Genomic DNA, 56039 nt, shown 5'->3' with positions numbered 1-56039 from the left:
TGTTCGCCACCAGCGGGCGGCTGCTCGATGATGGCGTGATTGATCCGCGCGACACCCGCGCGGTGCTGCTCAATGTGCTGGCGATCTGCCGTGAGGCCGAGCAGCGCGATCCGCAGAAGGTCCAGTTCTCGGTGGCGCGGCCATGACGGGTGAAGCGAAATTGACGCCGTTCCGGAAAATCCTGATCTCCAATCGCGGCGAGATCGCGCTGCGGGTGATGCGCACGGCCAAGCGTCTCGGTTACGAGACCGTCGCGGTCTACTCCTCCGCTGATGCCAACGCGCGTCATGTCCGCGAGGCGGATCAGGCGGTATGGATCGGCGAGTCGCAGCCGTCGCAGTCGTACTTGCGGATCGACGCGATTGTGGCGGCCGCGAAAGCGAGTGGCGCGGACGCCGTACATCCCGGCTATGGATTCCTCGCGGAGAACGCAGACTTCGCCAAGGCTTGCCGCGATGTAGGTCTTGTCTTCATCGGCCCGTCGCCTGAGGCGATCCATGCCATGGGCCACAAGGCGGGCGCGAAGGACATCATGCAGAAGGCGGGCGTGCCCTGTGTGCCCGGCTATCAAGGCGAGGACCAGAGCGACGCGAGCATGCTCACTGCTGCAAGGCGCATCGGCTTCCCGGTGATGATCAAGGCTGTGGCGGGCGGCGGCGGACGCGGCATGCGCCTTGTCGCCGATGACGCCGCATTTCCGGATGCGCTGCGTGCGGCGCGCTCGGAAGCGCAGAACGCATTCGGCGATCCGCAGGTCATTCTGGAGCGCGCCATCGTCCAGCCGCGCCATATCGAAATCCAGGTGTTCGGCGATCGTCATGGCAATGCCATCCATCTTGGCGAACGCGATTGCTCGGTACAGCGGCGGCATCAGAAGCTGATCGAGGAAGCGCCATCGCCAGCGGTGTCGCCGGACTTGCGCGAACGTATGGGTGCGACCGCCGTCGCCGCTGTCAAGGCGATCAACTATGAGGGCGCAGGTACGCTGGAATTCCTGCTGGATAACACCGGCAACTACTACTTCATGGAAATGAACACCCGGTTGCAGGTGGAGCATCCGGTGACGGAAGCGATCACCGGGCTCGATCTGATCGAGTTGCAGTTGCGTGTGGCTGGCGGCGAACCGCTGCCGCTCAAGCAGGAGGACGTGTCGTTCTCCGGCCATGCTATTGAAGTCCGGCTCTGCGCCGAAGATGCCGCGCACAATTTCATGCCGCAGTCAGGGACCATGCTGCGCTGGCATGCACCCTCGGATTTACGCGTGGAGGACGCGCTGGAATCCGGCGGCGAAATTCCGCCGTTCTACGATTCGATGATCGCCAAGATCATCAGTCACGGCACAACACGCGACGAGGCGCGGCGAAAGCTGATCGCCGGTCTCGATCGCATGACAGCGCTTGGCGTCACCACCAACCAGTCGTTCCTCGCGCGGTGTCTCGATCATTCCGCGTTCGCGGCCGGGCAGGCGACCACGGCCTTCATCGCCGAACATTTGGCCGATCTGCTTCCGCCGCAGTCCAGTGCCGGGCTTCGTGCCGCCGTCGCCGCGCTGCTGGTGCACGCCGCGTCGATCGGACCGGTTCATGTGCAGCAGCGGCTGGGACTCGCGCACGGCTATCCCATCCCGATGCGCTTCGAGCTCGACGGCCACGTGGTCGAGCCGACGGTGCGCCGCGAGCGCGGCGACGTCTTCAAGATCGGCATCGCCGAGTCCGAACACGCGCTGACGCTCGGCGCGCGCGACGGCGACGTGCTTCATTTCACCAGCGACGGTGTTCTCGGCTCGGCCACCTTCGTTCGCGAAGGCGCGAACCTCTGGTTCAGCTTTGCCGGGACAACCTCGCATGTGCGCGATCTGTCTCATGTTGCGGTGATGAAGGCGGGCGATGCCGGGTCGGACGGCAAGCTGCGGGCCTCGATGAACGGGCGCGTGGTCTCGGTGCTCGCCAGAGCCGGAGATATTGTCACGGCCGGAGCGCCGGTCATCGTTCTGGAAGCCATGAAAATGCAGCACGTGCATGCGGCTCCGGTGTCGGGTAGGCTCACAGCCCTGAATGCCGCGGAGGGCGATCAGGTCACGACCGGATTTGTGGTCGCGGAGATCGAGGCCGCGCAGGACGCGGCTTAAAGGAGAAGCCATGTCTGACGCACCGGTTCTTCATGACAAACGCGGGCATGCGTTCTGGATTACGATCAACCGGCCCGACAAGCGCAACGCGCTGAATGCCTCGGTGATCGCCGGGATCGTCGATGGCTTCCTTCGCGCACATGAAGACAATGACGTGCGTGTCATTGTGCTGACAGGCACGGGCGACAAGGCGTTCTGCGCGGGCGCGGACTTGCAGCCGGGTGCAGGCTTTGCGTTCGACCTGTCGCAGCCCAATCTTGCCTATGCCGACATGCTGCGCACCGCACAGAATGCGACCAAACCGACCATCGCCCGCATCAACGGTGTCTGCATGGCGGGCGGCATCGGGCTTCTGTGCATGACCGACATGGCGGTGGCGGCGGACAATGTCGTTTTTGGCCTGCCCGAAGTGAAGGTCGGCATATTCCCGATGCAGGTGCTGAGCCTGTTGCAGGCGGTCGCGCCGCCGCGTCTGGTGCGTGAATGGTGTTTCACCGGCGAGCCGTTCTCGGCGATGGAAGCGAAGGAGGCCGGGCTGCTCAATCATGTGGTGCCTGCTGCCGACCTCGACGCCAAGGTCGAATGGCTGGTGGGGCGCCTCACCGACAAGTCGCCGACCGCGATCCGCCGCGGCAAATATGCCATGCGTGCGCTGGCCTCGATGTCGTTCGATCAAGGTATCGCTTACACCGAATCCCAGATCGCGCTGCTGGCGATGACGCAGGATGCGAAGGAGGGGCTTGCGGCATTCGCGGAGAAGCGCAAGCCGGTGTGGACCGGAAAGTAATGCCATGACCAAGGTCTGGATCGAGGCCGCGCTGAACGGACCATGGACCCGTGCCAAACAGCCGGGCATTCCCGTTGCAGTCGAGGACATTGTTGCGGACGGCATCGCCTGCGCGGAAGCGGGTGCCGCGATCATCCATGCCCATGCCTATGATGTGACGACCGGTCGCCAGAAGGACGACTGGGAGATTTATGCGCGGATCATCGAGGGCATCCGCGCAAAGGCGGATGTGATCGTCTATCCGACCATTCCGAGTCCGGGGCTCGGACAGGACCAGAACACCAATCGCTTCGGCCATACGCTGGAGCTGGCAAAGCGCGGCCTGATCGAATGGGCGGTGATCGATCCTGGCTCCGTGCATATTTCGCGGTTCGACGATCTCGCCCATGGCGGCGTCTACATGAACCCGCATGACGACATTATGGAAGGGATGCGGATCGCGCGCGCCCACAATGTCCATCCGAGCTACGCGATCTATGAGCCCGGTTTCACGCGGCTGGGCGCGGCCCTGGCGGCGATTGCGCCGCCGTCACCGACACCGATCTATCGCTTCATGTTCTCGGACGAATTCGCCTGGGGATTCCCGCCGCGCGATAAGTATCTCGACATTCATCTTGATCTGCTGGCAGAGACCGCGCCCGGCGCGCCGTGGATGATCGCGGGTCTTGGTGTCGATATCACGCCGCTGATCCCGCACACGGTCGCGCGCGGAGGTTACGTCCGTGTCGGGCTTGAGGATGCGCTCTGGGGCAATCCTCAGACCAACGAAGCATTGGTGAAGGATGCCGTAAAACGTGTTCGCGCCGCAGGCGGTGAACCGGCGACCACGGCAGAGGTTCGTCGCCAGCTAAAGGTGATGGATGCAGCGCGAGGGCGGACCTGACACCGTCATTGCGAGGAGCGCAGCGACGAAGCAATCCAGCTTCTTGCAAAAATGGATTGCTTCGCCTCGCTCGCAATGACGGCTTTACCGACCGACTGCAAATGGGAAGCGAAATAAGTTTTCGCGCTCAGCGCCCCTTGAACAGCGGCTTGCGCTTTTCCATGAAGGCCGCACGGCCTTCCTTGTAATCTTCGCTCTTGAAGCAGGCGTCGACCAGATCCTCGCAGCGCTTCATGTCGCGCTTGAGTTCGTCCTTGCAGGCTTCGCCGACAATGAACTTGATCGAATCCACCGTCAGCGGCGCATTGGCGGCGATCGTGGCGGCGTAGTTCTTGACGTAGAATTCGAGTTCGTCATTTTCGACGATGCGATTCACGAGGCCCATCTCGACCGCTTCCATGGCCTCGAACAGCCGCGCGGTGAAGAAGATTTCCTTGGTGAAGGAGGGGCCAACGACGTCCATCAGCCGCTTCACGCCGGGATAGCCGTAGCCGAGGCCGAGCTTGGCGGCGGGAACGGCAAAGCGCGCATCTTCGGAGCAAATGCGCAGGTCGCAGCAGCTTGCGATGCCCATGCCGCCGCCGACGCAAAAGCCGCGGATCATCGCGATGGTGGGCTTCGGAAATTCATGGACGCTGGCATAAGCGGCTTCCACCGCATCGTTGTATTTCCGGACGCCTTCCTCGGTCGAGCGCTCATCGCCGAATTTGGAGATATCCGCGCCCGCGACAAAAGCCTTGTCGCCCGCGCCCGCGAGCACGACGACGCGGATGCTGTCGTCCTTGGCATATTCGATCATCAGCCGTGTGGTGGCTTCCCACATCTCCAGCGACATTGCATTGCGTCGTTCGGGATTGTTGAAGATCACGTAACCGACGTTGCCGTCCTTGCGCGAGATCACCTTGTCGGTCGAAGCCATGAGCGTATCCTTAAAATTCAGACGACCTTGCTCTTTTGGAGCGAGGCGATCTCCTGTTCACTGAAACCGAATTCCGTCAGCACGTCATGTGTCTGCTCGCCAACGAGTGGCGGGCGCGCAGCCATGCGGCTCGGCGTGCGCGACAGCGTGAAGGGCTGGCCGACGAGCTGCTTGCCGCCATCGGGTAAGGCTTGCGCGATGCCGAGATGCTTGACCTGCGTGTCATCGAAGACCTGATCGATGGAATAGATCGGGCCGCACGGCACGCCGGCATCGTTGAGAATACTGACCCATTCGCCGGTCGTGCGCTTCGCCATGTACGTTCCGATCGCGGCGTTCAGCGCATCGCGGTTCTTCGAGCGGAGCGCGATGGTCGCGTAGTCGGGATGCGTCAGCAGGTCCGGGGCCTCGATCGCCTGCGCGAAGCGCTCCCAGATTCGCCCGCCGGTGGTGGCGATATTGATGAAACTGTCGCTGGTCTTGAACACGCCGGTCGGAATGCTGGTCGGATGATTGTTGCCGGCCTGCTGCGGCACATCGCCGTCCACCAGCCAACGTGCGGCCTGGAAGTCGAGCATGAATATCTGCGCCTGCAGCAGCGAGGTCTGCACCCACTGGCCTTCGCCCGAGACATCGCGCTCCAGCAGCGCAGTCATGATGCCGAGCGCGCAGAAAAGTCCTGCCGTGAGGTCGGCGACAGGAATGCCGGCGCGCACCGGGCCCTGTCCCGGCAGTCCGGTGATCGACATCAGCCCGCCCATGCCCTGGGCGATCTGGTCGAAGCCGGGGCGCTTGGCATAAGGCCCGTCCTGTCCGAAGCCGGAGATGCTGGCATAGACGAGGCGCGGGTTGATCGCGCGCATACTTGCGTAATCGATGCCGAGCTTGTCCTTCACGTCGGGACGGAAGTTCTCGACGATGACGTCGGCCTTGGCGACGAGACGCTTGAATACCTCAAGACCTTTCGGGTCTTTCAGGTTGAGCGTCATCGCGCGCTTGTTGCGATGCAGGTTCTGGAAGTCCGGGCCGTTGCGCGGCCCGCCCGGCTGCTCGCTATCGGCGAGGTCGGTCGGCGCCTCGATCTTGATGACGTTCGCGCCCCAGTCCGACAATTGGCGCACGGCGGTCGGCCCGGAACGAATCCGGGTGAGATCCAGAACCGTGAAGCGCGAAAGGGCGGACGAGGCGCGCGGAAACGTCATCGATTTCTCCGAAGAGATTACCCGGCGTTGCCGACGAGGCCTGCGGCGGCGATGCCGGCGAGGGCCGCGGTTTCGTCGTTGTCGGAGGTGTCGCCGCTGATGCCGATGGCGCCGAGCAGGTTGCCGTCCTTGTCATTGATGAGAACGCCGCCGGGTACCGGCACCAGCGCGCCGCGCGCCATGGTGTTGATGGCGTCGACGAAATAGGGCTGCTCGTTGGCGCGCTTGAAGATCGCGCGCGAACCCATGCCCAGCGCCAGCGCGCCGTAAGCCTTGCCATGGGCGACTTCGCCGCGCAGCAGGCTGGTATTGTCTTCCGCCACGAACGTCTTGAGCGCGCCGCGCGCGTCGAGGATCGCGATGGCCATCGGCTTTAGTTTCAGTTCCCGGCACTTGGCGAGGGCGGCATCGGAAATCTTGCGGGCAACGTCGAGGGTCAGGGCGGTCATCATATGTCCTTTGAGGAGGGGATCAGGAAGAAGCGGAGGCTTTCGCCGCGCCGTTGTCCAGACTTATGGCAAGGACGCGCGCCACGTGCAATGCGCCGCGGCCTGAACCGTCCTTGATTTGATGGCGGCAGGAGGTGCCGTCCGCCACGATCAGCGCGTCATCGGCAGCTTTGCGCACAGCGGGCAGCAGGGATGCTTCCGCCATCTGGATCGACACGTCATAGGTGTCGGCGCCATAGCCGAACGCACCGGCCATGCCGCAACAGCTCGACTCGATCTTTTCCACTTTCAGGCCGGGCACCAGCCGCAGAATCTTCTCCACCGGCGCGAACGCCCCGAACGATTTCTGGTGGCAATGGCCGTGCACATGCGCGCTCTTGTCGATGGCGCCGAGTGGCAGTTTCAACTGGCCGGTCTCGGCCTCGCGCACCAGGAATTCCTCGAACAGCAGCGCATGAGCGCTGACCTTCTTCGCGGCATCGTCGGAGCGCAGCGACAGCAGTTCATCGCGCAGGGTCAGGAGGCAACTTGGCTCAAGGCCGACAATGGGCACGCCGCGCGCGGCAAACGGGATCAGCGTCTCGACCACGCGCGTGAGTTCGGCCTTCGCATTCTCGACCAACCCCGCCGAGAGGAAGGTGCGGCCGCAGCACAGCGGCCGTCCGCCATCGAGCGCGCGGGGCAGGTGAACGCGATAGCCACCGTCGACAAGAACGCGCAGCGCGGCATCGAGATTTTCGCGCTCATAGGCGCGGTTGAAGGTGTCGGCAAACAGCACCACCTCGCGGCCGTTTTCCGGGCCAAAGGCAATTCCAGCCGGCGCGAACACATCGCTGCGGAATTCCGGCAGATCACGCCTGGCGCTGATGCCGGCGATTTTCTCGAACAGGGTACGGAGAATGCCGCTGCGGTTCCGCAGGTTGGCGAGCCACGGGAAACGCGAGGCGAGCCCGGCATAGTGGGGCAGGTAACCGACCAGCCGGTCGCGCAGGGTGAGGCCATGTTTCGCGGCGCGTGCGGCCAGCACTTCGATTTTCATTTTCGCCATATCGACGCCGGTCGGGCATTCGTGACGGCAGGCCTTGCAGGAGACGCAAAGCTTCATCGTCTCCATCATGGAATCCGACGACAGCGCATCGGGACCGAGCTGGCCGGAGATTGCCAGCCGCAGCGTGTTGGCGCGGCCGCGGGTCACGTCCTTCTCGTTGCGGGTGGCGCGATACGACGGGCACATCACGCCGCCCTCCAGCTTGCGGCAGGCGCCGTTGTTGTTGCACATCTCGACCGCGCCCTGGAAACCGCCAGCCGCGCCGGGATACGCCGACCAGTCCATCACCGTCCTGATGTCCGCGACCTTGTAACCGGGCGCATAACGAAACAGCGAACGGTCATCCATCTTCGGCGGATGCACGATCTTGCCGGGATTGAGCGTGTTGCCGGGATCGAAGCGCTCTTTCACTTCCTCGAAGGCATGAACGATCCGCTCGCCGAACATCTGCGCGTGAAATTCCGAGCGCACGATTCCGTCGCCGTGTTCGCCGGAATGCGAGCCTTTATATTCGCGCACCATCGCGAAGGTCTCTTCGGCGACGGCGCGCATGGTCTTGACGTCGTGCTCGAGCTTGAGATTCAGCACCGGGCGGACGTGCAGACAGCCTTCGGAGGCGTGGGCATACATGGTGCCGCGCGTGCCGTACTTCTCGAAAATCCGGTTGAGCCGGTCGGTATAGTCGGCGAGCTGCGGCAGCGGCACTGCACAGTCCTCGATGAAGGAAACCGGCTTTCCTTCCTGCTTCATCGACATCATGACGTTGAGGCCGGAGGTGCGGAAGTCAGTGATCGCCGCCTGCATTGCGGGCTCGATCACATCGACCACGCCGCCCCATTTGCGCTTTGGCTGATCCCAGCCGAAACCGAGATCGCCCATCAGGTCGGCGAGCTGCTTGAGCTTTGCGAGGTTGGCGGTCTGATCGGCCTCCGCAAATTCGACGACCAGCAGCGCTTCCGGCTCACCCTTCACCACGGCTTCGATAGTCGGCCTGAACATCGCGATGTCGCGGCCAAGCGCGATCATGGTGCTGTCGACCAGCTCCACCGCGATGGGCTTCAGCTTCACCAGATGCTGCGTGGCGTCCATTGCTTCATAGAAGCTGCCGAAGTGGCAGACGCCGAAAACTTTCGCACCGATCAGCGGCCACAGCTTCAGCTCGACGCGGGTGGTAAAGGCGAGCGTCCCTTCGGAGCCGACCAGCAGATGCGCCATGTTGTTGACGGGCTGCGGTGTCAGCGCATCGAGGTTGTAGCCGCCGACCCGGCGCTGCACATGCGGGAAGCGCGCCGCAATCTCACCGGCCTCACGCTCACCGAGCGCCAGCATGTCGCGAAACAGGTCGCGGCCCGGCATCTCGGTGTTCTGCCAAGCCATGTCGCGCGGTACTTCGCCGAAATGCAGCAGGGTGCCGTCGGCCAGCGCGGCGTCCATCGAAATGGTATTGTCGCGCATGGTGCCGTAACGCAGCGAGCGGCCGCCGCAGGAATTGTTGCCGGCCATGCCGCCGATGGTGGCGCGCGAGGCGGTGGAGACGTCGACCGGAAACCACAGGCCGTGTTTCTTCAGTTGCCGGTTGAGATCGTCGAGCACAATGCCGGGCTCGACCACGCAGGTGCGCTTCTCGACATCGAGCGAGATGATTCTGTTCAGATACTTCGAGACATCGACCACGATGCCGCTGTTGACAGTCTGGCCGCATTGCGAGGTGCCGCCGCCGCGCGGCGTCACGATGCGTCCGTCATCGCGCGCAATCGCCATGGCGCGCAGCGCGTCGTCCATGGTGCGGGGAACGACCACGCCGAGCGGCTTGATCTGGTAGAACGACGCGTCGGTGGCGTAGCGGCCGCGATCCAACGGATGGAACAGGATATCGCCGCTGACTTCGCGCCTGAGGCGTGCGGCGAGGGCGCTGTCCTGCGCGATGGCGTTTCCGGTTGCGGCCTTCTGCTGAGCCATTTGGTTCTCGGTACTCTGGGTGGCCCTAAAAGCCGTCATTGCGAGCGAAGCGAACTGGCTCTTTCTTCACCTCTCCCCGAGGGGGAGAGGTCGACGCGAAGCGCCGGGTGAGGCGGTACGAATTTCAATTCAGGCATCTAGATCCCCTCACCCCAACCCTCTCCCCATTGGGGAGAGGGAGTTCATCTACGTTTGTTGCTCCGCTCGCAATGACGAGCAGGAACGTCAATTTTCTTCGCCGCGCAGCGCCGAGACATCCGCCGCGCGTCCGCTTGGCTGATGTTCGCGCATGTACTCGCACACGGCATCGCACTTGCCGCGCATGTGATCGAACATCAGCTTGCCGAGTTCCTCGCCGTTGCGGCGACGCAGGGCATCGACCATCGCTTCATGCTCGCGCATGGCGTCGCTGAGCCGGTCCCGCCGCAGAAGGTTGGCGGAGTAGCGCAGACGGCGGACCATGGCGTTCGCGGTGGCGTAGCTCGAACTCAGGAACGGATTCGCCGCGGCATCGACGATGGCCTGATGGATTTTCTGGTTCAGGCGGAAATAGTCGGTCAGTTCCTGGCGGATATAGTGTGTGTACATCTCCAGATGCATGCGCTCGATGGCGGCGATGTCCTCGTCCGAGATCCGTTCGCAGGCCGCGCGGCCGGCGAGGGCGTCGAGCCCGGCGATCAGTTCGAACAGATGCCGGATGTCCTGCTCGGAGAACTGGCGGACGCGCGCACCGCGGTTGGGCAGCAGTTCGATCAGGCCTTCCGACGCCAACACCTTCAAGGCCTCGCGCAGCGGCGTGCGCGAGACATCGAACTTCTCGCACAATTCGCGCTCGGGAATGCGGCTGCCCGGCTCCAGATGCCCCTCGACGATAAAGTCGCGGATCTGGCCCAGCAGGTCATCGTGCAGCGAGGCCGGCGAGGTCTCGACGATTTCCAGCGACTTGGTTCGCAAAAGATTATTCAAAATCCAAAGCCTTCCAGAGAGGTGACAAGCTGGATTTCATTCCAAATCAGCCAGCCGCGACACGCTTTGTGCCGATAAGTGTATTGATACTCGATTTTTCTGTTGTGAAGAAGAAAATTTTGAATACAATCCATTTCAAGAAAATCTTGCGGTGCACAATTTATTGCATGCAAAATTGTAAACAAGATCTTGAGGGAGCGCCGATCGATGTCCAACGCCTCAGTCCATACCGGGCGGCACTTTCTCCAGATTCCGGGGCCGACCAACGTTCCCGATCGCGTGCTGCGAGCGATGGACATGCCGACCATCGATCATCGCGGGCCTGAATTCGCGCAGCTCGGCCTCGAGGTCATCGAAGGCTCCAAGAAGGTCTTCAAGACCAAGAACCCCGTCATCATCTATCCGTCGTCTGGCACCGGTGCGTGGGAAGCCGCCATCGTCAATACGCTGTCGCCCGGCGACAAGGTGCTGATGGTGGAGACCGGCCACTTCGCGACGCTGTGGCGCGCGATGGCCGACAAGCTGAAGCTCGATGTCGAGTTCGTGCCGGGTGACTGGCGTCATGGTGCGTCCCCCGAAGACATCGAGGCCCGCCTGTCGAAGGACAAGGCCCACAGCTTCAAGGCGGTGATGGTGGTCCACAACGAGACCTCCACCGGCGTCACCAGCCGCATTCACGACATCCGCAAGGCCATCGACGCCGCGAAACATCCGGCGCTGCTGATGGTCGACACCATTTCGTCGCTCGGCTCGATTGATTACGAGCACGACAAGTGGGGTGTGGACGTCACCGTGTCCTGCTCGCAGAAGGGGCTGATGCTGCCGCCGGGTCTCGGCTTCAACGCCGTGTCCGACAAGGCGCTGGAAGCCTCGAAGAAGAATAGCTCGCTGCGGTCCTATTGGGACTGGCACGAGATCATCGGCGCCAACAAGGGCGGTTCATGGTCCTACACGCCCGCGACCAACATGCTATATGGCCTCAAGGAAGCCATCGCGATGCTGCTGGAAGAGGGGCTCGACAATGTGTTCGCCCGCCATAAGCGCTATTCGGCGGCGACGCGTGCAGCCGTCGAGACCTGGGGCCTCGAAAACCTGTGTCTCGATCCGCGCGAATATTCGCCGATCCTGACCGCGGTGGTGATGCCAGAGGGGCATGATGCCGACCAGTTCCGCAAGGTCACGCTCGACAATTTCGACATGTCGCTCGGCGCAGGTCTCAGCAAGATCAAGGGCAAGGTCTTCCGCATCGGCCATCTCGGCCATTTCAACGACCTGATGCTGATGGGCACGCTGGCGGGCGTCGAGATGGCGCTCGATCTCGCGAAAGTGCCGCATCGTTCGGGCGGTGTGATGTCCGCGATGGGTGTTCTGACCGGACGCGATGCGAAGGCATCGCAGGCGAAGACGGCAGTGGCGTAACGCCGCGTTGGCGGCGTCTGCGATCTGAATTCAAAATCCGCAGGATAGCGGAAACCAAAACAAGGTCCGGCCAGCGCCGGGCTTCACAAATGCGACAGGGAGAGACTGCATGAAGAATCTCATCAAGGCGACAAGTGTGCTTGCGCTGCTGGCGGCAACGCCAGCTCTCGCATGGGAGCCGGCCAAGCCGGTCGAAATCGTGGTTGCAGCCGGCGCCGGCGGCGCCTCCGACCAGATGGCCCGCATGATGCAGGCTGCGATCCAGAAGAACAATCTGATGAAGCAGCCGATCATCGTGTCGCTGAAGGGCGGCGCATCGGGTGCCGAAGCCCTGATGTACATGAAGGGCAGCGACGGCGATCCGAACAAGGTGCTGATCGCCTATTCGCTGATCTACATGCTGCCGCTGTCGGCCAAGATTCCGTTCAACTGGCGCGAACTCACGCCGGTCTCGGTGATCGCGATGGACCAGTTCGTGCTGTGGGACAACGCATCTGGCCCGAAGACCGTGAAGGACTTCATTGCTGCCGCAAAGGCCTCAAGCTCGCCGTTCAAGATGGGCGGCACGGGCTCAAAGCGTGAGGACCACGTGCTCACCGTCTTCATGGAAAAGAAGACCGGCGCGAAGTTCTCCTATCTGCCCTACAAGTCGGGCGGCGAGGCGGCGACCCAGCTCGTCGGCAATCACACCGAAGCCAACGTCAACAACCCGTCGGAAAATCTTGAAGTCTGGCGCGCCGGTCAGGTGCGTGCGCTGTGCGTGTTCGACAAGGAACGCATTTCCTACAAGACCAAGGTCACCGAGACGCAGTCGTGGAATGATATCCCGACCTGCAAGGAAGAAGGCCTCGACATGCAGTACCTGATGCTGCGCGCGATGTTCCTTCCCGGCAAGGTCACGCCCGAGCAGACCGCGTTCTACGACGACCTGTTCAAGAAGGTGACGCAGACCCCGGAATACAAGGAATATATGGAGAAGCAGGCCTTGAAGCCCGTTTATCTCAACGGCAAGGACATGCTCAAATTCCTTGAAGAAGACGATGCCCTGAACAAGTCGCTCATGACCGAAGCAGGCTTCGTCGCAAAATAGCCTCGCCAATCGGGGCCCTGGCGCCGTCGTCCAAGCGGCGGCGCCATTTTTCTCTTACATCAGCCGGGGCGGACTCATGGCTCAAGACATCGAAATCGTCGTTGAGGATCCCAACGCGCCGGATGAGAATTCGCCTGCGATCACCAATACGCGCACCGTCGAGATGGCGGTCATGGCGCTGCTGCTTGGGCTTGCTGTGCTGCTCGGTTTTGACAACTGGCGCACCGGCGCATCGTGGGACGACACCGGTCCGCAGGCCGGTTACTTTCCGTTCTACCTTTCGATCATTCTTGGCGGCGCAGCGCTCTATGGATTCGTCAGCGTGGCGCTCAAGCGCAGCGAGGGATTGGAGACATTCGTGACCCGCGCGCAATTCCGCCGCGTGCTTCAGGTCTTCGTGCCGACACTGTTGTTTTGTTTGGCGATGCAGTGGCTCGGCCTCTACGTGGCGAGCTTCCTGCTGATCGCGGGTTTCATGGGAATCATCGGCAAAATCACGTGGTGGAAGTCGCTGCTCACTGCCTTCATCTTCGTCGCGATCATGTTCGTGACCTTCGATATCGCTTTCGACGTCATCATGCCGAAGGGTCCGCTTGAAGCGGCCTTCGGACGCTAAGCCAGAACCGGGACAGGATCATGGAAGCACTTGGCCTCTTGTTTCACGGTTTCGCGGTTCTCTTCACGTGGAAGATTCTCGCGCTGATGATGGTCGGGCTGGTACTCGGCATTTTCGTCGGCGTGCTGCCGGGGCTTGGCGGCCCCAATGGAGTCGCGATCCTGCTGCCGCTCACATTCTCGATGGACCCCACATCGGCCATCGTGATGCTGTCATGCATCTATTGGGGCGCGCTGTTCGGCGGCGCGATCACCTCGATCCTGTTCAACATTCCCGGCGAAGCCTGGTCGGTCGCGACCACCTTCGACGGCTATCCGATGGCCCAGCAGGGCAAGGCCGCGGAAGCACTGACGGCTGCCTTCACGTCATCCTTCATCGGCTCGCTGGTCGCAGTGATGCTGATCACATTCCTCGCGCCGAGCATTGCCGGTTTCGCGTTGAAGTTCGGCCCGCCTGAATTCTTCGCGGTCTACCTTCTGACCTTCTGCTCGTTCGTCGGCCTTGGCCGCGAAGCCAAGCACAAGACCGTCATCTCCATGGCGCTGGGACTTCTGCTCGCGGGTGTCGGTCTCGACACCGTGTCGGGCCAACTGCGCATGACGTTCGGCTCGAACGATCTGCTGCGCGGCGTGAATTTCCTCGTGGCCGTGATCGGCCTGTTCGGCATCAGCGAAATCCTGCTCACCATGGAAGAGCGGCTGGCGCTGCGCGGCCATGCGGCGCGTATCAGCCTGCGCACGGTGCTCGGCGTCTGGATGGATCTGCCGAAGTACTGGGCCACGCTGATCCGCTCATCGTTCATCGGCTGCTGGCTCGGCATCACACCGGGTGGCGCGATCGCCGCGTCCTTCATGGGTTACAATCTCGCCAAGCGCTTTTCCAAGGACAAGGAATCCTTCGGCAAGGGCCGCATCGAAGGCGTGTTCGCGCCGGAAACCGCCGCGCATGCCTCGGGCACCGCCGCGCTGTTGCCGATGCTTGCGCTCGGCATTCCCGGCTCCGGCACCGCAGCGATCCTGCTCGGCGGCCTGATGGTGTGGGGCCTCAATCCCGGTCCGCTCTTGTTCGTGGAACACAAGGATTTCGTCTGGGGCCTGATCGCCTCGATGTACCTCGGAAACGTCGTCGGCCTCGTGCTGGTGCTGACTACCGTTCCGATTTTCGCCTCGATCCTGCGCGTGCCGTTCGCGGCCATTGCGCCGATGATCGTGGTGTCCTGCGCCATCGGCGCCTACGCGATCCAGAATGCGATGTTCGACATCTGGCTGATGCTGCTGTTCGGCGTGGTCGGCTACGTCTTCAAGAAGATCGGCATTCCGCTGGCGCCGTTCACGCTCGCGCTGGTGCTCGGCAGCCGCGCGGAAGATGCATTCCGTCTCGCGATGATCGGCTCGGGCGGCAGCGTGAAGGTGTTCTGGTCGAACGGCCTTGTCGGCTCGATTACGACACTCGCGATCGTGCTGCTGTTTTGGCCGGTGATCGATCGGATCTTCGCGAGCTTCGGACGCAAGGAAAGCCCGGTACGGGCGTAGCATTCGTCATTGCGAGGAGCGTCAGCAATCCAGCTGAGTCCAAGGCTGTATTGCATCGCGTAGTTTATCATCGGGCCGGCGAAGCCGGACCGTTGGCTCGCGATGACGTGAGGAGTTACACCTGCGTCGCGCCGGTGACCTTGCAGGAGCCTTCGGCGGCTTCCTGATCGATGAACGGGAATTTCGTTTTCTTAAACAGCTTGGTGGTCTTCGCCTTGACGGTCACAGCCAGCCTCTGGTCGGTCTCGATCTTCCGGCCGCCGGTCTTGGACATATAATCGCATTTCACGCGGATGTCCTTCACGGCGAAGTCATTGTCGTTGGTGACGGTGATATCGGCGGTGCCGGCGTTGTTGGAGCCGGGCTTGCGCCATTTCTCGATCGAGATCTTGACCTTGTCTCCGGGTTCGGCGGCAAAGGCGATGCCGGTTGTGCTGAGAAAGACTCCAGCGATGGCGGCGGCGATGATCGTCTTCATGGTCGAAATCCCGAAAGTTCAAGTCATGGACGGATTGCCGAAGCGTCATTGCCCAGGAATCCGGAAATCAGGTCAGGGCCATTGAGCAGGAGCATTTCGCCGCTACTATAGTGGCCGCAAGAGTAATGCAGCAACGGTCTATGGTCAGGAATTGTAATGAACGACATCTGGCGTCTCTCGGCTACTGAACTTGCGTCGCACATCCGTTCCCGAAAAATATCCGCCAGGGAAGCCGCTCAGGCCGCCCTTGACCGGCTGAACGCAGTCAACCCGGTACTCAATGCAGTGATCGACCACCGGCCGGTTGAGGTACTGGCGCAGGCCGACGCGGTCGATGCCGCGATTGCGAAGGGCTCGGATCCCGGGACGCTCGCCGGTGTGCCGATCACCATCAAGGTCAACGTCGATCAGGCCGGATTCGCTACCACGAACGGATTGAAGCTGCAGCGTGACCTTGTGGCGCAGACCAACAGTCCTGTGGTGGACAATTTGCGCAAGGCGGGCGCGGTCATTGTCGGGCGGACCAACACACCGGCCTTCTCCGCCCGCTGGTTTACGACAAATTTGTTGCATGGCGAAACGCGCAACCCTCGCGACCCGTCCATCACCCCCGGCGGTTCATCGGGCGGGGCGGCTTCGGCCGTGACCGCAGGGATCGGTCATATCGCTCATGGCACCGACATCGCGGGTTCGATCCGCTACCCGGCCTATGCCTGCGGGGTTCACGGCCTGCGGCCGACCGTCGGGCGTATCCCGGCTTTCAACGCGTCGTCGCCGGAGCGCCCGATCGGCCCGCAGATCACGGCGGTCTCCGGTCCGCTCGCGCGAACCGTCGGCGATGTGCGGCTGGCGTTCCATGCCATGTCGCAGCGCGATCCGCGCGATCCGTGGTGGGTGCCCGCGCCGCTGGAAGGGCCGAGCCGGGAGAAGCGCGCGGCGATCTGCCTGCGCCCGGATGGCCTGGACACCGTGAAGGAGGTCAGCGACGCCGTCGCCGATGCGGGCAGGCGACTGGAGCGGGCGGGCTGGATTGTCGAGGAGATCACGGAGATCCCGCCGTTCGCCGAGGCGGCCGACCTGCAGATGAAGCTCTGGCTGTCGGACGGCTATGACGCGTTGCGGGACATGGCCGAGCGCGAGGGCGATCCCGGCGCGCTGGCCGTTCTGCGCGACCAGGAATCGGTCGCGCGCGCGCTCGATCTCGCGGCGTTCTCAAAACTGCTGACCCGGCGCGCGACGCTGGTGCGTGCGTGGGAGATGTTCTTCGAGACCTATGCCGTGATCGTGATGCCGCCCTGCGGCGAACTGCCCTTTGAATGGCAGCTCGATCTCAAGGGCGATGCCTCGCTGCACCGTGTGCTTCGGGCGCAGATGCCGCAGATTGCGCTGCCGTTCATCGGTATGCCGGGCCTGACGGTCTCGACCGGTTTGGTCGGCCGCGTGCCAGTCGGTGTGCAGATCGTGGCGGGACGTTACAGAGAGGACCTTTGCCTTGCGGCGGGCGAGGCCATCGAGGCGGGCGGTGTGCCGCCAAGCCCGATTGATCCGGTATCGGCCTGAAAGCGGCGCTTGGCGTTGAAGACGCTTTCCGTGTCGGCGAGAAGCTGCTGCGTGCGCCGGACGACGCTGCGTCCGGCCTTGAGATCGCGGTTGGCGACATAAAGCAGGCGGTGCCCTTCGATGACGAGTTCTCGGGCATGCTTGATTTGCTCGTCGAACGAGACAGCCTCTGTCGCTGCTTTGGCCGTCGTCATGGTGCGGCTCCTGTGTCTGCATATGGCCTGCAGTCACCAACGCCGATGTTAGCGAATCGTTCAGGGCGAGTCCCGCAGACCGCCGAACTTTCCACCAAAACGTGATTCGCCGGGCAATCCCTTGGCGCAACGAGGCAATTCGGCGTTGAACCGAGCTTGCTGCCGGGGCGTCCAACCAAAACGGCCGATCCGCCGCCGCTTGCGACGGCGCAAGCGCCGGTCCTATTGTTTAACAGGTGTTTGGCTGGGGCGGACATGAGCGTGGTCAAAACGGCGGAGCGGAGCGATCCAGCAAATACGCGTGAGACTGCCGTCGCCGGCGGCAACGGCAAGGTCGGCGTCTATCTCGCGCTGCTGCAACTGTTCTTCACGCTGGGCTGGACCGTTTATGTCGTCTACCTGCCGCAGCTCGCTGCCAAGGTCGGACTGCCGCCTGGCGCGGTGGTTGTCATCCTTCTGGTCGATCAGGCCGTCTTCACCATCACCGACACGCTGATGGGTATCGCGGCAGACCGCATGACACCGATTGTCGGACGGCTCAGCCGTGTCGTGATCTGGCTGACGGTGGTCTCGTGCGCTGCGTTCCTCGCGCTGCCGTTCGTCGCCAAACTCGGACCGGATGCGAAGATCGTGCTGATCGCGCTTACCATGACCTGGGTGGTGACGTCGTCGGCGCTGCGTGCGCCGCCGCTCGCCTTGCTCGGGAAGTTTGCCGCGAAGCCATCGATTCCGATCCTGTCGTGCCTCACGATGCTGGGCTACGGCATCGCCGGTGCGATCTCGCCGTATCTTGGCGTCGTGCTGCGCAATCACGATCCGCGCATCCCGTTTGTGATCTCCACGGTGGTGCTGCTGCTCACCGCGCTCTCGATGTCGTGGATCGAGCGCCGGCTGCGCGAGGGGAAGCTGAGCGCGCCGGAACGCACGCCGCTCGCGGTGCCGAAATCATGGGGCGTTCTCGCGCTGGTCTTTATTGCCGCGATGCTTGTTCTCGCGCTCGGCTATCAGCTGCATTTCAGCGTCAACAGTGCGCAATTGTTCCTGCGCTTCGCCAAGCAGCCCGACCTGCAATGGCTGATGCCGGTGTACTGGATCGGCTTCAACATCGCGATGTTTCCGGCAAGCTTCATCACGCGGCGGCTCGGCGGACTGCTGGTGATCGGCTGCGCGGGACTATTGGGCGCCGGCGCGGTGTTCGGTATGGAGAACGCGGCCGGGCTGAACACCATGATCGCCATGCAGTTCCTCGCCGGTGCGGCATGGGGCTGCATCCTGATGAGCGCGGTCGCGGCCGCCATCGCGGTCAGCGGCGGTGCCGAGGGCAAGGTGCTCGGCCTGATGTTCTCCGCATTGGCATTGGCGACATTCGCGCGCATCGCAGCCGTCGGCGGCGGCCTGACGAAAAATGCCGCTTACGAGGCGCTGCTGCAATGGACGCCGATCCTGTGCTGGGCGCTGGCAGGCGCAGCGCTGCTGTTCATCGCGGTGGCGCGGCTGCGCAAATGGCGGGACGGCGCGGACCCTGCCGATGCACCGGTCTAGAACACGCGTTTATTCCGGAAGGCTTGCACTTTTTATCGTCGGTTGCTCGCCAACCTTTGACTTGGCAAAGCGCCGATGACGTCGCAGAACAATGCCATGCGAACGCGCGCAATTCTCCAGATGCTTTGTCTTATATGCCTGCTGCCGGTCGCGGCGGGCGCTGCTCCGCCGATGGAACGGGGTGCTGCCATCACTGATCCCGTCCTGCTGCGTCAGCTTGACGAGACGGGACTGAGCCTTGGCAGGCTGCTGGGTGCGGAAGCCAGCGCCGCAGCCGCCGATCTGTTCGCGCTGCCATCGATGACGCAGGCTCAGGAAACGGCGGATCGCGATTTCAACAAATATGTCCTCGATCACCACGACGATCTCGACACGCTGTTTGTGTTCGACCGCGATGCACTGAACGCGCCGGGCACGCGCTTCGATCTGGCAGGCATTGTCAACCGGATGGACCGCGCATTTGTTTCGCCTGAGACGTGCGGCGAAATCCGTCTGATCTATCGGCCGATCACCAATCACGATTCCAGGAACAAGGACGATCCGCCCGCGCGGCTGCCGATGACGCTCAATCTCATCATGAAGGCGAAGCCTGCAGGCGCGGATACCACATGCGCCGAACTCGCCCGGCGCTGGCTGGCGCTGGCCGATCAGCCGCCCGCATCCGAACAGACGGAGATGCTCACTGCAAAAGGCGGTGCGCTGGAATGGATCACGCGCGACGCCATCGACCGGATCGAAATCAATGTGCAGATCGCGCGCGCCTCGGCTGATGCGAATGACTTCGAGGGCCGGGCGGACTATCTGATGAAGGTGTTTCGCTTCGACGGACTGAATTTCGTGGAATCTCCGATGGAGAACCAGATCGACGCGGCGCGCATCCGCCGCGATGAGAAGCTGCTTGCGGATTTCAAGGGATGGCTGCTCGATCCGGTACACATCGCGGAGCTTGACCGCGGGGCCATCGTGCTGCCTGACCGCTTTCTTGCAACGAGCGTCATCAACGTGACGCCTGCGCAGACAAATCCTGACGACAGAGCTCGCGAGTTGTTGGCCGACGACGAGATTGGTGCGGCTTTAGCGAAGGCATCTGCAAACGCGCCGCTCGAAAATCTGCAATCTCCGGCAGGCTTCGCGCGCCGTCTCGATGACATGACCTGCAGCGGCTGCCATCAGACCCGCGCGGTCGGCGGTTTTCATTTTCCGGGCAGGGAGCGTCCCGAATGGGCGGCAGGTGCGGTGGTGGCGGCAGCGTCGCCGCATTTCTTCGGCGATCAGGAGCGCCGCCGCGATGTTCTCGGCGCATTTCGCGATGGCCGTAGCCCGGATTTCTCGCGCGGTTTCTCTGCGCGGCCACAGGCCCGCCGCGCCAATGAATTGACCGGGACGACCTATCTGAACGGCTGGGGCGCGACGTGCGCTGTCGCGGGCGAGAATGTTGCGTCCGACAAGAGCTTTACGTCATGGACCTGTGCTGACGGCCTGACGTGTCAGGCAACCGGCGCGAAGGATGCGCGGATCGGATTCTGTTTTCCGAAGGAGAAGTAATGCAACGTCGTCATTGCGAGGAGCGCTTGCGACGAAGCAATCCATTCTCCTTAAAGGTGGATTGCTTCGCTTCGCTCGCAATGACGATGGATGGATGATTGCGTTTCCTTACCTCTCCCCGCATGCGGGGAGAGGGGGTTAAGCCACGATTCCCGCGGCGCGCATCTTGGCGATTTCGGCGGCGTTGAAGCCCGCCGCCGCCAGCACCTCGTCGCTGTGTTGTCCGACGTTCGGCGCCATGCGCGGCTGTACCTTCTTCGCACCCTCGATGAAGATCGGCGTGTTGATGGTGCGCAGGTCGCTGTCGGCGAAAGGCACGACAGCCTCGGTCACGCGCATCTGCTCGTCGTCCGGAATGTCCTGCGGAATGCCGACCACGCCGAAAATGAGTCCGTTGCCGTCGAGTGCCTTGCGCCAGTGCGCCAGCGGCTTGGTCGCGAACACCTTATCGAGGATCGCGATCAGTTCCGGCGCATGCTTGTGGCGTGCGGGCTTGGTTTCGAAGCGCGGATCGGCCAGCAGGTCCTCGCGCTCGATTACTTTGGCGAACACCGGGAACTGCTTCTCTTCGTTGAGCAGCGACAGGATGATCCAGCGATCATCGGCGCACTTGTAGTGGCAGGTCACGGCGTTCAGCGCGCGGTCACGCGGCGGGCGCTTCTGGAAGGTCGCGCCGCACAGCGCAGCCTGCGCGTAGATGCCGTTCGACCAGATGCCGTTGACCATGAGATTCGACATCACCTGCGTGCCCTTGCCGGTCTTCTCTCGCTGATAGAGGGCAGTGACGATGCCGGCGAACAGCGACATGGCGCAGGGATGGTCGCCCATGCCGGGCATCGAGCGGGCCGGGGTGGTCTCGTCGGTTTCGCGCACGAGGTCCATCAGGCCGGAGCGCGCCCACCAGGCATTGCTGTCGAAGCCCGGCTTGTCGGCCTCCGCGCCGGTCTCGCCGTAGCCGGTGAACGAGGCATAGATCAGGCGGCTGTTGAGCGGCGCGAGATCCTTCCAGGTGACGCCGAGCTTCTTGCGCACCGGCGGCGGGAAGTTGGTGATGAACACGTCGCATTCGGTGGCGAGCTTGCGCATCACGGCCTGACCCTCGGGTTTGCTCAGATCGAGCGCGAGGCTCTTCTTGTTACGGCCTTCCAGCATCCACGCATAGTTGTGGGGGCTGATTGGGTATCCCGGCAGGTGGGGCAGGTTGCGGACCGGATCGCCGGCACCGGGCGGCTCGATCTTGATAACGTCGGCCCCGAAGTCGGACAGCGCGGTGGCGGAGGATGGTGCCGCGATGAAACTCGCGCAGTCGATGACCTTGAGACCTTCGAAAATTCCCATTTCGGCGTGTTCCCTGTGTTTCTGTCAGGGCCGCCGGTGGTAGGCGGCCCGTCAATCGTTTTTGCGTTCGTCCGAAATCGCCTTGCCGTCGTTGGGCAGAGACCCCGGGCTGACGAAAGTGACATTGCCGGACAGCTTTGTCACGGCGCGCAGGGTCGACGCAACCGCATCCCGCAATGCGTCAGCAGGGGTTGCAGTTTCGGCCGAAAGCGTCATCGCGTCGGTCTCGCTGTCGCGGGTCACAATCAGGCGGAGGCGGCCCAGTTCCGGGTGCCGCTTGCCGATTTCGGCGATCTGTTCCGGGCGCACGAACATCCCCTTGACCTTGGTGGTCTGGTCGGCGCGGCCCATCCAGCCCTTAATGCGCATGCTGGTCCGTCCGCAGGGGCTCGGTCCGCTCAGCACGGCGCTGAGATCGCCGAGCGCCAGGCGAACGACCGGGTGATGGGTATCCAGCGTGGTCACGACAATCTCGCCGACGTCGCCCTCGGCCACCGGATCGCCGGTTCCGGGGCGCACGATTTCAACGATGATGTTCTCATTGACCACGAGGCCTTCGCGCGCCTTGGTCTCATAGGCGATGATGCCGAGGTCGGCGGTGCCGAAGTTCTGATAGGCATCGATGCCGCGCGCCTTCATTTCTTCCTGCAGGGATTTCGGAAACGCCGCGCCGGACACCACCGCGCGCTTGATCGAGGACGCGTCGCGTCCGGTCTTGTCCGCCGCATCGAGCAGGATCTTCAGGAAGTCGGGTGTGCCGGAGTAGCCGACCGGCCGATAGGCTTCGATCAGTTCGAACTGCTGCTCGGTGTTGCCGGGCCCCGCCGGAATCACGGCGCAGCCGAGCGCGCGGGCCGACGTGTCGAAGATGAAGCCGCCGGGCGTGAGGTGATAGCTGAAAGTATTGAGCACGATGTCGCCCGGACGAAAACCCGCAGCGAAGATCGCGCGCGCGCCCCGCCACGGATCGTCAGCGGCAGTTTCCGGCTCGAAGATCGGTCCGGGTGAAGTGAACAGCCGGCCGAACGATCCCGCATTTGAGGCCACGAAGCCGCCGAACGGCGGCGCGGCCCTGTGCAGGGCAGGCAGTTCGGACTTGCGCAGCACCGGAAGTTTCGCCAGTGCGTCGCGGCTGGTGATGGATTTCAGGTCGATGCCCCCGAAGTGCGCCGCATAGGCGGGCGCCTTTGCCGCTGCGGCCAGCACGCCGGGCAGCCGCGCGAACATGTCGGCCTCGCGCTCGGACTGCGAACGTGTTTCGAGGGCGTCGTAATAGTTGGTCATAGGTAGTCCATTTGTTCGTCATTGCGAGGAGCGAAGCGACGAAGCAATCCAGCCTTGCCTGGCGCTGCTGCCTATGGATTGCTCCGCTCCGCTCGCAATGACGGATGTGGTTACAGCCAGCGCTTGCGGCGCTTGAAGCTCTTCAGGTTCTTGAAACTCTTGCGCTGGTCGCCCGCGCCGCCGAGGTAGAATTCCTTGACGTCTTCGTTGTTGCGCAGCTCATCGGCGGTGCCGTCGAGCACCACCTTGCCCTGTTCCATGATGTAGCCGTGGCTCGCGACCGAGAGGGCCGCGCGCGCGTTCTGCTCGACAAGGAGAATGGTGACGCCGAGATCGCGGTTGATCTGCTTGATGATGCCGAACACTTCCTTGACCAGCAGCGGCGACAGACCCATCGACGGCTCGTCCATCAGGATCATCTTCGGGCGCGCCATCATCGCGCGGCCGATTGCCAGCATCTGCTGTTCGCCGCCGGAGAGATAACCGGCGAGGCCGGTGCGCTCCTTGAGGCGCGGGAAATACTTGTAGACCATGTCGATGTCGTCATCGACGTTCTTGTCGCCGCGGGTGAACGCGCCGAGCCGCAGGTTTTCCAGCGAGGTCATGTCGGCGATGATGCGGCGGCCTTCCATCACTTGGAAAATTCCGCGGCGCACGATCTTGTCGGGATCGATGCCGTCGACCCGCTCGCCGTCGAACACGATTTCGCCGCGGGTGACTTCGCCGTCCTCGGTCTTGAGCAGGCCCGAGATCGCCTTCAGCGTGGTCGACTTGCCGGCGCCGTTGGCGCCAAGCAGTGCGACGATCGCACCCTTCGGCACGTCGAGGCTCAGTCCGCGCAGCACGAGGATGACGTTGTCGTAAACGACTTCGATGTTGCGCACGGCCAGCAGCGGTGCGGCTGCGGTCGCGACAGCAGGCTTTGCGGTGGTCACGGTTTCGGTTTGCACGTCAACATCCGTTCGGTTTCTTCATCCCTCCCCCTTGTGGGGAGGGTGGCGCGTAGAGAGCGAAGCGAGCAACGCGCCGGGTGGGGGTGGTTATCTTTCCCCCACCCGGGCCATCTTCAGTGCTTACCAGCCGAGCCATTCGTTCTTGCGCGGCAGGTCGACGGTCTTCACCTTCTCGAGCTTGATGGTGCCGGCCTTGACGAGATCGGCAACCGAAGCGTCGGTCGCGCCGGACACCTTCATGCGATAGATGTCGACCTTCAGCGTCGGGCGATGGTCCTTCTCGGTCCAGGTGGAGGGATTGCAGACGCCTTCCATTCCGGCCGGCACCCAATCCTTCTTCTGGTAGAAGCCCTTCTTGACGTTCTCGCCGACCGCGCCGCCGTTCTTGGCAGCCCACTCGACGGCTTCCTTCATGTAGAGCGCGGTGCAGACACCGGCGACATAATGCACGGGACGATAGGCCGTGCCCGCGGCGTCCGACATCTTGGAGATGTCCTGCACCAGCTTCATGCCGGGAGCATTGCCGCCCCAGGCGACAGCGGTGCGCAGCGGGAACACCACGCCGTCGGCGGCAGCGCCTGCGGCCTTCGCGGCGTTCTCGTCCATGCCCCAGACGTTGCCCATGAACTGCACGTCGGTGCCGGCTGCCTTGCAGGCATTGAGCACGGAAATGTTGGAGCCTGCGGTGTTGCCGAGATAGGCGTAGTTGGCGCCCGAACTCTTTAGCGTCAGGCACTGCGCGCTGTAGTCGCCCGGCGTGAGCGCGAACACGATCGCCGGCAGCACGTCGAAGCCGAGTTCGGCGGCAAGCGCTTCACCCGCAGCCTTCGGCGCGTTCGGATACGGATGGTTCGCGCCCATGTGGACATACTTCGGCTTGCCCGGCTTGCCCTTGGACTTCCAGTCTTCGGCGGCCCAGGTCAGCATGCCGCGCAGCGCGTCGGAATAGCTTGGACCGTAGAAGAAGTTGTAGGGAGCGGCCTTGCCCTTGCCGCCTGCGCCGGTCGGATCGGAGAGCGCCGCCGAGTACGAGCCCGAGATGTCCGGGATCTTGTCTTCAGACAGGAAGCCGGTGAGGGCTTCGGTATCAGCCGTGCCCCATCCGAGAATGGCCGCGACCTTGTCGCCGCCCGACCACTTTTTGTACTGCGCGATCGCGCGGGGCACCTGATAGCCGTAGTCGACGGTGTCGACATTCACCGGCTTGCCGTTGATGCCGCCGTTCTTGTTCACATAGGCGAACGCATCGGCGACGCCCTGTCCGAAAGGCGTGCCGACGTCGGATGTCGCGCCGGAATAATCGGCAAGGTGGCCCAGCGAGATCGGCGCCTGCGCCAGGGCAGATGAGCCGCCAAGCATCACCGCCAGAGCAGCGGTGCTCAGAAAGGTTTTCGTCATCATAAGCGTAATCCTCCGGTTTCCTCTCGAGGTCTTCTTATTGTCTGTCCCGTTCCGACCTCAATGCGAGAACGGGTAGAGTTTCCAGTAAGCCTTGATTTGCCGCCACCGGTGAGCAAGCCCATCCGGCTCGAAGATCAAAAAGACGATGATGATGACGCCGATGGCCATCTCGCGCAAGAAAGCGATGTTGTTCTTCAGTCCCAGCGCATGATCGATCGCGCTGCCGTTGAGCGCGGCGCTGATCCACTCCATCGATTCCGGCAGCAGCACCATGAAGGCGGTGCCGAGCAGCGTGCCCATGATCGAGCCGATACCGCCGATGATGATCATGGCGAGGAAGATGATCGAACGGTCGATGCCGAAACCTTCGTTGGAGACGACTTGATTATAATGCGCGTAAAGTGCGCCGCCGACGCCGGCGAAAAATGCAGCCAATCCGAACGAAAGCGTCCGGTATTTGGTGAGGTTGATGCCCATAATTTCGGCGGACAGGTAGTGATCGCGCACCGCGACCAGCGCCCGCCCGTCACGCGTCCGCATCAGGTTTGTGACGAGCAGATAGCAAACGATCACGTAGGCGAGCACCACATAGAAATACTGCCGGTCGCCGCGCAGGGTCTTGCCGAAGATCGAGAACGCGTCCGCATGGGCCGGAACGCTGCCGCCGGTGAACCATTCGGCGCGGGAGAAGAAGTCGAGCAGGATGAACTGCGCCGCCAGCGTCGCAATCGCAAGGTAGAGGCCTTTGAGCCGCGCAGCGGGGAGGCCGAAGATCAGGCCGACCAGCGCCGTGACCACGCCCGATAGCGGAATGGCGAAGAACACCGGCACGTGAAGCTTGCTCGACACATAGGCCGAAGTGAATGCGCCGAAGCCGAAGAACGCGGCGTGGCCGATGGAAATCTGTCCCGTGAAGCCGACCACGATGTTGAGGCCGAGCGCGGCGATGCCGAAGATGCCGATCTGGATCAGCAGGCTGAGCGAATACTCATTCAGCACATAAGGCGCAAAGCAGATCAGCACGATGCCGAGGATCATCATGTTCCGGCTGGTCGTGGTCGGAAACACGGTGGTGTCGGCTGCGTACGTGGTGCGGTAATCGCCTGCGGGGAGAAGGGTCTGGCCTGCCATGATCAGATACGCTCGAACTTGTTTTCACCTCTCCCCACGGGGGAGAGGTCGACGCGCGAAGCGCGGCGGGTGAGGGGGGACGGGGCGCGCGTTGCGGAGGCATGTAACCCCCTCACCCCAACCCTCTCCCCCACGGGGAGAGGGGGTAAATCGAGCCGGTGGCAGACCTTAAATTTTACGTGTGCCATCCTCATGATCAGATACGCTCGATGTCTTTGGTGCCGAACAGGCCATAAGGCTTGATCATGAGGATGATGATGAGGGCATAGAACGGCGCGATCTCGAACAGATTTCCCCAGTGCAGGTATTCGCTGTCGACGAAGTGCGCGAGGTTCTCGAGCAACCCGATGATGATGCCGCCGATCACCGCGCCGCCGACACTGTCGAGGCCGCCGAGGATCGCCGCCGGGAACACCTTGATGCCGTAGGCGGCAAGGCCGGCCGACACGCCGTTGACAACGGCGACGACGACGCCGGCCACCGCGGACACCGTGGCGGAAATCGCCCAGGCCATCGCGAACACGCTTTTCACCGAGATGCCGAGCGACTGCGCGACCTGCTGGTTGAAGGCTGTCGCGCGCATGGCGAGGCCATACTTCGAGACCTTGAAGAACCACGCCATGCCGCCCATCATCGCCACCGAGACCGCGAGGCTGAGAAGATAGACGGTCTGCACCTGCAATCCGAAGATATTGACGAGCTTGGTGTGGAAGACCGGCGGGAACGGCTGCAGGTTGACGCCGAAGATCCATTTCATCAGCGCCGAAAACACCGTGGACAGCGCGATGGTCACCATGATGACGGAGATGATCGGCTCGCCGATCATCGGGCGCAGGATCACGAGCTGGATCGCGATGCCGAACAGGAACATGAATACCAGCGTGATCGGCATGCCGAGATAGAACGGCACCTGATACTTGGTCAGCAGCCACCAGCACACCCACGCGCCGATCAGCAGCAGTTCGCCCTGCGCGAAGTTGACCACCTGCGTGGCCTTGTAGATCAGCACGAACGACATGGCGACGACGCCATAAAGGGTGCCGACGACAAGGCCGTTGATGAGGAGTTGGATGAGAAGCTGGGTGTTCACTCGGCGGCCTCCGCCGTCTTGTTTCGGGTTTCAAGGTCGATCACCGGCAGGGTGCAGCGGATGCGCTGGGTGGTGCCGTCCTGGAAGCGGATCACGGTGTCGATGTCGATGTCGGGTCTGTCGCCGTAGATGGCGTTGATGATGTCGCCATACTTCTCGTTGATGACGGTGCGGCGCACTTTTCTGGTGCGGGTCAGTTCGCCGTCGTCGGCATCGAGTTCCTTGTAGAGCAGCAGGAACTTGGAGATGCGCTGCGCGGGCGGCAGCGTGGCGTTGACCGCCTCGACTTCCTTGCGGAGCAGCTCATAGGTCTCGGGCCGCGAGGAGAGGTCGGTATACGTCGTGAAGGACAGCCGGTTCTTCTCCGCCCACTTCGAGACGATGGAGAAGCGGATGCAGAGCATGGCCGCGAGATAGTCGCGGCCGTCGCCCAGCACCACGGCTTCGGCGACATAGGGCGAGAACTTCAGCTTGTTCTCGATGTATTGGGGCGAGAAACGGTCGCCGCGCGAGGTCTGCGCCAGGTCCTTGATGCGGTCGATGACCACAAGCTGGTTCGACTTGTTGAAATAGCCCGCGTCGCCGGAGTGCATCCAGCCGTCGCGCATGTCGGCGGCGGTGGCGGCCTCGTTCTTGTAGTAGCCGGAGAACATGTTCGGATGGCGCACCACGATCTCGCCGACGCCGTTAACGTCGGGATCGCGGATTTCGATCTCGATATTCTCCGCCATCGACACGCCGGTGGTGTCGGGATCGACCTCGTCGGGCTTGTGCAGCGTGAACGCGCCTAGCGTTTCGGTCTGGCCGTAAAGCGTGCGCAGCGGCACGCCCATGGCGCGGAAGAACTTGAAGGTGTCAGGACCCAGCGCCGCGCCGCCGGTGGCCGCGGAACGCAGCCGCGAAAAGCCGAGGCGGTCGCGCAGGGCGCGGAACAGCAGGGTGTCGGCCAGGGCCGAATGCTTGCCTTCGGCCAGCGCGGCAAGGCCCGATTTCATGCCGATATCGTAAAGCCGCTGCTTGAGCGGCGAGGCATCCATCACGCGGGCGCGGACATCGGCGGCAATGGCTTCCCAGATGCGCGGTGCAAACAGCACGAAGGTCGGCGCGATCTCGCGGAAGTCGTTCATCATCGTGTCCGGCTCTTCGACGAAGTTGACCTTCATCCGCGAGAGCAGACCTTTGCCGAGCGCGTAGACCTGCTCCATGATCCAGGGCAGGGGCAGCACCGAGACATACTCGTCGTCCGGGCCTTTGGGATCGAAGGCGAGATAATTCGCGCAGTGGCTGAGCACGCGGCCAGCCGCCAGCATGGCGAGCTTGGGGTTCGACGTGGTGCCTGACGTCGTGCAGAGAATGGCAACGTCATCGCCTTTGGTCGCGTCCACCAGTTGATCGTAAAGCTGCGGCTCGCGCGCGGCGCGGTCGCGGCCCATCTTCGCCAGCTTGTCGGCGTCGAGCAGGCGCGGATCGCTGTATTTGCGCATGCCGCGCGGATCGGAATAGACGATGTGCTTGAGATGCGGCGCGCGGTCGCCGAGTTCGAGCAGCTTGTCGACCTGCTCTTCGTCCTCGGCGAAGACGATCTTGGTCTCGCCGTAGGTCAGGAGATACAGCACTTCCTCGGGCAGCGACTCGCGGTACATGCCGAGCGACATGCCGCCGACGGCATGGGCTGCGATTTCAGCGGCGACCCAGTCCGGCCGGTTGTCGCCGATAATGCCGATCACGTCGCCGCGCTTGATGCCGAGTTCGATCATGCCCAGCGTGAAATCACGCACGCGGTTCTGATAGTCGTTCCAGGTGAAGACGCGCCAGAGACCGAAGTCCTTTTCGCGCAGCGCAATCTCTTTGCCGTGCTCCGCCGCATTGAGCCGCAGCATCTTGGGGTAGGTGTCGGCCTGTGCGACGCGGCCTGCATAGTCCATCATGCCGTGGCCTCCGCGACAGGATTGGTGTCGTCGAGCGCATCGAGCACTTCGTCTTCCTCGCCGAGATAGGCCTTGCGCACATGCGGATCGTCCAGCACGTCGGCAGGCAGGCCTTCGGCGATCTTGCGCCCGAAATCCAGCACGGTGACGCGGTGGGAAATATCCATCACGACGCCCATGTCGTGCTCGATCATCATCACCGTCATCCCGTACTCTTCATTGAGATCGACGATGTAGCGGGCCATGTCTTCCTTCTCTTCGAAATTCATGCCGGCCATCGGCTCGTCGAGAAGAATGAGTTTCGGCTCCAGCGCCATGGCGCGCGCGAGTTCGACGCGCTTGCGCAGGCCGTAGGAGAGGGTGCCTGCGGTCGCCTTGCGCACGGACTGCAGGTCGAGGAAGTCGATGATCTCTTCCACCTTGCGGCGGTGTTCGAGTTCCTCGCGCCGCGCGCCGGTCAGCCAGTAGAGCGAGCCGGTGATGAAATTGTTTTTCAGCAGGTGATGCCGCCCGACCATGATGTTGTCGAGCACGGTCATATGGTGGAACAGCGCGAGATTCTGGAACGTGCGGCCGATGCCGAGCGCGGCACGCGCATTCGGCTTCAGCCCCGTGATATCGCGGCCCTGATAGAAAAGCTGTCCTTCCGTCGGGGTGTAGCGGCCGGAGACGCAGTTGACGATCGAGGTCTTGCCGGCGCCGTTGGGGCCGATGATCGAAAACAGTTCGCCTTCGTTGACGCCGAAGCTCACATCGGTCAGGGCGCGCACGCCGCCGAACCGTAGTGAGACCCCCCGCACCTCCAATGCGTAAGCCACTCAATTCCTCCCAGATACGGCGCTTGGCGCGCTCTTTATCTACGGTCCGATAACCACGGGCCCGATCCTATACCGGGGGGCCCTGGCAAGCCATTCTACTATTGATGTTTTGCGCCGCAGGACGCATTTGCCGTAGCCGTCCTTACGGCAATCCGCGACATTGAAATGTCTTGTGCCTGACAATTCATTGGGCAATTTCACAGCGTGCGCGGTATACCAAAGGACGGTTTACTGCGTCGCAGCATGACGCGAAGGACGATCGAGACAGCATGGTTTCTGCGGAATACCTCAAGCGCATTGCGGTCTGGTCGCGCGGCCTGAACGAGCGGGAAATCGAAGTCGCGCGTGCTGGCGTGATCGAGAAATCCTTCAGCGCGAATGAATTCATCTGCATGCGCGGGGATCATTTCGAATACTGGATGGGCGTGGTCACCGGGCTGGTGCGGATCGGCACCGGTTCGCGCGACGGCAAGGCGGTCAGCTTCACCGGCATGACCAACGGCGCCTGGTTCGGCGAAGGAACCGTGCTCAAGAACGAGGCGAGGCGTTATGACGCGGTGGCCCTGCGCGACACCCGCCTGGCGCTGATGGACCGCGCCACCTTCGTCTGGCTGTTCGAGAACAGCGTGGCGTTCAACCGCTTTCTGGTGGGGCTGTTGAACGAGCGCCTCGGGCAGTTCATGGGTCTGGTCGAATACGGCCGGATGCTGGATGCGAAAGCCCGCCTCGCGCGCTCGATCGCGTCCCTGTTCAATCCGATCCTGTATCCGGATCATTCGCGCCATCTCGACATCACGCAGGAAGAACTCGGCGCGATTTCCGGCATCTCGCGGCAGAACGCCAACCAGTGCCTCAAGACGCTGGAGAAGGAAGGGCTGCTCCGGCTCGAATACGGCGGCGTGACGGTGGTCGATCTGGAGCGGCTGCGCGGGTATGGGGAGTAGGGCGAAGCGGCACGGCTTCACTCCGCCCACTCCAGATCAGTTGTGAACACAATCGACAGCCAGCGGTCGGGCGTGTCGTTGCCGATGGCCTCGCCGATCTCGTCGCGGATCTTGTCCCATTCCTCGAGACGCTTGGGCGGCAGGCCGGCCGGAACGATGAAGTACAACTCGATCTGCCGGCCACGGCCGACGCGCGCGACATAGGCCCGGTAGGACAGGAACTGATAGCGCAGCACGATCTGCCGGGCGATCTCTTCAACGTGCTGCATCAGATCGGGCGGCGTGACCAGCAGGGCGTCCGCAAGCGCCTGACGCACGGTGCCGATCGGGATTGGAATGACAATCAGACAGACGATCGCCAGCGCGGCGGGGTCGATATAGGGCGACATCCATTTCAGGCTGGTGCCCTGAATCATGTAGCCGAAGACAAAGGCGGCCAGCAGGGCGGCCGTCAGCGCCGCCGACATCATCCATGCCTTGGCGTCGAGGGCGACGAAGTTGGACCGGATGGTCCGGTTGGCCCTGAGGTCGAAAATCGCCATGCCGATTGCGGCGAGCGTTATCACGATGGCGTAGATGATCGCCTGATCGAAGGCGAGTTCGCGCCCTCCCGCCAGGAGGCTGCCGATGGCGGTGATCAGCGCATAGATCGCCGCGCCGATCAGCAGGATGCCGTTCAGGCCGAGAACCATCGGCTCCAGATGCCAGAAGCCCATGGTGAACTGCGCGATGAACCGGGATTTGGAGCCGCCTTCGCGCGTGGATGCCGCGATCAGGTTGGACACCAGCAGAGCGAGGATCGTCATGACAGCGTCGATCAGCGCATAGACGCCGTCGAAAACAATCGCGTAGGAGCCCGACAGAAGGCCGAACAGAATCCCCATCCCGGCGAGAGCCAGGGTCACGGCGATCGACAGGCGCAGAACGCTTTGTTCAGTCCTCATGCGAATGCATCCGCAATTCCGCGGCGTAATTTCTACGCCGCGGGGCGGACGATATCACACCTCGAGCCATTCCTTGCGGATGGCCTGATTGGCCTTGAGCTCGGCCGGGGTGCCCTCGAACACGATCCGTCCATGGCCCATGACGTAAAGCCGATGGGAGATGCGCATGGCGATGGAGAGCTTCTGTTCGACGAGAAGGATCGCCACGCCGCGCTTTGCGATTTCCGCGATCAGGTCGCCGACCTGCTGCACGATCAGCGGCGCCAGACCTTCGGTCGGCTCGTCGATCATGATGAGTTCGGGATCGCCCATCAGCGTCCGGCAGATGGTCAGCATCTGCTTTTCGCCGCCGGACAGCACGCCCGCGGCCGTGTCGGCGCGCGCCTTGAGATTCGGGAACATCTCGAGCATGTCCTCGAGCTTCCACTTGCCTGGACGCTTGGTGTCCTTGATCCCGAGCAGCAGGTTCTGCCGCACGGTGAGGCCGGGGAAGATATCGCGATGCTCCGGCACGTAGCCGAGCCCGAGATGCGCGATCTTGTAGTTCGGCAGACCGGCGATGTCCTGGCCCTTGAACTTGATGGTGCCGTGGGGCGGCACTTCGCCCATGATCGCCTTGACCGTGGTCGAGCGCCCGACGCCGTTGCGCCCGAGCAGGCTGACGACCTCGCCGGCGCCGATGTGCATATCGACGCCCTGAAGGATGTGGCTTTTGCCGTAATAGGCGTGCAGATCCTGGACTTCCAACATCACGCAGCCTCCTCGCCGAGATAGGCTTCCTTGACCTTCGGACTGTTACGGATTTCCTCGGGCGTTCCGGATGCGATGATATGGCCATAGACCAGCACCGAGATGCGGTCGGCGAGGCCGAACACCACGCTCATGTCATGCTCGACGATCAGCAGCGTCTTGCCGACGGTGAGGCGGCGGATCAGATCCACTGCACGCTCGGTCTCGGCATGGCTCATGCCCGCGGTCGGCTCGTCCAGCAGGATGACATCGGCGCCGCCCGCGATCGTGATGCCGATTTCCAGCGCGCGCTGTTCCGCATAGGTCAGAAGACCGGCCGGGATGTCGCGCCGCGAGGTGAGGCTGATGTCTTCCAGAATCTGCGCGGTGCGCTCGCGCACTTCCGGCAGTTTGTCGACGCTTTTCCAGAACGCGTATTTATGTCCCGTCGCCCACAGCACGGCGCAGCGCAGGTTTTCCCACACCGTCATGTTGGCGAAGACGTTGGTGACCTGGAAGCTGCGCGACAGGCCGCGCCGGTTGATCTGGTAGGGCGCGAGGCCGTCGATGCGCTCGCCGCGCATCAGGACTTCGCCGCTGGTGGGCGCCATGTAGCCGCTGATGAGATTGAACGTGGTCGATTTACCGGCGCCGTTCGGGCCGATCAGGGCATGGCGTTCGCCCTGCACCACTTTCAGATTGAGGTCGCGGATCACCTTGGTGATACCGAAGCTCTTCTGAACGTCGCGGATTTCGATGGCGTTGGGCTTCACATCCGAGGTCATGCTGCCAACTCCTTCGCACGTGCTACGGTCAGCGCCTCGTCCCAGGCCACGGCGACCCGCCTCCATGTCATGCGTGCAACGATGAAGCCGCCGACGATGAGGATCAGCGACGTGGCCCATGTCAGCGGGCTTGCGGCATTGAACGGAATGCCGAACGCCTTGATGTTCGGATCTTCCATCGGATTCATCGTGTAGTGCACGATAGATTCGATCCCGAGCATCAGTCCGATCATCAGCGCAAGCGTGGGGACCAGCGCCACGGCATAGGACGGCAGCACGCTGCCGAGTGTGCCGCCCCTGATGAGCGGGCGATGCATCATCAAAAGGCCGGTGATGCCGCCGGGCGCGTACATCACCACCGCGATGAAGAACAGGCCGAAGTAGAGCTGCCAGACCGTCGTCAGGTCGCTCAGGCCGAGCGAGAGAATCGTGACGAAGATCGCGCCGACGATCGGGCCGATGAAGAACCCGATGCCGCCGATATAGGCCGCGAACAGCACCGTGCCGGACTGCACCGCGCCGAGATAAGCGGAGTTCGCGATCTCGAAGTTGATGGCGGCGAGCGACCCTGCGATTCCGGCAAAGAAGCCCGAGAAGCAGAACGCGATATAGCGGACCACATGCGGATCGTAGCCGACGAACTGCACGCGTTCCGGGTTGTCGCGAACCGCGTTGCACATCCGTCCCAGCGGCGTGCGGGTCAGCGCATACATCGCGATCATGCAGATCAGCGTCCAGGCCGCGACCAGATAGTAAATCTGGATTTGCGGGCCGAAGTTCCAGCCGAAGAAGCTCAGCAGCTTGGTGCGGTTGGCCGAGATGCCGGCTTCGCCTCCGAAGAACGTCCGCAGGATCAGCGCGGAGGAGGCGACCAGTTCGGCGACGCCGAGCGAGATCATGGCGAATGCAGTGCCTGAGCGTTGTGTCGACACCCAGCCGAGCAGGATCGCGAACACGAGGCCCGTGAGTCCGCCGATCAGCGGCACCAGCGGCAGCGGGATCGCCCACTTGTTGGCGCCGATGATGTTGATGGCGTGAATGACGAGGAAGCCGCCAAGGCCGTAATAGACCGCGTGGCCGAACGACAGCATGCCGGTCTGGCCGAGCAGGATATTGTAGGACAGCGCAAAGATGATCGAGATGCCGATCAGGCTGAATGTCGTCAGCGCGCCGCCGGAGCCGAAGACCTTCGGCAGCACGAGCAGGAAGATCGCGACGGCAGCCCACAGCCCGTAGAACTTGAGATTGTCGGCAGCGGTCGGTGGCGGCGGCGCGGCGCGTGAGGTGATGTTGCTCATGTTTCACGCGTCCCCAAAAGACCCATCGGACGGAGCGCGAGGATCAGCACCAGCAGCACATAGGGCATGATCGGCGCGATCTGCGCCACAGTGACGTTCCAGATGTCCGAGAGCCATGTTGATGCATAGGCAGGGCTTAGCGGACCGAACACTTCTGACAACGATCCGTTCATCGACACCGCGAAGGTCTGCACGAAGCCGATCAGAAGCGAGGCGATGAATGCGCCCGGCAGCGAACCGAGCCCGCCAACCACCACGACCACGAACAGGATGGGTCCGAGAAGACCGGCCATGTTCGACTGGGTGACCAGCGCGGGGCCTGCGATCACGCCGGCGACTGCCGCCAGCGCGGTGCCGACACCGAACACCATCATGAAGATGCGTCCGACGTTGTGGCCGAGATGGCCGACCATGTGCGGATGGGTGAGGGCGGCCTGAACGATCATGCCGACCCGCGTCCGCTTCAGCACGACCAGCAGCGCGATGAAGATGGCGATCGACACCAGCAGCATGAACATCTTGTACGCGGGGTAGTTGGTCGAGAAGATCGTGAAGGCCGGGAAATCAAGCAGCGGCGGCACGCGGAAATCGACCGGGCTCTTGCCCCAGATGATCTGCACCACTTCCTCGATCGCGAATGCGAGGCCGAAGGTGAACAGCAGTTCGGCGACATGGCCGTTGCGGTGAACCTGGCGCAGGCCGTAGCGCTCGACGCCCGCGCCGATGATCCCCGCGAGGATCGGTGCGATCAGCAGGGCAGGCCAGAACCCGAACCACCGGCTGATCTGAAATCCGAAGAATGCGCCGAGCATATAGAAGCTCGCATGCGCGAAGTTCAGCACGCCGAGCATGCTGAAGATGACCGTCAGGCCGCTGGCCATCAGGAACAGCAGCATCCCGAACAGGACGCTGTTCAACGTGGATATGACGATAAGCTCGAGCACGACCCCAGCACTCCCCCCGGATACGTGAAGGTCTCGTGTTCACCCCGGCGCGGGCCGGGGCGAACACAATCAGTTGGCGAAAAAGCCAGCTTGCAGTGACCTCTTATGGGCGGGTCATCTTGCAGGTGGTCGGCAGGATGGTCTTGTCGGTCTCGATCTTGGCGACACCCTTCCAGCCCCAGCCGGTCTTCTCTTCGTCGAACGGCTCCTTGTTCTTCAGTTCGCCGAACTGGGCGACATACATCGGCTGGAAGAACTGGTGGTCGTCCTTGCGCATGACGCCCTTGCCGCCGGTGAAGACCTCGAATTCCAGGCCTTCGAGGGCTGCAGCGACCTTCACGGGCTCAAGCGATTTGGCCTTCTCGGCCGCCGCCGCGAACATCCGCATTTCGTTTGCTGCGCGCGGATACCAGAAGGTCTGGCCAGCATACTTGGCGCGGAACGCCTTCTCGAACTCGATCGATTCCTTGTGGTCGATGTTGGCGTAGCCTTCGACGATCGTGAACACCTGATCGTTGAGGTTGCCCTGCTTGATCGCGGTCGGGCCGCCGGCGCCGCCTGCGTAGTAGGTGTACCAGCCCACCTTGAGGCCGGCGTCAGCCGCGGCCTTCAGCAGCAGTGCGAAGTCCTGGCCCCAGTTGCCGGTGATCACGGTGTCGGCGCCCGACGCCTTGATCTTCGCAATGTAAGGCGCGAAGTCGGTGATCTTCAGCAGCGGGTGCTTTTCGTCGCCGACGATCTCGATGTCAGGACGCTTTTCTTTCAGCATCGCACGCGCCGTGGTGCGCACGGATTCGCCGAACGAATAATCTTGATTGATGAGGTACAGCTTCTTGATGGAGGGAACGCCCTTCATGTAGTTGGTGAGGGCTTCCATCTTGATGTCGGAATTCGCGTCCCAGCGGAAGTGCGCAAAGCTGCACTTGTCGTTGGTGAGGATGGGGTCTACCGCGGCGTAGTTGAAGTAGAGCACTTCTTTGCCGGGGTTGCGTTCGTTGTACTTGGTGACGAAGTCACTCAGCGCGCCGGCCACGGAAGAGCCGTTGCCCTGGGTGAGGTAACGCACGCCGGAGTCGATGGCCTTCTGGGCCTGGATCAAGCTTTCCTGCGGGTTGGTCTTGTTGTCGAGCGGAACGATTTCGACCTTCTTGCCGAGAATGCCGCCCTTGGCGTTCAGTTCATCGGCCAGATACTGAAAGGTCTTGAGGCCGACTTCGCCGACGCTGGCGCCGCCGCCCGAGAGCGGGTCGATATAGCCGATTTTCACGGTGTCCTGCGCCATCGCCGCTCCGCCCAGCATGGGCAGTGCGAACGCCGCAGCCATCATCAATTTACGCATTCTCATCTCCCTAAATTCTCTTTGAGAACAGCCTGTTTGAGTGGGCGGACAAGATCCTGATCTGAGGATTTTGATCTTGTGCCGTCCGCGGCCATTTCGTGCGGCGGATTGTGGTCCAAGGGCCCGCAGGCTGCAAGCCCCGGTCTTGGGCAGGATGGAGAATGCTTAATTTGCCTGTCCCGGCGTGCACGTGATAGGGCGCCGAACCGTCCCGCACCCGCAGTCAGCCCGCGCAAAATTGCGCTGGGTGACAGTTGTATTTTTCTCCGAACTGCTCTTTGGTGATTTCGCGAGCGGGGATTTTGTATGCCAGCGTTGATGAAAGAGTTGCGGCCGGCGCGGCCGCGGTTTGGGGTTGCCCGTGGCTGCCCTGCCGTTTGATCTGAAAGGCAAGCGCGTTTTTGTGGCAGGCCATCGCGGGATGGTCGGCAGCGCCTTGGTGCGCCGGCTTGCGCGCGAAAACGTCGAAATCCTCACCGTTTCCCGCAAAGAACTCGATCTGCTGGATCAGGCGGCGACCAACCGCTGGTTTGCGGCGATGCGTCCGCAGGTTGTATTCCATGCGGCGGCAAAGGTCGGCGGTATCGTCGCCAACAACACCCTGCGCGCGGAATTCATCTACGAGAATCTGCTGATCGCGACCAACGTCATCCACGCCGCTCATGTGCAGGGTGTCGAAAAGCTACTGTTTCTCGGCTCTTCCTGCATCTATCCGAAACTGGCGCCGCAGCCGCTGCGCGAGGATTCGCTGCTGACGGATACGCTCGAGCCGACCAATGAGCCCTATGCGATCGCCAAGATCGCCGGCGTCAAGATGGCGGAAGCCTATCGCGATCAATACGGCAGCGACTTCATCAGCATCATGCCGACCAATCTTTACGGCCCCGGCGACAACTATCATCCCGAATACAGCCATGTTGTCGCTGCGCTGATCCGCCGCTTTCATGAAGCGAAGGAAACCGGCGCGCCGGAAGTGGTGGTATGGGGCACCGGCACGCCGCGCCGCGAGTTTCTCTATGTCGACGATATGGCCGACGCGTCGATCCACCTGATGAAAAATTATTCCGAGGGCGGCCTGATCAACGTCGGCTCCGGAGAAGATATTTCCATCGCCGATTTCGCGCATGTCGTCGCCCGCACCGTCGGCTACACCGGTAAGATCGTGTTCGACACCTCGAAGCCCGACGGCACGCCGCGCAAGCTGCTCGATGTTGGCAAACTCGCCAGGCTTGGATGGCGGGCCTCGACCTCCCTCGATGACGGGATGAAGCTCGCCTACCAGGCGTACCTGGACGAGCGGTCTCCGTAGTCCGTTTTCCGCAGAGCGAAACGGAACGGCCGATGACATCGCTCGTTGGTTGCTTACCTGTCGTTCTGGAATGGCGATGAGCGATACCTACGATCTTCAGCGTTTTGTCGAGGCACAGCAGCCGGTCTATCCGCGCGTGGTGTCGGAGCTGCGCGCGGGCCGCAAGCAGAGCCACTGGATGTGGTTCATCTTTCCGCAGATCGAAGGTCTCGGGCATAGCGCAATGGCGCAAAGGTATGCCATCGGTTCGCGCGCGGAGGCGGTGGCTTACCTGGAACATCCGCTGCTCGGGCCGAGGCTGCGCGAATGCACGCGGCTGGTGAACGCGGTTGCCGACAAGGATATCCATGCGATCCTGGGGTCGCCCGACGACATGAAATTCAAATCGTCGATGACACTGTTCGCCAGGGCTGCTGCCGACAATGCAGACTTCGCCGCAGCTCTCGACAAATACTACGGCGGCGAATTCGATGCGGCGACAATCGCACGGCTTTGAGCGACAATGAGGCCGGGAAAGCAGACATGAAGCAGACGCCGGTTGTTGTCACCGAGGTTGAAACCATCGCCACCGCGACGCTGACAGTGCCGACGCGGGGCGAAGGCTTCATCGACATCACGCACGAGGTCGCGCGGTTTCTGGCGCAGGCCGGCGGTGCGACAGGGACCGTGACATTGTTCATCCGGCATACGTCCGCATCCCTGACCATTCAGGAGAATGCCGATCCAGATGTGCTGGCGGATTCGCTCACCTCGCTGCGGCGTCTCGCGCCCGCCGATGGCGGCTGGCGTCACACCGTCGAAGGTCCGGACGACATGCCTGCGCATATCAAGACCATGCTGACCTCGGTCAGCCTGCAAATCCCGGTGATCAACGGCGCGCTCGCGCTCGGCACCTGGCAGGCGATCTATCTGGTCGAGCACCGCGCGCGGCCGCACAGCCGCGAGGTGGTGATGCAGTTTATGGGGCGGTGAACGAAACTCATCCGTCATTGCGAGGAGCGTAAGCGACGAAGCAATCCAGCCTTTTCGAAGAATGGATTGCTTCGCTTCGCTCGCAATGACGACAGGGGAGCGACGAAGCTCCTAACTCGCCGCACTCGCGGTCTTGCCTTCGGTCTTTTTCTTCTTCGGTTTCGGCAATGTCGCCTCGGTGCCGATGATCTCGTTGCGCGCAAGCTCGGCGATCTCGGCCTCGCCGAGACCGAGGACCTCACGCAGCACCTCGTGATTGTGCTGGCCCAGCGTCGGCGCGAGATGGGTGATCGGATAGGGCAGTTCTGAATCGCCCTCGCGATAGGCGACCGACGGCAACAGATGCGGACCCATAAACGGCCGGTCGCTCGGCTGCCAGTGTCCGGTCTTGAGCAGATGCGGATCGCTGGCGAGATCCTGCGGCAGTTTCGCGATGCCCGCGGGAATGCCGGCCTTCTGCAATGTCACCATCGCAATGTCGGGGCGCACGTCGGCGAGCCAGTGCCGGATCGCGACCTCGATGGAATCTTCGTGTTCGCGCCGGCCTTCCACCCTGGCGAGTGCGGGATCGTTGGCGAGGTCCGCACGCCGCATCACGCCGCAGAGCGCTTTCCACTCGTCATTGTTACGGACTGCGAGCGTCAGCCACTGATCGATGCCGAGCGTCGGGAAACATCCGTTCGGCACATACTGCGGATGGCGATTGCCGATGCGCGGGCTTGTCGCGCCGGTGGCCGATTGTTCGAGGATCGACGGCGCAACCATCGGCAGCATGCATTCGACCTGGCTGAGATCGATGTGCTGGCCTTCGCCCGTCTTGCGCTGATGCATGAAGCCGAGCAGTAGTGCGGCGGCGCCGTTCAGTCCGCCGATCGGATCGCCGATCGCCGCATGCAGCATCACCGGCGGATCGTCCGGGCCGCCGGTCACTGACGGCAAACCGGAGGCTTGTTCCAGCGTCGAGCCGTAGGCGCGCACGCCGCTCCATTTTCCGGTCATGCCGAACGCGGGCATGGTGACCACGATGAGCCGCGGATTGATCTTCAGAATGTTTTCGACACTGAGGCCCAGGCGCGGCATCACGTCGGCGGCGTAATTGTCGATCACGGCATCGGCGTCCTTCATCAGCCGCTTGAGCAGCGAAAGGCCGGTCTCGGTGGTGAGGTCCAGCGTGATGCCGCGCTTGTTGCGGTTGTTCATCTGGAACCAGTAGGTCTTCTCGTAGGTCCGCTCCTCATGATAGGGCGGGCGCGTGTCGGTGCCGCGGAACCAGTCCGGATACTGGCACGACTCCACTTTAATAATGTCCGCGCCGAGATCGCCCATCTGGCGGGTCGCGGTCGGACCCGCCCATCCCATGGTGAGATCGATGATGCGCAGACCTTTCAGCGGCAGCGCATCCTGCGTGGTTGCCGCGCGCGTGGCCTTGCGCTGATGCGCGGGCAGGGTCGTCTTGTTGTCTGCGCCAGGGAGCGGTGCGCGTCCGTTGGGCTTGGGCCGTGAGCGGGTCAGATATTGCGGCAGCACCGGACCTTCGAACGACGCGGTGCCTATCTCGACCGTGCCGAACGCGCCGCGTTCGCGGTGCACGTCCTGTTCCAGCAGTTCCTTCATGTCTGGCACCACCGCAAGCGGCAGCCGCAGCTCGATGCCCATCTCGAACCATTCCAGCGCAGTCTTCTTCAAGAGCGCCGGTGTGATGATCGCCTTCAGTTCGTCCGCATGCATGAAGCGGCCGATGGTCGCCGAATATTTCGGATCGGCGCCAAGCTCAGGCATGTCGAGCATCTTGCAGAACGCGACCCACTGTGCAGGCGTGACCACGGTAACGCCGAGCCAGCCATGCTTGGTGACGAAGTTGCCGGACGGATAGCCACGGCCGAAGCGATTGATGCCGGGGCGCGGGCGGGTGAAGCCGGATTCCAGCGCCAGTCCGGTGTCGAATTCGCTGATATGAAGCATTGCTTCGAGATTGTTGACGGCGAAGCGGCGTGCGCCGTGTTCGTATCCGTAAAGACCTGCCAGGCTCGGAATGAACGCGGTCAGCCCGCCGACCACGCCGATCTGGCCGTCGCGCGGCAGCACCGGCGGGCCTTCGACAGGGCCGACGAGTTTCACGAGGCCCGCGAGACTGCGGCACACCGAGTCGGTGGCGAGATAGTTGCGATAGGGGCCATGCTCGCCGAACCATGAGATCGCGGTGATCGCGAGGCCGGGATCGGCCTTGCGCAGGCGGTCGTGCGAGATCTGCGATGCCTTGATCTCGTCGGGATGCCGCGCATCCAGCAGCAGATCAGCGCCGGCGAGCAGGTCGAGAATCCGGGTCGCGCCGTCCGGCGTTTCGGCATCGGCGATGATGCTCTGCTTGTTGGTGTTGAGCCAGGCGAAGGTGAGGCTCTCGCGTTTTCCGCCGCCTGCATCGGTCAGCGGCGGAATGCGGCGGCCGGGATCGCCGCCCTGCGGTTCGATCTTGATGACCTCCGCGCCGAAATCCGAAAACAGCTTGCCGCAATAGCCGAGCGTATCGCCCGATCCGAGTTCAACGACGCGCACCCCTGACAGTGGCAAGTTCGGCATATCCACCCCGGTCTATTTGCGGCGCACAACAATCGTGCGCGCATCTTTTCCGGTTGTCTTAGCAAGGGTGGCCGCGTTCGGCAAAGCCGGGAGCCATGTTCTATTCAGCGGGACGGTGCCGCGTTTTGCAGACGTGGCGGCGACGCATTCAGAACTGTTGCCATCGCGCTGATCAGCGGCTTCATGAAAAAGGATTCGTTGGCGGGATAAATGTCGGTGCGCAGGCCATAGGCTTTCAGTTCATCGGACACCACGGGGCCGACCGACGCCACCGGCGTCTGTGCGAGCCCCGCGCGCAGTTTGTCTTCGCAATTGTGCGCGCGCGCGACGTCGACCAGACGCCGCACCTGGCCGGAACTCGTCAGCGCGATGGCATCGACGCGGCGCTGCGCCATCTCGTCAATTGCGGCAACGATATTGGTGTCCGCCGCCTGTCCGTCATAGATGTAGGGCAGCACGGTTTCGACCGTCGCGCCATATGAGGTGATCGCGCCGATCAGTTTGCTGTGGTCCTTGTCGGGATAAAGCTGCAGCCCGACGCGGTGGCCTTTCAGGTCCTGCTGCGCCAGCATGGCGGCGACTCCTTCCGATGTCGGCGTCTCCGTCTGCACATTGGCCTCGAGGCCGATCTCGCGCAGCGCGCGCACCGGCTTGGGACCGCGCGCGTACCGCTTCGCTTTGGCAATGGCGGCAATGAAATCCTGATCCAGGCCGATGCGCTGCGCGACCTTCATCATGCGCCGCAGACCTTCGCCGGTCATCAGCACCAGATCGTCGAACGGTTTGGCGATGAACAGCCTGATCCAGGCTTCAACCGGGGCGGGGTCCGGCGCATCGCGGATGGTGAACATCGGACATTGCAGCACATTGGCGCCCTGTTCCTGCAGCAGGCGCGAAAACTGCGCTTCCTCGCGCGTTTCCAGAATCAGGATGCGATAACCTTCAAGCCTGCCAGCCATATGGACCCGTTTGCGGCGAATGTGATGAGGCGCAGCCTATTGCTCTCATGACCCCCATGCCAGCCTGTTTTGCATGCGGGATTGGCGAAATTGTTGCGCGGATGTTAGAGAGGGCTCCGCCCGCCGTACGCTGTCCCAAACCGAAAAAATCCCCCATGTCCGCACAGCAATTCGTCCTGACCCTGTCCTGCCCGGACCGCCCCGGCATCGTGTCGGCGGTCTCTACCTTCCTGTTCGCCAACGGTCAGAACATTCTCGACGCGCAGCAATACAGCGACACCGAGACCGGCAGATTCTTCATGCGGGTGAGCTTCGATTCGCCTGCTGCGAAGGCGGACCTCGCCGCGCTTCATGCCGGGTTCGGCGTGATGGCGAAGCCGTTCGACATGGTCTGGCAGTTGCGCGACCGGGCCGTGCAGCAGCGCGTGCTGCTGATGGTGTCGAAATTCGATCACTGCCTTGCCGACATTCTTTATCGCTGGCGGCGCGGCGAACTGCCGATGACCCCGACTGCGATCGTCTCCAACCATCCGCTGGAGACTTACGCCGGGCTCGATTTCGCAGGCATCCCGTTTCATCACCTGCCGGTGACGCGCGCGACCAAGGACGAGCAGGAAGGCGCGGTCTGGAAAATCATCCAGGAGACGAAGACCGACCTCGTCGTGCTGGCGCGCTACATGCAGGTGCTGTCGGAGGACTTCGCTGGAAAACTTTCCGGCCGCTGCATCAATATCCACCACTCGTTCCTGCCGGGGTTCAAGGGCGCCAAGCCGTACCATCAGGCGCATGAGCGCGGCGTCAAGCTGATCGGCGCGACCGCGCATTATGTCACCAGCGACCTCGACGAAGGTCCGATCATCGAGCAGGACATCGAGCGCATCAGCCATCGCGACTCGCCGGAGGGGCTCGTGCGCAAGGGCGCGGATATCGAGCGCCGCGTGCTCGCCCGCGCGATCCGCTATCATCTCGAGGACCGCGTGATCCTCAACGGCCGCAAGACCGTGGTGTTCACGGACTGACCGCTATGCCGCCGTCAGGCGCCGTTCGATGTCCTCGACCGGATGGCTGGTCAGATCCTTGTCGATTTCGGCGATGATGCGGGCTCTCACATGGGCGTCGAATGCGCGGCGCAAATCCGCAAGTGCGCGCGGCGGGGCAACGATGACGAAGCCCGGGATGTCGCGATCTCGCGCCAGAGCCTCCAGCGCGTCCGCGATGGTTCGGGCAAATCGCTGCTCCCCGATCTCATGCCAGTCGGTCTGTTCGACCGAGCTGCGGCTGTTGCCGACGCTCTGGAAACTTCGGCCCGGCGGGCCCGATCCCTGGTCGCGCGTCGGCGGATTGTTGTTCTGAAAAACCTGCTCGGTTTTCAGACGGGGCGCGGCTCCGTTGCCTTCGTTGCGCAGGAAAAGGGCTTTGCGGCCATCGCCGACAATGACGTACGCGTTGTGGGGAATGCGAAGGAAGTCGGATTTGGTCATGTGGAAGTCTCCCATGCCTTGGAAACCAACCATTCCGTCCGGGTTTCGTTCCTGCGGGCGGCCCCGCGGTATCATCGGAATGGAGGGGGCTGGCCGCAATGTGGAAAAGTTGCTCGGTCTTGCTAACCCGATTGTGGTAGGGAGCGCTGCAAAAAGAGGCGCATGAGTCGATCCGGAGAACATGATGCAAAGGCCGAAGCCGCCGTTTCGCGCTGACCATGTCGGCAGCCTGCTGCGGCCGCAACGCATCAAGGAGGCGCGCGCGCGTTTCGCCAAAGGCGAGATCGCGGCCGCCGAATTGCAACGTGTTGAATCGCTTGAAATCGGCAAGATCGTCCAGAAGCAGAAACAGAACGGCCTGCGGCTCGCGACCGACGGCGAGCTTCGCCGCTCGTGGTGGCATTTCGATTTTCTGAAGCACCTTGCCGGCTGCGAGCTTCACAAGACCGGCGGCATTCAGTTCAACGGGATGACCACGCGCGGCGAAAGCATCCGCGTCACCGGCAAACTGGACTTTCCCGCCAGCCATCCGATGATCGAGCATTTCAAGCTGCTCAAGGACAAATGCGATCTGGCAGGCGTCGTGCCGAAGATGACGATTCCCTCGCCGTCGCTGCTGCATTATCGCGGCGGCCGCAGCGCCATCTCCCAGGACGCCTATCCGGAGATCGATGACTTTTTCGTCGATCTGGCGAAGACCTATCGCAAGGCCGTGCAGGCATTCTACGATGCCGGCTGCCGCTATCTGCAGTTCGACGATACGGTATGGGCTTATCTCTGCTCAGAGGATCAGAGGACGAAGCTGCGCGGACGTGGCGAGGACCCTGATGCGCTTCCGGCGGTCTATGCGCGCGTCATCAACTATGCGATTGCCGAGCGGCCCGCCGACATGACCATCACCACGCATGTCTGCCGCGGTAATTTCCGCTCGACCTGGATTTCATCCGGCGGCTACGAGCCGGTGGCGGAGACGCTGCTGTCGCGCGTCAACTACGACGGCTACTTCCTCGAATACGATTCCGAGCGCGCGGGCGGCTTCGAGCCGCTGCGCTTCCTGCCCACGGGCAGCAAGATCGTGGTGCTCGGCCTTGTGACGTCGAAGACCGGCGCGCTTGAGACGAAAAATGACATCCGGCAGCGCGTGATGGAGGCGGCGAAGCTGGTTCCGCTCGATCAGCTGGCGCTGTCGCCGCAATGCGGCTTCGCCTCGACGGAGGAGGGCAACATCCTCACTGAAGACGAGCAGTGGGCGAAGCTGCGCCTGGTCGTCGATGTCGCGAACGAGGTCTGGGGCAGGTAGTTCGCGAATGACTCTCGGCGATCATTGTGATTCCAGCTTCCTCAGTGCCCGCTCAGCACCAGCGTCTTGACCGGAAGCAGCAGCGCCTGAATCCGCAGCAGCATGGCATGCACGATGCCCACAGCGTCGACCGCGTGCAGCCAGATGCGCTGGCCCGTGCTGGTGCCCTTGGCTGAGATCACATCGTGATTGCTGGTGTAGGCATTGGCGATGCAGCTGCTGCCGGGCGTCACGCCGTCGAGGCCCCCCTTGTAGATCGGCTCCATGAAGACGAGGATCGACCCCGGCCGTTGCGTCTGCTGCGCCTCGAGCAGTTGCTCACCGCCGCGGAACTGGCCGGCGGCGATGAAGTTCTGCACGCTGGTGACGACCATCGGGATGACGACCCACGGCTTTGAAATGCAGGTGGCTTCGGCCACCATGCCGACCTTCATCACCTGGGCTTCGATCTGGCCGAACCCCGCCTGGAGCGAGCGCTGGCCTGCGCCTTCGGGAATGAGAACGCCGGCGGACCGGATCATCGGGTTGACGACATCGCCCGGCCGCAGGAAGAACTGCTCGACGCGGCCATCCACGCCGGCACGAATACTGGTCTTGTTCAGATCCACCTGCGCTTCGGCCAGCGCGGCTTCCGCGCTTGCTTTCTCGGCGGGGAGCAGCGAGGTGATACGGATCACTGCGGATTGTTTTGACGCCATGACCGCATCGAGCGAGCCCTGCCGCCCGGTCTGGATGACTTCAAGCTTTTCGATGTCCCGCTGCGGGACGATGCCGGGATTGCGCTTTTGCAACTCGCGCTTGACCTCGAGTTCATCAGTTGCCTGCTGCAGCGAGCTCTTGGCTTCCTGAATCTGGGCGTCGGCCTTCTGGACATCCGCCTGTGCCGCGATCATCGCGGCATCGACCTCCGCGATCTTGCGCTGTGCCGTTTGCAGCGCCGCTTCCTGCTTCGAACTGTCCAGCTTGAAGATGACGTCGCCCTTCTTGACCGGCGCACTGAAATCGACATTCACATCCGCGACGCGCCCGATTGTCTCGGGAACGAGCGGGACCGTCCGGTAATACAGGGTCGCGCTGGTGGTGGACGGATGGAAATAGAAAATGACGGTGATCAGTGCCACGGTCAGCAACACGCACGCGGTGATGCCCCAGCGCAGTTCGTACCAGACGGAGAACAGCGTGATCTCCTTGCCGATCCGCTTTCCTTGCGCATAGCGGCGATAAAGATAGTCAGGGAAGACCGTCAGCAGCGAACAGAGGATCAGCTCAAGCATGACGCGGCTCCTCGCTCTTGCCGGATGCGTCCGCAGGAGGCGTGTGGGTGTTTTCAATCGTCGGCTCGGACGGGTCGGGATCGGGCGGAATTCCGGCCATTTTCTGAACCGAGCCTGCAATGCTGCGCAGCGGCGTGCTGAAATCGGGCAGATCGACCAGGGCAAGCAGCAGCGCGATCACCCAGAACAGGTGATTGTGCGTAAACAGCGCGAGCAGGCAGAGCACGGCGACGATCTCGAACTGCAGCTTCTGTGACTTGTGCGCCATCCGCTCCGGCAGCGAATGGATTTGCAGATAGATGTTGCCGACGAACAGAATGGAGGCGAGCAGGATGATCCCGACGACCACCATCAGGACGTCGGTTTCACCGGGCGCTGTGATGAAGGACGGGAGATGGTGCGGCGCGGCTGGATGAAGGGACTCACTCAAGGCAGATCTCCGCTCACAAATGATCGTCAAAACAAGTGCAAAAATACCGGTCGATCGTCGGGCAGGCAGTGAGTTCCATCCTTTCACAGGGATGGAAGTTGGCAAGGGCAAAGATGGCGAGGGCCGATCTGAACCACAGCTCAGAAAGCGAAGTCGTCCGTCATCCCACCATGCGCAGCTTGTTCATCGGCACGCAGTGGGAATCGGCAACGCTGTGTCCCGTGTAATTCGCCGTCGGTTCGCCAGGCGGATGCAATCAGTGATGCGTTTCGTTCTCGCCGGAAATGTTCAGCGCCTCAATCACATGGCGCAGCTTCTCGGGATTGCGGGTGATGTAGATCTCGGTGATCTTTCCATCCTCAATAGCGAATGCTGTGGTCTGGAAAATGTCATCACGCTCATAGCTGACATAGCCCGGCAAGCCGTTGATACGCATCGGGCGGAACAGATCGCGCGAGGGTCGTCTGGCGAGCTTGCGCGAGAGACCCTGATACGCACGAAGCACGCGCTCTAGCCCGAGAATCGGATTGATGAAGGCGAGAACCTTGCCGCCGCCGTCGGAGCGCACCACCACGTTCTGGGCGAGGATCGCGCGCAGGGCGTTGGTGTCGCCGCTGCGCGAGGCGATGAAGAAGGCTTCGGCGATCCGGCTGCCTTCGTCGCGGGCCACAGTGTAGCGCGGCCGCGATTCCTGCACGTGCTTGCGCGCCCGCGCAGCGAGCTGGCGCACGGCGGCGGGTTCGCGCTCGACCGTGATGGCGACTTCATCCAGCGGGACGCCGAACACGTCGTGCAGCAGGAAGGCGGCGCGCTCCAGCGGCGACAGCCGCTCCAGCGCCAGCATCAGCGTCAATGTGAGATCGTCTTCATCCACGGTGTCTGGCTCCTCGATCATCGGTTCAGGGAGCCACGAGCCGACATAGGTTTCGCGGCGCGAGCGCGCGGACTTCATGACATCGAGGCAGAGCCGCGTGACAATGCGGGAGAGAAAGGCTGGCGGTGCATCGACCGTGGCGAGGTCGATCTGCTGCCAGCGCAGCCACGCGTCCTGTACAACGTCTTCGGCCTCGGCCATCGAGCCGAGCATGCGATAGGCGAGACGCACCAGCCGGGGCCGGTGCGTCTCGAAGATCGTTGTGCTGGCCTCAGGCCGCGACACGGCTGCCTTCCTTCGGGTGTGCGAGGCGGAAGGCGATGGCGAGCCGGTTCCATGCATTGATCGCGCCGATCAGCATGGTGAGATTGACCTGTTCGGCGTCGCTGAATTCGGCCTTCACGAGTTCATAATCCTTGTCCGGTGCGCCGGTGGCCGCAACCATCGTCAGGCTTTCGGTCCAGGCAAGCGCAGCCTGTTCGCGCGGCGTGTACAACGTGGATTCACGCCAGGCATTGAGCATGTAGAGCCGCATTTCAGTTTCGCCAGCCTTGCGCGCGTCGGTCGAATGCATGTGGATGCAGTAGGCGCAGCCGTTGATTTGCGAGGCACGCATCTTCACCAGTTCGATCAGGCTGTGCTCGAGGCCGCTGGCCTTGATGGCGGCTTCGAGCGCCGTCATTGCCTTGTAGGCATCGGGGGCCAGCTTGAACGGCAATTCCTTCAGTCGTGCGGTCATGGAAGTCTCCTGTGGGATGGATATGAGATTAGCTGTTGGCGTTATTTGGTGTAAGGCAGAACGAGGTTTGTCTCGCTGGTATCGACGACAAACACCGCGAGCAGGCTTGCCGGCTCGGTATTGCTTGCATTTGCGCTGACAGCGTGACGGTCGCCCGGCATCTCGGCGAAGTTCTCGCCCGCGCGATAGGTCTTTTCCGGTCCGTCGTTCACCTTGCTGCGGATCGCTCCCTTCAGCACGGTGGCGTAAATGAAGGCGGAGGACGGATGGGTGTGGGCGGCTGACGAGCCGCCGGGCTGGTACTCGACCAGCACGCCTTTCATGCTCTTGCCTTTCACATTCGGAAGCACGTGATCGAAAACCACCGTGATCTTGGTGTCTTTGCCGGCGTCATGGGCCGACGCTCCGCTGACGAGCAACAGCCCGAACGCTGCGGAGCAGAGAAGTGACTTGAACATTTTGTCTCCTGTTGGGGTTGGTATTTCGGTTACGCAGCGGCGGTCTGGTCGCGGCGCAGCCATTCGTCGAATGTGATCTTGCCGAGACGCGCGCCGGCATCCGGCGTCAGCGAGCGGTCATCGACCGCGATTCCGAAATAGCGTGCGGCGGGATCGGTGATGACTTCTTTCCGGTCGTTCTTCGCGGCGAGGTACGTCCGGATCAGCTGATCCATCGGAAAGGACTCCGGACCCGCGACCTCGATCATTCCCTTGCCGGGAGAGAGCGCTGCGTCGACGACCGCGGCGGCGACATCGTCGGCCGCCATCGGCTGGATGCGCGCGGGCGGAACGTGGAGGGTCTCTCCCTTCGTTGCGGACTGTGCGATGCCGCCGACAAATTCGAAGAACTGCGTGGCGCGCACGATGGTGTAGGGAACGCCCGAATTTTCGATGGCGCGCTCCTGCGCCAGCTTGGCGCCGAAGTATCCAAACTCGGTCAGGCGCTCGGTGCCGACCACCGACAGCGCGACATGAAGCTTCACGCCCGCAGCCTTTTCCGCTGCGAAGATGTTGCGTCCTGCCGCCTCAAAAAAGGCCATCGCCGCATCGGTTTCGAACGAGGGAGAGTTCGCCACGTCGACAACGACATCCGCACCCGCGAATGCGTCCTTCAGCCCCTCGCCGGTGACGGTATTCACGCCGGTCGAGGGCGATGCTGCCAGAACGTCATGGCCGCGCTGTCGCAACTGGCTAACCACTCGCGATCCGATCAGGCCGGAACCTCCGATAACGACAATCTTCATGATGGCCTCCTGTTTGCCGCGATAAGCGGCGGTTGATGACGGAACTGCATGAAAATCCTCGGGTTCCGGCGGGTTTGTCGCCGTGGCCGTCAGGTTCTTTCTGCACCTTCGCCATCAAGACGAGGCAGCAGGGGCCGGATGTGACATCGCCCGAAAGATTTTTCTGGAAGGGCGGAAACGAGCGTAATTTGAACAGCTTCGGTCCGATGGCCTGATAGGAGGCAAATACGTCATTTTGGCCGGCCCCTCTGGCGCGTAGGTCTGGTCCGGCCTTTTTGATGATGGAGCGAGCCATGAAAGACCTGCTGACCAACATCCTCGACGCCCATGGCGGCATCGACCGCTGGAATTCATTCCGGAGGGTCGAGGCGACCATCGTGTCCGGTGGTGAACTGTGGGGCATGAAGGGTCTGGTGCAGGACCCCAACCCGCGCCGCATGACGGTCTCGCTGCACGAGGAGTTCGCGTCGGTCATGCCGTTTGGCGCCGCCGACCAGCGCACCAGCTTCACGCCGGATCGCATCGCCATCGAAAAGCTCGACGGAACGGTGGTGGCCGAGCGCCGCGATCCGCGGGCGCTGTTCGACGGACACGAGAAGCTGACGCCGTGGGGACCGCTGCATCGCGCCTATTTCAACGGCTACGCGCTGTGGACTTATCTGACCACGCCGTTTCACCTTGTGATGAAGGGCGTCGAGGTCTCCGAGCTGGAGCCATGGCGCGAAGGCAGCGAGACATGGCGCGTGGTCCGTGCGCGTTTCCCGAAATCGATCGCGACCCACAGCGACATCCAGGACTTCTTCTTCGGCGAGGATTTCCTGCTGCGGCGGCACGATTACAATGTCGATGTCGCGGGCGGCTTCGACGCGGCCCAGCATGTGTTCAATTACATCGAGGCGGACGGGATCAAGCTGCCGTCAAACCGGCTGGCTTATACGCGCGGACCCGACCGTCGGGCCGCGCTCGATCCGCTGATGGTCTCCATCGATATCAGCGACGTGCATTTCAGCTAAGGGCGCGACCCGCTTAGTCCATCTGGCTGAGGCGCATCATTTCAAAACCCTGGCCGTCCAGCAGCACAAGTTTTCGCTGCACCTGATCGACGCGCCATGCGCGGACTTTTTCCAGGGTGGCGTGGAATTTCGATTCCTGCTTCATGACGGCGGGCGAACATGCCATCCGCGTGCTCGCCATCGGCAGGAACTTGATCGTTGTTGCGTCGAACTTTGCCGAGCCTGCGTAGCGGTTGCAGCCGCCCATGCCTGTGACCATGCCGTCGTCGCGAATTTCCAGCGTGGTTTGCAGCCGGTCGATCACGCCGCCCCCATCGATGTCTTCGGCCAGCCACTTGCCCGTCGGCGCCGCGGGACCGGCAGCGGCCAATCCGGTCAGCAGAACCGTGAGAGCTGCGAGAGCAGTGAAGCGTGTAGACATCGTGATCCCGATCATTGGCAGTTCTCACCCAGGAACGAGTACCCTGCGCAGCTTTCTCAGTATCCGCTGCCACAACGGCTTCGCCCGGATGTCCGTACTATAGGAGCTCCACCACAGATCTTCATCAGCGGGCCGCGCCGATCCCGGATTTTCCCGGTCCAGATTCACGGCGGCTTGATCGAACTTGTTCCATTCCTCGCGGAATTCTTCCGGCGACCAGAAGTACTGGTGTCCCCATCGATTGGAAACATCCTTGCTGCCCAGCCGCGCGCCCTGAACCTGCTCGCGTGTGGCGGTGCGGTCGAACCCCAGCCGCTTGTAGTGCCACAGAACCAGTTCATCGCGCGCAGGCAATGTCAGGCGCCCCGCCGGGCGAGCATAATGGCGGCCCATTCCGAAATTCGTCTCATTCAGGGCATCGGGATTGAAGATGCTCAGTTTGCTGAACAGCGCCGAGGGCTGGCCGCGATTGATCCGGTCGATCAGCCGTCCTTCATCGTTCGGCATCTCGGCGGCGATCATGTCGAATCCGAAAGCCGGGATAAACGTCACCCCGCTTTGCTGCTGCGCGGCGAGGTAGGAACGCATCGGCGTTCCGGGCACCCAGAGATGTTCATCGATGGCGGTGATGATGACCCAGTCGGCCTGTCCGCGGCTTTCCTTCCAGACTTCGTTTTGCATCGCCGAATGGGAGGCCACGAACGACTCCGGATCCGTGCGCGTGAACGAGCGCACCTCGACCTTCGGATGCGCGCGCAGAATGTCCAGCGAGCCGTCGGTCGAGCCGTCGTCGTAAACGACGTAACGATCCACCCACGGATCGTAGTGCCGGAAGAAAAAGCCGAGCATGTCGGCTTCGTCCCAGCACACGGTGTAGAGGTGAACGGTTGGACGCGGCATGCGCTGGTCAGTTTCCGGTTTGCTGCGGCATGGGCCGTGCGGGATTTCCGGCGACCACAGCGCCGGCAGCAACATCGCGCGTGACCACCGCACCCGCGCCGACCACGGCATTTTCACCGATAACGATTTTCGGCAGAACGACTGCGCCCGCGCCGATCAGCACGCCGGATGCGAGGGTCACGTTTCCGCCAATGACGGCGCCGGGTCCGATCGACACAAACGTACCGGCCTCCAGATCATGGCCGATGACGGCGCCGCGGTTGAGAAAGCCGAACGCTTCGACACGCACGCGGCTTCCCACGACGCATCCCGCATTGACGTAGCTTCCATCTCCCAATTCCAGGGCGCGCGGCAGGATCGCGGTCGGGTCGATCAGCGTGAAGGGTGTCTTCAATCCCAGCCTCGCGGCTTCTTCAAATGCGGTTCTCCGGTTGCCGGGAGAGAAGAGCGGCACGAGATAGGGGAGAGAAAGCAGTTCGGCGGAAACCTTGTCGGCATCGGTGACGGGTATGCCGTTTGACAGTTGGGAAGGTGCCGGCCGGTTGCTGATGCCGGTCGCAATTATCGTACCGGCACGATGAAGGCTTTCCTCGACGTCCGCGACGACGGGGGACCCAGTGCCGAAAAGGACGATACGCGTCACGTGCGAATGAACTCCAGGATGGATTCTGCAATATAGGGCAGTGAACCCGCTGTCGTCTCGGGCTGCACCGGAAGGCTCAGCAACGATCCGGCAAGATGTTCCGCCACGGGAAATGACTCAGTGATTTTGGACGAAAATGCCTCGTGCCTGTGCAGGCAGGGAGAGTAATGGATATTCGTCTGGATGCCGGCGCGCGTGAGATGGAGCCGAAGGCCATCCCGGTTTTCATGGCCGACGGCAAACTGATGATAAATGCAGCCTTCATTCTGTGGCGGCAGTTCCAGATCCGATGCCCCTAACAGCTCGCGGTAGCGCCCGGCGATGGCGCGGCGCTCGCTGTTTCCCTCGTCGAGATGGGGCAGCAGCGCAGAGAGTATCGCGGCCTGCATGTCGTCGAGACGCGAGTTGAAGCCGACGGAGCGGGCGGTGCGGTCTTCACCGAGATCGTAGTTGCGCATGCGCCTGATCCGCTGGGCCAGACTTGCGTCGCTGGTCAGAACCGCGCCGCCATCGCCGATCCCGCCGAGGTTTTTGGTTGGATAATAAGAGAATGCGGCGGCATGACCGAAGGTGCCCACGCGCCGCGATCCGATGGACGCGCCGTGGGCCTGCGCGCAATCCTCGACAACGGCGAGCTTGTGGCGTTCGGCGATGGTCATGAGTGCCTGCATGTCACATGGCATGCCGAACAGATGCACCGGAACGATGGCTGCAGTGCGCGGCGTGATGGCAGATTCAACTGCGGCCGGGTCGATGCAGCGCGTGCGGCTGTCCACATCCGCAAAGCGCGGTGTTGCTCCGCATTGCAGAATCGCCTGCGCCGTCGCCGGTGCCGTCAGCGCTGTGGTGATGACCTCGTCGCCGCTGCCGATCCCCAGCGCGCGCAGGCTGAGCGCGAGCGCGTCCGTTCCGGAATTGACGCCGACGCAGTGCGCCGCTCCGATATAGGCGGCGAAGCTTGCCTCGAAGTTCGCGACTGCCGATCCGAGGATATAGCTTTGACTTTCGATGACGGAGGCAATCGCCGCATCGACGGCGCTTCGATAACGCGCGATCCGTGATGCTGGAGCAGCCTGAGGTATCATTCCGGCTCGACGATCTTGTCAGGTTGCGGCCCATCGAACTGGGCGCTGGCATTGTATTCGATCGGAGACAGAATGAGCACCACTGTTTGCGGCTCGAAGCGGCGCAGGCGAAGCCATACGCCGGCGCGGATCCAGAGCGCCTTGCCGGATGGGTCCAGCCGGTGCTCTGCCGTGTCGTGACCGTTATCGAGTTCGACGTGAACCGCGCCGCTCGACACCGCGATCACCTGATCGGCGGGATTCGAATGCTCGGCGCGCACGGTGTCCGCCGGACATTCGGTGAGCGTGAAGATCCGCTTGGCGACGAACGGCAGGCTTGAGGGATACTCAAGGAGCGACAGCCGCCCGCGAGCATCGGTGTGCTCGGTCATGGAAATCAGATACGCGCCTTTGATGAGGGTGGTCCGTTGCATGGCGCGATCGATCCGGGAGTTTGATTCAGGGGGCGGGAGGGTCGAGGAGTTTCCGCGCATCTCTAGCGAATAAAACCGTGGGGCAGTCAAATTTGCAGGGCCGCCCGGTTTCAATCGTGGGCAGATGGTGGTAGGAAACTCAGCACGAAATCGCTCTGCCCACAAATTTCGGCCCACCCGAACCCTGCCCACCGGTCTGATGAAAAACGACCAGCTCCTGGCCCAGATCTCCGAATACTGCCGTCAGGCGGGGATGGCGGAATCGACGTTCGGCCGCCGCGCGGTAAACGACGGCAAGCTGGTGCACCGGCTGCGCGAGGGCAAGCGCATTACGGTCGATACTTTGGAGCGGATTAAAGCTTTTCTTGGGGACGGCGTTCCGGTGGTGAGCGTGCCGGAACCTCCGATCGAGAAGCGCGATCCCACCGGCAACTTCCGTTTTTTCGAAAACCGGCAGAAGTACCTGCTGTTCGTCCACACCTGCTCCGAAAAGCGGGTGATCGCCGACCGGGTGGCGCTGGAGTTGGGGAGTATCCATCCACGGCCGCCCGCCTTGCGTGTTTTCGACGCAGGCGTGGGCGACGGGACGGTCCTGGCGCGGGTGATGCGCTCCATGCACAGCCGGTTCCCGAACATGCCGTTCTATATCGCCGGCAAGGAAATCAGCCTCGAGGACGTGCGGCTGACCCTGAACAAGGTGCCGGACCGCCTGTTCGAGCACCCGGCCACCGTTTTCGTCCTGACCAACATGAACTACGCCGAAGCGCCATGGCTGGCGCCGAAATCGCCGACGGCGGCGGCGGCGATGATCTGGCGCGAGGTTGCCTTGCGCGGATCATCCTCTGGCGAGTTCGAGACGCAAATCGCCGATTTGCAGCCGTTTCTGGAAGAAAACTGGCGCGCCGCCGTCAGTTCGCGTTCCGGCATGCCGGTCTATGAGCGGCCGATCGCGCTGGTGATCTATCGTGAGGACCACCGGTTCCTGCTCGACGCCATGATTCCGCGGGCAGGGCGGGTCGAAGCCAATTTCGATCTGGTGATCGCCTCGCAGCCTTATCGCGCCAGATCGTCGCTGAACTTCCGCGCCAAGAAGATTGTGGCGCCACTGGCGCGCGCGCTGCGCGCAGGTGGCCGCCTGATCGGGATTCACTCCTACGGTCACG

The 56039-nt window shown here is 62.6% G+C and carries 54 protein-coding genes (2 of these 54 cut by a window edge); 19 read left to right on the top strand and 35 right to left on the bottom strand.

Annotated elements, in window-relative coordinates:
* The 4 genes in view from AC1Q67_RS04460 to AC1Q67_RS04445 are tightly spaced (at most 10 nt apart) and all read left to right on the top strand, a layout consistent with a single transcriptional unit that may run on beyond the window.
* A protein-coding gene (locus tag AC1Q67_RS04460; RefSeq protein WP_492235043.1) for an acyl-CoA carboxylase subunit beta crosses the window boundary here: on the top strand, positions 1-146 show its final stretch. 1474 nt of this gene lie to the left of the window's left edge; 146 of the gene's 1620 nt are visible here — the last part of the coding sequence; its start codon lies beyond the left edge, outside the window; its stop codon occupies positions 144-146.
* The gene (locus AC1Q67_RS04455) at positions 143-2128 is read left to right on the top strand and encodes an acetyl/propionyl/methylcrotonyl-CoA carboxylase subunit alpha (protein ID WP_492235044.1); all 1986 of its coding nucleotides are present in this window, start codon (positions 143-145) and stop codon (positions 2126-2128) included. Before AC1Q67_RS04460 ends, AC1Q67_RS04455 begins: the two co-directional genes overlap by 4 nt.
* A gap of 10 nt (positions 2129-2138) precedes the next feature.
* Positions 2139-2915, top strand: a complete 777-nt coding sequence (locus AC1Q67_RS04450) for an enoyl-CoA hydratase/isomerase family protein (RefSeq protein WP_492235045.1) — start codon at positions 2139-2141, stop codon at positions 2913-2915.
* A 4-nt stretch (positions 2916-2919) separates the two neighbouring features.
* Positions 2920-3798 carry a beta-keto acid cleavage family enzyme gene (locus tag AC1Q67_RS04445; RefSeq protein WP_492235046.1) on the top strand — a complete coding sequence of 293 codons (879 nt, stop codon included), beginning with the start codon at positions 2920-2922 and terminating at the stop codon, positions 3796-3798.
* Positions 3799-3925: 127 nt separating this feature from the next.
* On the opposite strand, the gene AC1Q67_RS04440 is transcribed toward AC1Q67_RS04445, so the two are convergent.
* The 5 genes from AC1Q67_RS04440 to AC1Q67_RS04420 form a co-directional block, all read right to left on the bottom strand.
* Positions 3926-4717 carry an enoyl-CoA hydratase gene (locus AC1Q67_RS04440; protein ID WP_492235047.1) on the bottom strand — a complete coding sequence of 264 codons (792 nt, stop codon included), beginning with the start codon at positions 4715-4717 and terminating at the stop codon, positions 3926-3928.
* Positions 4718-4734: 17 nt separating this feature from the next.
* On the bottom strand, positions 4735-5919 hold the full coding sequence (locus tag AC1Q67_RS04435; RefSeq protein ID WP_492235048.1) for a CaiB/BaiF CoA transferase family protein: 1185 nt from the start codon (positions 5917-5919) through the stop codon (positions 4735-4737).
* Positions 5920-5936: 17 nt separating this feature from the next.
* Positions 5937-6368 (bottom strand): GlcG/HbpS family heme-binding protein, encoded by a 432-nt coding sequence (locus AC1Q67_RS04430; protein ID WP_024576258.1) that lies wholly within the window; start codon positions 6366-6368, stop codon positions 5937-5939.
* A 22-nt stretch (positions 6369-6390) separates the two neighbouring features.
* Positions 6391-9375 carry an FAD-binding and (Fe-S)-binding domain-containing protein gene (locus AC1Q67_RS04425; RefSeq protein ID WP_492235049.1) on the bottom strand — a complete coding sequence of 995 codons (2985 nt, stop codon included), beginning with the start codon at positions 9373-9375 and terminating at the stop codon, positions 6391-6393.
* Positions 9376-9600: 225 nt separating this feature from the next.
* Complete coding sequence (locus AC1Q67_RS04420) at positions 9601-10341, bottom strand: GntR family transcriptional regulator (RefSeq protein ID WP_492235050.1); 741 nt, start codon at positions 10339-10341, stop codon at positions 9601-9603.
* Between the two features lie 207 nt (positions 10342-10548).
* Between AC1Q67_RS04420 and AC1Q67_RS04415 the strand changes: the two genes are divergently transcribed.
* The 4 genes from AC1Q67_RS04415 (at position 10549) to AC1Q67_RS04400 (ending at position 14998) form a co-directional block, all read left to right on the top strand.
* Entirely contained in the window at positions 10549-11760 is a 1212-nt protein-coding gene (locus AC1Q67_RS04415) for a pyridoxal-phosphate-dependent aminotransferase family protein (protein WP_492235051.1), read from the top strand.
* Positions 11761-11869: 109 nt separating this feature from the next.
* The gene (locus AC1Q67_RS04410) at positions 11870-12850 is read left to right on the top strand and encodes a tripartite tricarboxylate transporter substrate binding protein (protein ID WP_492235052.1); all 981 of its coding nucleotides are present in this window, start codon (positions 11870-11872) and stop codon (positions 12848-12850) included.
* Between the two features lie 76 nt (positions 12851-12926).
* Complete coding sequence (locus AC1Q67_RS04405; RefSeq protein WP_492235053.1) at positions 12927-13466, top strand: tripartite tricarboxylate transporter TctB family protein; 540 nt, start codon at positions 12927-12929, stop codon at positions 13464-13466.
* A gap of 20 nt (positions 13467-13486) precedes the next feature.
* Positions 13487-14998: a tripartite tricarboxylate transporter permease gene (locus tag AC1Q67_RS04400; RefSeq protein ID WP_492235054.1), complete on the top strand. Its 1512-nt coding sequence runs from the start codon at positions 13487-13489 to the stop codon at positions 14996-14998.
* A 115-nt stretch (positions 14999-15113) separates the two neighbouring features.
* Here AC1Q67_RS04400 and AC1Q67_RS04395 read toward each other — a convergent pair whose 3' ends face one another.
* Positions 15114-15476, bottom strand: coding sequence for a hypothetical protein (locus tag AC1Q67_RS04395; protein ID WP_492235055.1), 363 nt, complete (start codon positions 15474-15476; stop codon positions 15114-15116).
* Between the two features lie 156 nt (positions 15477-15632).
* On the opposite strand from AC1Q67_RS04395, the gene AC1Q67_RS04390 reads away from it, so the two are divergent.
* The gene (locus tag AC1Q67_RS04390) at positions 15633-17036 is read left to right on the top strand and encodes an amidase family protein (RefSeq protein WP_492235056.1); all 1404 of its coding nucleotides are present in this window, start codon (positions 15633-15635) and stop codon (positions 17034-17036) included.
* On the opposite strand, the gene AC1Q67_RS04385 is transcribed toward AC1Q67_RS04390, so the two are convergent.
* Positions 16949-17230, bottom strand: a complete 282-nt coding sequence (locus tag AC1Q67_RS04385; RefSeq protein WP_034473646.1) for a hypothetical protein — start codon at positions 17228-17230, stop codon at positions 16949-16951. The genes AC1Q67_RS04390 and AC1Q67_RS04385 overlap by 88 nt on opposite strands.
* 255 nt (positions 17231-17485) lie before the next feature.
* Here AC1Q67_RS04385 and AC1Q67_RS04380 point away from each other — a divergent pair, with 255 nt between their 5' ends.
* Positions 17486-18772, top strand: coding sequence for an MFS transporter (locus AC1Q67_RS04380; RefSeq protein ID WP_492235057.1), 1287 nt, complete (start codon positions 17486-17488; stop codon positions 18770-18772).
* Positions 18773-18868: 96 nt separating this feature from the next.
* Positions 18869-20317 (top strand): hypothetical protein, encoded by a 1449-nt coding sequence (locus AC1Q67_RS04375; protein ID WP_492235058.1) that lies wholly within the window; start codon positions 18869-18871, stop codon positions 20315-20317.
* 138 nt (positions 20318-20455) lie between these two features.
* On the opposite strand, the gene AC1Q67_RS04370 is transcribed toward AC1Q67_RS04375, so the two are convergent.
* The 8 genes from AC1Q67_RS04370 to AC1Q67_RS04335 all read right to left on the bottom strand — a co-directional run bounded on the left by AC1Q67_RS04370 (position 20456) and on the right by AC1Q67_RS04335 (position 30260).
* The gene (locus tag AC1Q67_RS04370) at positions 20456-21655 is read right to left on the bottom strand and encodes a CaiB/BaiF CoA transferase family protein (protein ID WP_492235059.1); all 1200 of its coding nucleotides are present in this window, start codon (positions 21653-21655) and stop codon (positions 20456-20458) included.
* A gap of 51 nt (positions 21656-21706) precedes the next feature.
* On the bottom strand, positions 21707-22939 hold the full coding sequence (locus AC1Q67_RS04365) for a phenylacetate--CoA ligase family protein (protein WP_024576246.1): 1233 nt from the start codon (positions 22937-22939) through the stop codon (positions 21707-21709).
* A gap of 110 nt (positions 22940-23049) precedes the next feature.
* Positions 23050-23889: an ABC transporter ATP-binding protein gene (locus tag AC1Q67_RS04360; RefSeq protein WP_492235060.1), complete on the bottom strand. Its 840-nt coding sequence runs from the start codon at positions 23887-23889 to the stop codon at positions 23050-23052.
* Positions 23890-24012: 123 nt separating this feature from the next.
* Positions 24013-25293 (bottom strand): ABC transporter substrate-binding protein, encoded by a 1281-nt coding sequence (locus AC1Q67_RS04355; RefSeq protein ID WP_492235061.1) that lies wholly within the window; start codon positions 25291-25293, stop codon positions 24013-24015.
* 57 nt (positions 25294-25350) lie between these two features.
* A complete protein-coding gene (locus AC1Q67_RS04350) occupies positions 25351-26424 on the bottom strand; it encodes a branched-chain amino acid ABC transporter permease (protein WP_024920804.1) in 1074 nt (357 codons plus the stop codon).
* 196 nt (positions 26425-26620) lie between these two features.
* Entirely contained in the window at positions 26621-27514 is an 894-nt protein-coding gene (locus AC1Q67_RS04345) for a branched-chain amino acid ABC transporter permease (RefSeq protein ID WP_492235062.1), read from the bottom strand.
* The gene (locus AC1Q67_RS04340) at positions 27511-29442 is read right to left on the bottom strand and encodes a long-chain fatty acid--CoA ligase (RefSeq protein ID WP_492235063.1); all 1932 of its coding nucleotides are present in this window, start codon (positions 29440-29442) and stop codon (positions 27511-27513) included. Before AC1Q67_RS04340 ends, AC1Q67_RS04345 begins: the two co-directional genes overlap by 4 nt.
* Entirely contained in the window at positions 29439-30260 is an 822-nt protein-coding gene (locus AC1Q67_RS04335) for an ABC transporter ATP-binding protein (protein ID WP_024574686.1), read from the bottom strand. The genes AC1Q67_RS04340 and AC1Q67_RS04335 overlap by 4 nt, the downstream gene beginning before the upstream one ends.
* 269 nt (positions 30261-30529) lie before the next feature.
* Here AC1Q67_RS04335 and AC1Q67_RS04330 point away from each other — a divergent pair, with 269 nt between their 5' ends.
* The gene (locus AC1Q67_RS04330) at positions 30530-31204 is read left to right on the top strand and encodes a Crp/Fnr family transcriptional regulator (protein WP_492235064.1); all 675 of its coding nucleotides are present in this window, start codon (positions 30530-30532) and stop codon (positions 31202-31204) included.
* A 17-nt stretch (positions 31205-31221) separates the two neighbouring features.
* On the opposite strand, the gene AC1Q67_RS04325 is transcribed toward AC1Q67_RS04330, so the two are convergent.
* From AC1Q67_RS04325 to AC1Q67_RS04300, 6 genes are all read right to left on the bottom strand, one after another.
* Positions 31222-32148 carry a cation diffusion facilitator family transporter gene (locus AC1Q67_RS04325; protein ID WP_024574688.1) on the bottom strand — a complete coding sequence of 309 codons (927 nt, stop codon included), beginning with the start codon at positions 32146-32148 and terminating at the stop codon, positions 31222-31224.
* 54 nt (positions 32149-32202) lie between these two features.
* Positions 32203-32898: an ABC transporter ATP-binding protein gene (locus tag AC1Q67_RS04320; protein WP_492235065.1), complete on the bottom strand. Its 696-nt coding sequence runs from the start codon at positions 32896-32898 to the stop codon at positions 32203-32205.
* Entirely contained in the window at positions 32898-33662 is a 765-nt protein-coding gene (locus AC1Q67_RS04315; protein ID WP_492235066.1) for an ABC transporter ATP-binding protein, read from the bottom strand. The genes AC1Q67_RS04320 and AC1Q67_RS04315 overlap by 1 nt, the downstream gene beginning before the upstream one ends.
* Positions 33659-34960 (bottom strand): branched-chain amino acid ABC transporter permease, encoded by a 1302-nt coding sequence (locus AC1Q67_RS04310; protein ID WP_492235067.1) that lies wholly within the window; start codon positions 34958-34960, stop codon positions 33659-33661. The genes AC1Q67_RS04315 and AC1Q67_RS04310 overlap by 4 nt, the downstream gene beginning before the upstream one ends.
* Positions 34957-35904 (bottom strand): branched-chain amino acid ABC transporter permease, encoded by a 948-nt coding sequence (locus tag AC1Q67_RS04305; protein ID WP_492235068.1) that lies wholly within the window; start codon positions 35902-35904, stop codon positions 34957-34959. The genes AC1Q67_RS04310 and AC1Q67_RS04305 overlap by 4 nt, the downstream gene beginning before the upstream one ends.
* 103 nt (positions 35905-36007) lie before the next feature.
* The gene (locus tag AC1Q67_RS04300; RefSeq protein ID WP_492235069.1) at positions 36008-37243 is read right to left on the bottom strand and encodes a branched-chain amino acid ABC transporter substrate-binding protein; all 1236 of its coding nucleotides are present in this window, start codon (positions 37241-37243) and stop codon (positions 36008-36010) included.
* A 361-nt stretch (positions 37244-37604) separates the two neighbouring features.
* Here AC1Q67_RS04300 and fcl point away from each other — a divergent pair, with 361 nt between their 5' ends.
* The 3 genes from fcl (at position 37605) to AC1Q67_RS04285 (ending at position 39524) form a co-directional block, all read left to right on the top strand.
* Entirely contained in the window at positions 37605-38552 is a 948-nt protein-coding gene (gene fcl / locus AC1Q67_RS04295; RefSeq protein WP_024574694.1) for a GDP-L-fucose synthase, read from the top strand.
* 76 nt (positions 38553-38628) lie between these two features.
* On the top strand, positions 38629-39048 hold the full coding sequence (locus AC1Q67_RS04290; RefSeq protein ID WP_492235070.1) for a DUF1810 domain-containing protein: 420 nt from the start codon (positions 38629-38631) through the stop codon (positions 39046-39048).
* Between the two features lie 26 nt (positions 39049-39074).
* On the top strand, positions 39075-39524 hold the full coding sequence (locus tag AC1Q67_RS04285) for a secondary thiamine-phosphate synthase enzyme YjbQ (RefSeq protein WP_492235071.1): 450 nt from the start codon (positions 39075-39077) through the stop codon (positions 39522-39524).
* Between the two features lie 111 nt (positions 39525-39635).
* On the opposite strand, the gene AC1Q67_RS04280 is transcribed toward AC1Q67_RS04285, so the two are convergent.
* Positions 39636-42101: a CaiB/BaiF CoA-transferase family protein gene (locus AC1Q67_RS04280; protein ID WP_492235072.1), complete on the bottom strand. Its 2466-nt coding sequence runs from the start codon at positions 42099-42101 to the stop codon at positions 39636-39638.
* 104 nt (positions 42102-42205) lie between these two features.
* Complete coding sequence (locus tag AC1Q67_RS04275; RefSeq protein WP_492235073.1) at positions 42206-43060, bottom strand: uroporphyrinogen-III synthase; 855 nt, start codon at positions 43058-43060, stop codon at positions 42206-42208.
* Between the two features lie 155 nt (positions 43061-43215).
* On the opposite strand from AC1Q67_RS04275, the gene purU reads away from it, so the two are divergent.
* Positions 43216-44079 carry a formyltetrahydrofolate deformylase gene (purU, locus tag AC1Q67_RS04270; RefSeq protein ID WP_492235074.1) on the top strand — a complete coding sequence of 288 codons (864 nt, stop codon included), beginning with the start codon at positions 43216-43218 and terminating at the stop codon, positions 44077-44079.
* A gap of 3 nt (positions 44080-44082) precedes the next feature.
* Here purU and AC1Q67_RS04265 read toward each other — a convergent pair whose 3' ends face one another.
* Positions 44083-44541, bottom strand: a complete 459-nt coding sequence (locus AC1Q67_RS04265) for a baeRF12 domain-containing protein (protein ID WP_492235075.1) — start codon at positions 44539-44541, stop codon at positions 44083-44085.
* Between the two features lie 184 nt (positions 44542-44725).
* Here AC1Q67_RS04265 and AC1Q67_RS04260 point away from each other — a divergent pair, with 184 nt between their 5' ends.
* On the top strand, positions 44726-45841 hold the full coding sequence (locus AC1Q67_RS04260; RefSeq protein WP_492235076.1) for a cobalamin-independent methionine synthase II family protein: 1116 nt from the start codon (positions 44726-44728) through the stop codon (positions 45839-45841).
* Positions 45842-45882: 41 nt separating this feature from the next.
* Here AC1Q67_RS04260 and AC1Q67_RS04255 read toward each other — a convergent pair whose 3' ends face one another.
* The 6 genes from AC1Q67_RS04255 to AC1Q67_RS04230 form a co-directional block, all read right to left on the bottom strand.
* On the bottom strand, positions 45883-47115 hold the full coding sequence (locus AC1Q67_RS04255; protein WP_024574705.1) for an HlyD family secretion protein: 1233 nt from the start codon (positions 47113-47115) through the stop codon (positions 45883-45885).
* Positions 47108-47545: a hypothetical protein gene (locus tag AC1Q67_RS04250; RefSeq protein ID WP_024574706.1), complete on the bottom strand. Its 438-nt coding sequence runs from the start codon at positions 47543-47545 to the stop codon at positions 47108-47110. Before AC1Q67_RS04250 ends, AC1Q67_RS04255 begins: the two co-directional genes overlap by 8 nt.
* A gap of 256 nt (positions 47546-47801) precedes the next feature.
* Positions 47802-48704: a sigma-70 family RNA polymerase sigma factor gene (locus AC1Q67_RS04245; protein ID WP_492235077.1), complete on the bottom strand. Its 903-nt coding sequence runs from the start codon at positions 48702-48704 to the stop codon at positions 47802-47804.
* Entirely contained in the window at positions 48691-49158 is a 468-nt protein-coding gene (locus tag AC1Q67_RS04240) for a carboxymuconolactone decarboxylase family protein (RefSeq protein ID WP_024574708.1), read from the bottom strand. The genes AC1Q67_RS04245 and AC1Q67_RS04240 overlap by 14 nt, the downstream gene beginning before the upstream one ends.
* 41 nt (positions 49159-49199) lie before the next feature.
* Positions 49200-49616, bottom strand: a complete 417-nt coding sequence (locus tag AC1Q67_RS04235; protein ID WP_492235078.1) for a cupin domain-containing protein — start codon at positions 49614-49616, stop codon at positions 49200-49202.
* Positions 49617-49645: 29 nt separating this feature from the next.
* Positions 49646-50401 carry an SDR family oxidoreductase gene (locus tag AC1Q67_RS04230; protein WP_492235079.1) on the bottom strand — a complete coding sequence of 252 codons (756 nt, stop codon included), beginning with the start codon at positions 50399-50401 and terminating at the stop codon, positions 49646-49648.
* Between the two features lie 293 nt (positions 50402-50694).
* Between AC1Q67_RS04230 and AC1Q67_RS04225 the strand changes: the two genes are divergently transcribed.
* On the top strand, positions 50695-51414 hold the full coding sequence (locus AC1Q67_RS04225) for a hypothetical protein (protein WP_492235080.1): 720 nt from the start codon (positions 50695-50697) through the stop codon (positions 51412-51414).
* A 13-nt stretch (positions 51415-51427) separates the two neighbouring features.
* Here the strand turns inward: AC1Q67_RS04225 and AC1Q67_RS04220 are convergent, their stop codons facing one another.
* Genes AC1Q67_RS04220 through AC1Q67_RS04200 form a run of 5 tightly spaced genes read right to left on the bottom strand, consistent with a single transcriptional unit; the run spans position 51428 to position 54876 of the window.
* On the bottom strand, positions 51428-51835 hold the full coding sequence (locus tag AC1Q67_RS04220) for an META domain-containing protein (protein WP_492235081.1): 408 nt from the start codon (positions 51833-51835) through the stop codon (positions 51428-51430).
* Between the two features lie 24 nt (positions 51836-51859).
* On the bottom strand, positions 51860-52735 hold the full coding sequence (locus AC1Q67_RS04215) for a glycosyltransferase family 2 protein (RefSeq protein ID WP_492235082.1): 876 nt from the start codon (positions 52733-52735) through the stop codon (positions 51860-51862).
* A 7-nt stretch (positions 52736-52742) separates the two neighbouring features.
* Positions 52743-53378: an LbetaH domain-containing protein gene (locus tag AC1Q67_RS04210; protein ID WP_492235083.1), complete on the bottom strand. Its 636-nt coding sequence runs from the start codon at positions 53376-53378 to the stop codon at positions 52743-52745.
* The gene (locus AC1Q67_RS04205; RefSeq protein ID WP_492235084.1) at positions 53375-54463 is read right to left on the bottom strand and encodes a DegT/DnrJ/EryC1/StrS family aminotransferase; all 1089 of its coding nucleotides are present in this window, start codon (positions 54461-54463) and stop codon (positions 53375-53377) included. Before AC1Q67_RS04205 ends, AC1Q67_RS04210 begins: the two co-directional genes overlap by 4 nt.
* Entirely contained in the window at positions 54460-54876 is a 417-nt protein-coding gene (locus AC1Q67_RS04200) for a sugar 3,4-ketoisomerase (RefSeq protein ID WP_024574716.1), read from the bottom strand. The genes AC1Q67_RS04205 and AC1Q67_RS04200 overlap by 4 nt, the downstream gene beginning before the upstream one ends.
* Positions 54877-55075: 199 nt before the next feature.
* On the opposite strand from AC1Q67_RS04200, the gene AC1Q67_RS04195 reads away from it, so the two are divergent.
* Positions 55076-56039, top strand: partial view of a hypothetical protein gene (locus AC1Q67_RS04195; RefSeq protein WP_492235086.1) — the 5' portion only. Its footprint extends 380 nt past the window's final position; the window shows 964 of its 1344 coding nt (coding positions 1-964); its start codon is at positions 55076-55078; its stop codon lies beyond the right edge, outside the window.

The organism is Afipia sp. GW823-FHT06G09 (assembly GCF_058794875.1).
Note: the sequence above shows the minus strand (reverse complement) of the source record. Positions and strands in the feature narration are given on the sequence as shown.

Excerpts from the sequence above, each read along its gene's own strand:
- AC1Q67_RS04455 (WP_492235044.1), top strand. The coding sequence starts at position 143 with ATGACGGGTGAAGCGAAATTGACGCCGTTCCGGAAAATCCTGATCTCC.
- AC1Q67_RS04450 (WP_492235045.1), top strand. The coding sequence starts at position 2,139 with ATGTCTGACGCACCGGTTCTTCATGACAAACGCGGGCATGCGTTCTGG.
- AC1Q67_RS04445 (WP_492235046.1), top strand. The coding sequence starts at position 2,920 with ATGACCAAGGTCTGGATCGAGGCCGCGCTGAACGGACCATGGACCCGT.
- AC1Q67_RS04440 (WP_492235047.1), bottom strand. The coding sequence starts at position 4,717 with ATGGCTTCGACCGACAAGGTGATCTCGCGCAAGGACGGCAACGTCGGT.
- AC1Q67_RS04435 (WP_492235048.1), bottom strand. The coding sequence starts at position 5,919 with ATGACGTTTCCGCGCGCCTCGTCCGCCCTTTCGCGCTTCACGGTTCTG.
- AC1Q67_RS04430 (WP_024576258.1), bottom strand. The coding sequence starts at position 6,368 with ATGACCGCCCTGACCCTCGACGTTGCCCGCAAGATTTCCGATGCCGCC.
- AC1Q67_RS04425 (WP_492235049.1), bottom strand. The coding sequence starts at position 9,375 with ATGGCTCAGCAGAAGGCCGCAACCGGAAACGCCATCGCGCAGGACAGC.
- AC1Q67_RS04415 (WP_492235051.1), top strand. The coding sequence starts at position 10,549 with ATGTCCAACGCCTCAGTCCATACCGGGCGGCACTTTCTCCAGATTCCG.
- AC1Q67_RS04410 (WP_492235052.1), top strand. The coding sequence starts at position 11,870 with ATGAAGAATCTCATCAAGGCGACAAGTGTGCTTGCGCTGCTGGCGGCA.
- AC1Q67_RS04405 (WP_492235053.1), top strand. The coding sequence starts at position 12,927 with ATGGCTCAAGACATCGAAATCGTCGTTGAGGATCCCAACGCGCCGGAT.
- AC1Q67_RS04400 (WP_492235054.1), top strand. The coding sequence starts at position 13,487 with ATGGAAGCACTTGGCCTCTTGTTTCACGGTTTCGCGGTTCTCTTCACG.
- AC1Q67_RS04395 (WP_492235055.1), bottom strand. The coding sequence starts at position 15,476 with ATGAAGACGATCATCGCCGCCGCCATCGCTGGAGTCTTTCTCAGCACA.
- AC1Q67_RS04390 (WP_492235056.1), top strand. The coding sequence starts at position 15,633 with ATGAACGACATCTGGCGTCTCTCGGCTACTGAACTTGCGTCGCACATC.
- AC1Q67_RS04385 (WP_034473646.1), bottom strand. The coding sequence starts at position 17,230 with ATGACGACGGCCAAAGCAGCGACAGAGGCTGTCTCGTTCGACGAGCAA.
- AC1Q67_RS04380 (WP_492235057.1), top strand. The coding sequence starts at position 17,486 with ATGAGCGTGGTCAAAACGGCGGAGCGGAGCGATCCAGCAAATACGCGT.
- AC1Q67_RS04375 (WP_492235058.1), top strand. The coding sequence starts at position 18,869 with ATGCGAACGCGCGCAATTCTCCAGATGCTTTGTCTTATATGCCTGCTG.
- AC1Q67_RS04370 (WP_492235059.1), bottom strand. The coding sequence starts at position 21,655 with ATGGGAATTTTCGAAGGTCTCAAGGTCATCGACTGCGCGAGTTTCATC.
- AC1Q67_RS04365 (WP_024576246.1), bottom strand. The coding sequence starts at position 22,939 with ATGACCAACTATTACGACGCCCTCGAAACACGTTCGCAGTCCGAGCGC.
- AC1Q67_RS04355 (WP_492235061.1), bottom strand. The coding sequence starts at position 25,293 with ATGATGACGAAAACCTTTCTGAGCACCGCTGCTCTGGCGGTGATGCTT.
- AC1Q67_RS04350 (WP_024920804.1), bottom strand. The coding sequence starts at position 26,424 with ATGGCAGGCCAGACCCTTCTCCCCGCAGGCGATTACCGCACCACGTAC.
- AC1Q67_RS04340 (WP_492235063.1), bottom strand. The coding sequence starts at position 29,442 with ATGATGGACTATGCAGGCCGCGTCGCACAGGCCGACACCTACCCCAAG.
- AC1Q67_RS04330 (WP_492235064.1), top strand. The coding sequence starts at position 30,530 with ATGGTTTCTGCGGAATACCTCAAGCGCATTGCGGTCTGGTCGCGCGGC.
- AC1Q67_RS04325 (WP_024574688.1), bottom strand. The coding sequence starts at position 32,148 with ATGAGGACTGAACAAAGCGTTCTGCGCCTGTCGATCGCCGTGACCCTG.
- AC1Q67_RS04320 (WP_492235065.1), bottom strand. The coding sequence starts at position 32,898 with ATGTTGGAAGTCCAGGATCTGCACGCCTATTACGGCAAAAGCCACATC.
- AC1Q67_RS04315 (WP_492235066.1), bottom strand. The coding sequence starts at position 33,662 with ATGACCTCGGATGTGAAGCCCAACGCCATCGAAATCCGCGACGTTCAG.
- AC1Q67_RS04310 (WP_492235067.1), bottom strand. The coding sequence starts at position 34,960 with ATGAGCAACATCACCTCACGCGCCGCGCCGCCGCCACCGACCGCTGCC.
- AC1Q67_RS04300 (WP_492235069.1), bottom strand. The coding sequence starts at position 37,243 with ATGCGTAAATTGATGATGGCTGCGGCGTTCGCACTGCCCATGCTGGGC.
- AC1Q67_RS04290 (WP_492235070.1), top strand. The coding sequence starts at position 38,629 with ATGAGCGATACCTACGATCTTCAGCGTTTTGTCGAGGCACAGCAGCCG.
- AC1Q67_RS04285 (WP_492235071.1), top strand. The coding sequence starts at position 39,075 with ATGAAGCAGACGCCGGTTGTTGTCACCGAGGTTGAAACCATCGCCACC.
- AC1Q67_RS04280 (WP_492235072.1), bottom strand. The coding sequence starts at position 42,101 with ATGCCGAACTTGCCACTGTCAGGGGTGCGCGTCGTTGAACTCGGATCG.
- AC1Q67_RS04275 (WP_492235073.1), bottom strand. The coding sequence starts at position 43,060 with ATGGCTGGCAGGCTTGAAGGTTATCGCATCCTGATTCTGGAAACGCGC.
- purU (WP_492235074.1), top strand. The coding sequence starts at position 43,216 with ATGTCCGCACAGCAATTCGTCCTGACCCTGTCCTGCCCGGACCGCCCC.
- AC1Q67_RS04265 (WP_492235075.1), bottom strand. The coding sequence starts at position 44,541 with ATGACCAAATCCGACTTCCTTCGCATTCCCCACAACGCGTACGTCATT.
- AC1Q67_RS04260 (WP_492235076.1), top strand. The coding sequence starts at position 44,726 with ATGCAAAGGCCGAAGCCGCCGTTTCGCGCTGACCATGTCGGCAGCCTG.
- AC1Q67_RS04255 (WP_024574705.1), bottom strand. The coding sequence starts at position 47,115 with ATGCTTGAGCTGATCCTCTGTTCGCTGCTGACGGTCTTCCCTGACTAT.
- AC1Q67_RS04240 (WP_024574708.1), bottom strand. The coding sequence starts at position 49,158 with ATGACCGCACGACTGAAGGAATTGCCGTTCAAGCTGGCCCCCGATGCC.
- AC1Q67_RS04235 (WP_492235078.1), bottom strand. The coding sequence starts at position 49,616 with ATGTTCAAGTCACTTCTCTGCTCCGCAGCGTTCGGGCTGTTGCTCGTC.
- AC1Q67_RS04230 (WP_492235079.1), bottom strand. The coding sequence starts at position 50,401 with ATGAAGATTGTCGTTATCGGAGGTTCCGGCCTGATCGGATCGCGAGTG.
- AC1Q67_RS04225 (WP_492235080.1), top strand. The coding sequence starts at position 50,695 with ATGAAAGACCTGCTGACCAACATCCTCGACGCCCATGGCGGCATCGAC.
- AC1Q67_RS04220 (WP_492235081.1), bottom strand. The coding sequence starts at position 51,835 with ATGTCTACACGCTTCACTGCTCTCGCAGCTCTCACGGTTCTGCTGACC.
- AC1Q67_RS04215 (WP_492235082.1), bottom strand. The coding sequence starts at position 52,735 with ATGCCGCGTCCAACCGTTCACCTCTACACCGTGTGCTGGGACGAAGCC.
- AC1Q67_RS04205 (WP_492235084.1), bottom strand. The coding sequence starts at position 54,463 with ATGATACCTCAGGCTGCTCCAGCATCACGGATCGCGCGTTATCGAAGC.
- AC1Q67_RS04200 (WP_024574716.1), bottom strand. The coding sequence starts at position 54,876 with ATGCAACGGACCACCCTCATCAAAGGCGCGTATCTGATTTCCATGACC.